Here is a 57671-nt window from a genome sequence, read left to right as displayed (position 1 = left end):
GCGTGAAAGAAAAATGACGCGGACACGACACTCTGTCGCTACTGAATAAAACGTAGCAGCTGGTCAGGAATTTATCATTGGTTTTTTTGCGGAAGGCCGCAGAACAGCGAACTTGCTTGATGCGGGTCAATCATTGAGGTGGCCACAGGACCGGTTCATCTGATTCGATCCTGTGGCGTCACCGTCACTGGCCGGAGACAGGCATCGCCGGAATGGGCTCGCTCGGCGGTGGCAAGTCACTCGGGTTCGATGGTGGCGTGACGATTTCCGGGGACAGTGCAGGCTGTACACTGGCCGGTGTGATCGGTGCCGCTTCAGGAGGCGGCGCAACCGGCTCGGAAGCCGTAGGCGTTGCTACTGGCCCAGGAGCAGCTGCAGCAGGCTCTGCAGCGGGTGTCGCTGCCGGAGCAGGCGCGAGAGGTGCCGGTGCGGCCTTGGCTTCAGGCACGCCCAGGTCTGTTTTCGGCTTTTCGGTGATGTGCGCAGCCTTTTTCGCTTCCGGCGGCAGGAACAGTTCGACCAGTGCGAAGAAACGCTCGTAGAACTTGGCAGACGATACGGTTTCGCTGGCGACCTTGACCATCGAGTCATCAGAGGAACCGATCGGCATCGACACCGAGCCCAGCACACCCACACCCAGACTGGCGGAGTTGTTGGTTTTCTTCAGCGCATAACGATCCTGCAGGGCGTTAGCGAACACGGTCGCGTGATGCCCTTCGCTGCCATCATCGGCACACACCACACTGAAGCTGATCTCCATGTGGCTCTCGCCAGTCTGCTGGAAGCTCTTGTGACCGCTGACCAGCTTCGAATCGTTGCTGGTGATGATGTAGCCCTGGCTGAGCAAGGCGCGACGGGCGGCTTCACAGCTCTGGGTATCGGTGACCGGATAGTTTCGGGAAAAGGTGCCGGAATCGTCGAAGTTCTCATGCTCGTAGATGGCGCTTTTGTTCGATGAACAACCGGCCGCAGCGGCAAGCACGGCTGCCAGCCCGACAATCCGCATGGGAAGTGATTTAAACATTGAACATCCTGAGGAAAACGGTTCGGGGCATATTGTGCAACAGATCGATGCTTAGCGGAGCATCGATTGTGTCTTAAAGCGGTTACAGGTTGATTGACCCCGGCTTTACGCAAAAGTCACCGCGGCAAATGACGTACGGCCAAACAAAAAGACCCCGGCCTTTCGGCCGGGGTCTCCTGTACAGCGCTAAACCGTGTCAGGCATCAGTAACGCTGGATGTCCGCCTGGCTTTCCAGCTGCTTGCGATACGCCGCAAAGTCTTGCTGGCCGATGCGCGAAGCGAGGTAGCGACGATACTGTGCTTTCTCTTCTTCGGTCGGCGCCGCTGCCTCGTTCACGCCATTGAGACGCACGATCATCAGGCTGCCATCCGCCAGCGTCACGCTGGTGAAGGTCGGCTTGTCCCTGGCCGCTGGCTTCGCCATGCGGAAGAGCGCTTGCAGCACAGCAGGGTCGACCCCTTCCTGAGCGCGAGTCGCCGCTTCAGTGATCTTCCAGGCCTGGCCGTCGACCGCTTGATCCAGCGGGGTCTTGCCATCGCGCAGGCTGGCAATCAGGGCTTCAGCTCTGGTCTTGGCATCGGCGCTGGCGTGCTCCTTGGCCAACTGCACACGGATCGCGGCAGAGACGCTCTCCAGCGGCAATTGCGAAGGCTTCAGGTGCTCCTTGGCACGCAACACGACCACGGTTTCCGGGTCGAGCTCGATGGCGGTGCTGTTCGCCCCCTCATCCAGGACTTCCGGGCTGAATGCGGCAGTGATTACGGCACGGTTGGCCGCAATACCCTCACCGCCTTCACGGCCGAACGGCTTGGACGTCTGGACGGTCAGTTTCAGGTCCTGCGCTGGCTGCGCCAGATCGGACGCTTCGAACGAGGCGTCTTCCAGTTGCTTGCTCGCCTCAACGAAACGCTGCTCGACCTGCTGGGTTTTCAGACCACGGGTCAGCTTGTCCTTAAGACTGGCGAATGTTGGCACTTCCGGGGCTTCCACACCCAACAGCTTGATCAGGTGGAAACCGAAGTCGGTGCGAACCGGTTCCGAGACCTGGTCCTTGGCCAACGAATACAGGGCCTTTTCGAACGCCGGGTCGTAGACGCCAGGACCGGCATAACCCAGGTCACCGCCGTTGTTCGCCGAACCCGGATCCTGGGAGAACTCCTTGGCCAGCGCCTCGAATGTCTCGCCCTTGGCCAGACGGGCCTGAATCTCTTCGATCTTCGCCTTGGCTTGCGCCTCGGTGGTCTTGTCGTTCACTTCAATCAGAATGTGCGCAGCCCGGCGTTGCTCGGACAGGTTCGCGATTTCTTTCTGATAGGCCGCTTGCAGATCTTCGTCCTTGACGCTGACCTGGTCGAAGAAGGAAGCCTTCTTCAGCTCGAGGTAATCGATGACTACCTGGTCCGGCGTCATGAATTCCTTGGCATGTTCGTCGTAGTAGGCCTTGACCTCTTCGTCGGTCAGCTTCACAGCCGCCGGATCGGCCTTGATGTTCAGGGAGGCGAAGTCGCGGGTCTGTTTTTCCAGACGGGCAAACGCCAGCACCTGTGCATCGGTGACGAAACCGCTACCTGCCAGGCCGGCACGCAGCTGACCAATCAGCATTTCCTGAGCCAGCATCTGGCGGAATTGCATGCGGCTATAGCCGAGTTGGCGAATAACCTGGTCGAAACGCTCGGAGCTGAACTTGCCATCAACCTGAAACTCCGGTGTTTGCAGGATGACCTGATCAAGCGCCGCTTCGGAAAAGGCGAACTTCGATTTTTCTGCGCCTTGCAGCAGCAGCTTGCGATCGATCAGGCCCTTCAGAGCCGATTCGCGCAACATTTTTTCATCCAGCAAGGAAGCATCGAAATCCTTGCCCAGCTGTTGCATGAGCTGGCGGCGTTGCATATCGACCGCCTGGCTCAATTCGTTCTGGCTGATTTCATCGCCGTTGACCTTGGCCGCATCATTGCTGTGCGACGTGGCCTTGAAAATGGCGTCGAAACCGGTCAAAGCCATCAGAACAACGATGACCCCGATAATAGTCTTGGCAATCCAGCCTTGTGAATTGTCCCTGATATTCTGCAGCATGCGTCCCCCAGAAACGGTTGAACTTCAAAATTAGGCAACCGTGGAGCGTGGGTAGAATCCGGATAGAAGAAAGGCGCATCCGAGGATGCGCCTTCTCGTAACTGGCGGAGCGGATCGAGGGCTCGAACGGGCGACCCTCGGTGTCTTGAACCGGCGACCTGCAGTCAGGACTGCCGCTCCGCTGCCAAGTCAGGCATGACCCCGACCCGGATGGGTAAAAACCTGAATCGAACTTAGTTGACAGCTTCTTTCAGTGCTTTACCGGCTTTGAAACCTGGTTTTTGGCTGCGGCGATTTCCAGCGTCTTACCGGTCTGTGGGTTACGACCAATGCGAGCTGGACGATCAGTTACGGAGAAAGTACCGAAACCAACCAGAACAACAGAGTCGCCAGCCTTCAGAGCGCCAGTGACGGATTCGATTACAGCGTCCAGCGCACGGCCAGCAGCAGCTTTCGGGATATCAGCGGATGCAGCGATAGCATCAATCAGTTCCGACTTGTTCACTCTAAGTCCCCTTATATCTATTTGAGTATGATTCTAAGTTTTTTTGGTGAAAGCAAAAACGAGTGCTGAATGGCCTACAGACACTTAAGAGCCGCTTTATAACAAGGGCTCTAAAAAGCTGTCAAGGAAGCCCCCCAGGCAAATACGTACTAATGCGTGCTAATTCTTTCCTTAGAATCTGCGTCGCGTTTCTCATCCTTCGCGACTATCTCCGGAGCCACGTCCGGCAAGGGCTCCGGCGCGTATTGCAACGCAATTTGCAGGACCTCGTCAATCCATTTAACCGGTTTAATCTGTAGATCCTGCTTGATATTGTCCGGAATCTCTTTGAGATCGCGCACATTCTCTTCAGGAATGATCACGGTCTTGATTCCGCCACGATGGGCAGCCAGCAGTTTTTCTTTCAAGCCGCCAATTGCCAGGACCTGGCCACGCAAAGTGATTTCGCCGGTCATGGCGACATCCGCACGTACCGGAATGCCGGTCAATGCCGACACCAGGGCCGTACACATGCCTACACCGGCGCTAGGACCGTCCTTGGGAGTTGCCCCCTCCGGCATATGGATGTGCGTGTCGCGCTTCTCATGGAAGTCCAGGGGAATGCCCAGGCTTTTCGCCCGGCTGCGAACGACAGTCAAGGCAGCGGTGATTGACTCGACCATCACGTCACCCAAGGAACCGGTCTTGATCAACTGGCCCTTGCCCGGCACCACAGCGGCTTCGATAGTCAGCAGTTCGCCACCCACCTGAGTCCACGCCAGCCCGGTTACCTGGCCAATCTGATCCTGTTGCTCGGCCAGGCCGTAGCGGAATTTGCGCACACCCAGGAAGTGTTCCAGCGTGTCTGCGGTGACCTTCACCGAGAAGCGTTTTTCCAGCGCATGCTCCTTGACGGCCTTGCGGCAAACCTTGGCAATCTGACGTTCAAGCCCACGCACACCGGCTTCACGGGTGTAGTAGCGGATGATGTCGCGGATCGCTTCTTCGTCAAACTCCAGCTCGCCTTTCTTCAGGCCGTTGGCGGCAATCTGCTTTGGCGAAAGGTATTTGACGGCGATGTTGATCTTCTCGTCTTCGGTGTAGCCCGGCAGACGGATCACTTCCATCCGGTCCAGCAACGCCGGCGGGATGTTCATCGAGTTCGAGGTGCACAGGAACATCACATCGGACAGGTCGTAATCGACTTCCAGATAGTGATCGTTGAAGTTGTGGTTCTGCTCGGGATCGAGCACTTCCAGCAACGCCGATGCCGGATCGCCACGCATGTCGCTGCCCATCTTGTCGATTTCATCGAGCAGGAACAGCGGATTGCGGACACCCACTTTTGTCATCTTTTGAATCAATCTTCCTGGCATCGAACCGATGTAAGTACGGCGATGACCACGAATTTCCGCTTCATCACGCACACCGCCGAGGGCCATGCGCACGAATTTGCGGTTGGTGGCATGAGCAATCGATTCCGCCAGGGACGTTTTACCCACCCCCGGAGGACCGACCAGGCACAGTACCGGACCACGAATCTTCTTCACGCGCTTTTGCACGGCGAGGTATTCGAGGATGCGCTCCTTGACCTCTTCCAGGCCATAGTGGTCGGCATCCAGAATGTCTTCGGCGCGCGCCAGGTCCAGGCGCACCTTGCTCTGGGCCTTCCACGGCACTTGAACCAGCCAGTCGATGTACGAACGCACCACGGTCGCTTCCGCGGACATTGGCGACATCTGCTTGAGCTTGTTCAGTTCGGCCGTCGCCTTGGCCAGCGCGTCTTTCGGCAGACCGGCGGCATCGATACGCTTTTTCAGCTCTTCGACTTCGTTGTGACCTTCGTCGCTGTCGCCGAGCTCTTTCTGAATGGCCTTCATCTGCTCATTCAGGTAGTACTCGCGCTGACTGCGCTCCATTTGTTTTTTGACACGACCGCGAATGCGTTTTTCAACTTGCAGCAGATCGATCTCGGCATCCAGCAACGCCAGAACGTGCTCGACCCGGGCCGACAAATCGATGATCTCGAGGATTTCCTGCTTCTGTTCGATCTTCAGGGCCATGTGCGCAGCCATGGTGTCTACCAGGCGGCCCGGCTCGTCGATGCTGTTGAGCGACGACAGGACTTCAGCCGGGACTTTCTTGCCCAACTGCACATATTGCTCGAACTGAGACAACAGGCTGCGAACGAACACTTCCGACTCGCGCTCTGGCGCGTCGACTTCGTCGATCAGGGAGACTTCGGCCCGACAATGACCGTCCACTTCGCTGAAGCGCTCAACGGCGCCCCGCTGCTCGCCTTCGACCAGAACCTTGACCGTGCCGTCAGGCAGCTTCAGCAACTGCAGCACGGTAGCAATTGTACCAACGCGATACAGGGCATCTTCACCGGGATCGTCGTCAGCCGGGTTTCTCTGGGCCAGCAGCAGAATCTGCTTGTCACCCGTCATCGCAGCCTCGAGGGCTTCGATGGATTTCTCGCGCCCCACGAACAGCGGGATAACCATGTGCGGATAAACCACGACATCACGCAATGGCAGGAGAGGCAATTCGATGGTTGTCTTCATGATTTCGCCTCTACGGCGGCCATAAGGCCGTAAACAGATGGAAGTAAGCTTGAAACCAAGATGGGGGCTGTCTTGAAAAAAAACAAGCACAAAGACAGTGTTAAAACCCGCAAAAAGCAAAGGGGCCCGAAGGCCCCTTCTTTATTCAAGCTGCGTGACGCTTAAGCGTCTGGCGCGGCCTTGGCGGTCGGCTCACTGTTTTCATAGATATACAGTGGCTTGGACTTGCCTTCTATCACGCTTTCATCGATCACTACTTTACTCACCTCGGATTGCGAGGGGATTTCATACATAGTGTCGAGCAATACACCTTCGAGAATCGAACGCAGGCCACGAGCGCCGGTTTTACGCTCCAGGGCACGCTTGGCGACCGATTTCAGAGCGTCGGAACGGAATTCCAGATCAACGCCTTCCATCTCGAACAGCTTGGCATACTGCTTGGTCAGGGCATTTTTCGGCTCGGTGAGGATCTGCATCAACGCAGCCTCGTCAAGCTCGTCCAGCGTGGCAAGCACCGGCAGACGACCGACGAATTCCGGGATCAGACCGAACTTGACCAGATCGTCAGGCTCGACTTCACGCAGGGACTCACCGACTTTCTTGCCTTCTTCCTTGCTGCGCACTTCTGCGTTGAAACCGATGCCGCCCTTGGTGGAACGGTTTTGAATAACCTTTTCCAGACCGGAGAACGCACCACCGCAGATGAACAGGATGTTACGGGTGTCAACCTGCAGGAACTCCTGCTGCGGATGCTTGCGCCCACCTTGAGGCGGAACGGAAGCGACCGTGCCTTCGATCAACTTGAGCAGGGCCTGCTGCACGCCTTCACCGGAAACGTCCCGGGTGATCGACGGGTTGTCAGACTTGCGCGAAATCTTGTCGATTTCATCGATGTAGACAATGCCCATCTGGGCTTTTTCTACGTCGTAATCGCATTTCTGCAGCAGCTTCTGAATGATGTTCTCGACATCTTCACCCACGTAACCCGCCTCGGTGAGGGTGGTTGCGTCGGCGATGGTGAACGGAACGTTCAGCAAACGGGCCAGTGTTTCGGCAAGCAGGGTTTTACCCGAGCCTGTCGGGCCGATCAGCAGGATGTTGCTCTTGCCGAGTTCGACGTCATCATTCTTTTTGTCACGCTGGTTCAGGCGCTTGTAGTGGTTGTACACCGCTACAGCCAGAACCTTTTTCGCACGCTCCTGACCAATCACATACTGATCGAGGATGCCGCTGATTTCTTTAGGCGAAGGCAATTTATGCGCGCTGCTTTCGGCCTGTGCTTCCTGCACCTCCTCGCGGATGATGTCATTGCACAGGTCGACGCACTCGTCGCAGATAAAGACCGAGGGGCCGGCAATCAATTTGCGCACTTCATGCTGGCTTTTGCCACAGAAGGAGCAATAGAGCAGCTTGCCGTTGTCCTCGCCGTTGCGGGTGTCAGTCATTCGTTCGATCCAAATCCGATAGGCTTGCAACACAAGATGAAGGCTATTGCGGGCTTTTTCAAGCCCGCTGGTGTCGGACCCGCCGACCAAGCCTGTTTTGAGCTGCTTATTTTAAACAGGACGCTGGCTGATCACTTCGTCGATCAAGCCGTACTCACGTGCAGCATCTGCACTCATGAAATTATCGCGGTTGGTATCGCGCTCGATTTCTTCAAGAGTGCGCCCGCTATGCTTGGCCATCAGCGTGTTGAGACGCTCGCGGATAAACAGGATTTCCTTGGCATGGATTTCGATATCCGACGCCTGCCCCTGGAAACCGCCCAGCGGCTGGTGAATCATCACACGCGAGTTCGGCAGGCAGTAACGCTTGCCAGGGGCACCGGCCGTCAGCAGAAACGCGCCCATGCTGCATGCCTGACCGATACAAGTGGTCGACACGTTGGGTTTGATGAACTGCATGGTGTCGTAGATCGACATACCCGCCGTCACCGAACCGCCCGGGGAGTTGATATAGAGATGGATGTCCTTGTCCGGGTTTTCCGCTTCAAGGAACAGCAGCTGCGCACAGATCAGGTTGGCCATGTAGTCCTCTACCGGGCCAACCAGAAAGATCACTCGCTCCTTGAGGAGGCGCGAGTAGATGTCGTAGGCGCGCTCGCCGCGAGCGGACTGCTCGACAACCATCGGGACCAGGCCGCCTGCGGCCTGGATATCAGAGTTCTGCTGAATATACGAATTACGGAACATGCTCTGCAGTCACTCCCAAATAGTTATGTCTTGAATACGCATAAGCCAGCACGAAGGCTGGCTTATGGTGTTTGCTTCTTACCGCAAAAGTGATCAGTCGGCTTGTGGTGCTTCTACCGGCTTGACTGCTTCTTCGTAAGAGACCGATTTGTCGGTCACGCTAGCTTTCTGCAGAACAGTATCCACAACTTGCTCTTCCAGCACAACCGAACGAACTTCGTTCAGTTGCTGGTCGTTTTTGTAGTACCAGGACACAACTTGCTCAGGCTCCTGGTAGGCCGAAGCCATTTCCTGAATCATCTCGCGAACGCGGGCTTCGTCTGGTTTGAGGTCGAATTGCTTGACCACTTCAGCCACGATCAGGCCCAGCACTACGCGACGCTTGGCTTGCTCTTCGAACAGCTCGGCCGGCAGTTGGTCAGGCTTGATGTTGCCGCCGAACTGCTGAACAGCCTGCACGCGCAGACGGTCAACTTCGTTGGACAGCAGAGCCTTTGGCACTTCAATCGGGTTGGTGGCCAGCAGACCATCCATTACCTGATTCTTGACCTTGGATTTGATCGCCTGACGCAGTTCACGCTCCATGTTCTTGCGAACTTCGGCACGGAAACCTTCCAGGCCGGTTTCCTTGATGCCGAATTGAGCGAAGAATTCTTCGGTCAGTTCTGGCAGCTTTGGCTCGGAAACGGTGTTTACAGTCACGGTGAACTCAGCGGTTTTGCCAGCCAGGTCCAGGTTCTGATAGTCCTCTGGGAAAGTCAGGTTCAGAACGCGTTCTTCACCGGCTTTAGCGCCAACCAGGCCATCTTCGAAACCAGGGATCATGCGGCCGGAACCCAGAACCAGCTGAGTACCCTTGGCGGAACCGCCAGCGAACACTTCACCGTCGACCTTGCCGACGAAATCGATGTTCAACTGATCTTCGTTCTGGGCAGCGCGATCGGCCACTTCGAAACGGGTGTTCTGCTTGCGCAGGATTTCCAGCATCTTGTCCAGATCGGCATCAGCCACGTCAGCGCTCAGGCGCTCAACGGTGATACCTCTTCGAAACCGGCAACGGTGAACTCAGGGAACACTTCGAATACGGCTACGTATTCCAGGTCCTGCCCGCTTCCAGGGATTTTGGCTCGATCGAAGGCTGGCCAGCCGGGTTCAGCTTCTGCTCAACCACAGCTTCGTAGAAGGAAGACTGGATCACGTCGCCTACCGCTTCCTGACGAGCATCGGCACCGAAACGGCGCTTGATTTCGCTCATTGGCACCTTGCCTGGACGGAAGCCAGCAATCTTGGCCTTTTGGGCGGTCTGCTGCAGACGCTTGTTGACCTGGCTCTCGATGCGCTCAGCCGGCACGGTGACGCTCATGCGGCGCTCAAGAGCAGTAGTATTTTCAACAGAAACTTGCATGGATATTCCTCGTTGCACAGACGTTAGCCGGCCGTTTCCGACCCCAGAATCAAGGGCATGCATTCTAGTGGGTCAAACTCAAGAAGTCACCCTACTGAAAACGGGTAAAAAAGCAGCAGGCAATTTATAGGTGCGAATGCACGAATGCACCTCGCCCCAATGGCAAATACAACCAATCACGCCAGGGCTCTGCGCCAACCTTTCCATATATAGAGAAGGCAGCCGATCATCGCCCTGACAGCCGATCTCGCAAGCAAGGCCGGCGGGCAGGACTGCATCATCGAGAAACATAAATACGACGAAACGCCCCGCCCCTGCGACCCGGAACCTGCGGCCACTGAAACAAAAAAGGCGCCAGACTTTTCAATCTGGCGCCTTTCGAAATATGGGGTGGACGATGGGGATCGAACCCACGACAACGGGAGTCACAATCCCGTGCTCTACCAACTGAGCTACGCCCACCATATTGCCTGTTAAAGAAGCCAAACAACTTCTTTATCAAGCTCCAGCCAGGCCTGCAGCCTGAGTGAAGCTTTAATTGGTGCGGATGAAGAGACTCGAACTCTTACGCCTCGCGGCGCTGGAACCTAAATCCAGTGTGTCTACCAATTCCACCACATCCGCGGGTGAAGCCTTTTAAAGCAAAGGCGCCAGACTGTTAATCTGGCGCCTTTCGAAATATGGGGTGGACGATGGGGATCGAACCCACGACAACGGGAGTCACAATCCCGTGCTCTACCAACTGAGCTACGCCCACCATATCGCGCTACTTGTGCCAATGCTGCCTAATGGCGCACCCGGCAGGACTCGAACCTGCGACCATCCGCTTAGAAGGCGGATGCTCTATCCAGCTGAGCTACGGGCGCCTTGTTAGCTGTAACCTTGGAGGACTACAAACTAAGTGCTTTCCAGTCTCGCAGAACCGTAATCCTGCTCAACCTTCTTAACCAGTGCTAGGCTGTGCCCGACAAGTGCGACGAATAGTATAGAGCCCCCCGAAGGTCGTCAAATCCTTTTTAAAAAAAATTCATTTAATTAAAGGAGTTAGGGGAATTTGCAGACCAAGCGCCTTTGCCCTCACCGCATGACATGCGAGAATGCGTTCTCTTTTTTTCCCCTCTCGATGGTTAATCACGCGCAATGACTGCACAACTAATCGACGGCAAATCGATCGCCGCCAGCCTGCGCCAGCAGATCGCCCAACGTGTCACCGAGCGTCGCCAGCAAGGCCTGCGCACGCCCGGCCTTGCGGTGATCCTGGTCGGCAGCGATCCTGCCTCTCAGGTTTATGTCTCGCACAAGCGTAAAGACTGTGAAGAGGTCGGCTTTCTATCCCAAGCTTATGACCTGCCTTCCGAAACCACTCAAGAAGCGCTGACCGAGCTGATCGATCGCCTGAACGACGATCCTGCAATCGACGGCGTACTGCTTCAGCTTCCGCTTCCCGAACACCTGGACGCCTCCAGACTGCTGGAGCGCATTCGTCCGGATAAGGACGTCGACGGGTTCCACCCTTATAACGTCGGTCGTCTGGCCCAGCGCATCCCGCTGCTGCGCCCATGCACCCCAAAAGGCATCATGACCCTGCTGGAAAGCACCGGCGCCGATCTCTACGGGATGAATGCCGTGGTTGTCGGCGCGTCCAATATCGTGGGCCGCCCGATGGCGATGGAATTGCTGCTGGCCGGTTGCACCGTGACGGTCACCCACCGCTTTACCAAGGACCTGGCCGGTCATGTCGGCCGTGCGGACCTGGTTGTCGTCGCTGCCGGCAAGCCGGGCCTGGTCAAGGGCGAGTGGATCAAGGAAGGCGCGATCGTGATCGACGTTGGCATCAACCGCCAGGACGACGGCAAGCTGGTCGGTGACGTGATCTATGAAACCGCCCTGCCCCGCGCCGGCTGGATCACTCCGGTACCCGGTGGCGTTGGCCCGATGACCCGTGCCTGCCTGCTGGAAAACACCCTGTACGCCGCTGAAACCCTGCACGGCTAAGCTTCAACGCGCGCACTGACAGCGAGTCAAGGAACCCCGCCCCTGGCGGGGTTTTTTTGTCTGTGAAAAACCCTCGACCGCCCGCCGGAAAATGACTTTTTTTTCATGTTTCTCAGGACTTTCGCCTGTTATTTGAACAACCATCGACAGTTATTCAGCCATACTCCAGAATGTCGCGCTTTTCAGGAAACAGTCCGTTACAAAACGGCTTATCAACACCCTTTATGAGTCTGCCAGCGTGAAAATTCGTCTTTCCATCCTGAGCCTATTATTTGCAGTTACAGGGACTTTCCTCACGCCAATTGCCAGTGCTGACGAGACCACCGCAGCGCCCCGAGATACGAAGACACTCAAGCTCGCTTCTGGCAGCTCCTTGCTGCTGGACATGCAGACCAACAAAGTCATCTATGCCAGCAATCCTGACGTGGTGGTGCCGATCGCTTCCGTCAGCAAGTTGATGACTGGCCTGGTCGTGGTTGAATCCCGGCAGAACATGGACGAATACATCGACGTCAACATCAGCGACACACCGGAAATGAAAGGCGTGTTCTCCCGGGTCAAGCTCCGCAGCGAACTGCCGCGCCGGGAAATGCTGCTGATTGCCCTGATGTCCTCGGAAAACCGCGCTGCCGCGACTCTGGCGCACCACTATCCGGGCGGCTATGCCGCGTTCATTGCTGCAATGAACGCCAAGGCCCGGGCACTGGGCATGACCAACACGCATTTCGTCGAGCCGACCGGTCTCTCCCCGCGCAACGTGTCGACCGCTCGCGACCTGAGCAAGCTGTTGATCGCCGCGCACAAGTACCCGCTGCTGACCGAGCTGAGCACGACCAAGGAAAAAACCGTCTCGTTCCGTAAACCGAACTACAGCCTGGGCTTTCGCAACACCGACCATTTGGTCCGCAAGCCGGACTGGGACATTCAACTGACGAAAACCGGTTTCACCAACGAAGCCGGTCACTGCCTGGTGCTGGTGACCCGGATGGCTAACCGCCCGGTTGCCCTGGTGATCCTCGATGCCTACGGTAAGTACACCCACTTTGCCGATGCCACGCGCATGCGTAACTGGGTTGAAACCGGCCACAGCGCGGATGTGCCTTCGGTCGCCCTGCAATACAAATCGGACAAGAACCTCAAGCATCGCCAGAGCGGCGTGATTGAAGCCTCGAAGTAACGAAACGGCAACACACGAAAAGCCCCGATCGAACGGGGCTTTTTTTCGTCAGTCGTTTAGTCGTTGGGCAACGGCATCTGATCGTCATCCGGAATGCCGTCACCGGTACTTGGATCTCGCCAACCCTTCGGCTGCCCAGTGGGCACCACCGTAGGCCGCGCCAAGGGATCCCTCAACGGGCTGTCGGGATCCATCACCGGATCAGTGCTTTGTTCGGGGGTTGTGGGGACCGTTTCCGGACGTTTGTCGTCGAAACTGGAATCAGTAGACATACGCACCTCCATTGGACCTAAGGCTTCAGATTACCCAGTGGATCATAGGGCTTTGCCGGAGCCTTGGGGTTGTCACCCGGTTTCACGTCCCTCGGTGCCTTGGCAGGCCCGATGGGGTCGACCTGTGGATCGGCAAGGTCCGGGGAATCGGGGTCGAAACCCAGCTCATTGCCAGACGAGTGTTCGGACGAGTGCGGACCGACGGGCGTTGTGGAATGAGCCATGGGCGCCTCCTGATCTCGGCCCGGATAATGTTGCAGGCCCATAAGGATAAGAGGCTGGCGGCGGGCGAAGGTGCCCGCCGGGTGACAAACGGAGTTAGTGGGCAGCCAAGGCTTTTTTCGCCCTGGTGGCGGCCTGCTCCTGACCGACCTGAGCCAGATCGTTGGCGGCCTTGAGCCAGCGTTGCTGATCGACCTGAGCCGGGATCTGCGTCGGATTCTGGATCAGCACGGCCCAACCACCGGCATCCCTGAACGCCGACTCGAAGGCGCTGAAGCTCATCGATTCCCGGCGATCCATCCCGGCCCGCAACAGGACCGTCTGCTTCTGGCGGTTGTAGCCGGTCAGAATGGCGTAACGCGGTTCGGCCCACATGGCCGAGCCTTCAGTAAAGCGCACCATCACCGGATAACCGGCGGCGACTTGCGTCAACAAGGCCGCAAGGTTGCTGTCGAGGGGATACACGACCATCCCGTACTCGCGCGCCAGGTTCTGCATGTTCTGTTGCAACTGAGCTTCGCCCCCCGGCAAATGCAAGGGCTTTTCGAGCAACCCCGGGGTGATCACGATGCCCTGCTGGGACAGCATGCTGGCCAACACCTGCGGCCCGCTTTGATACGCATCGCCCCGGTAGAATCGGCCGCTGAGTTCGACTCGCTCCGGCAATCGCTTGATCTCGGGCGCAACGCTCCCGGCACAGCCCGCCAGACCGGCCACGCAACCGGCTATCAGCATGGCCGACAAAATTCGAGAAAATACCCGCACCATCAGCTCTCTCTTGTTCAGGTTCAGACGCCAGGCAATCCCATTCCCGGCTTGGTGGTCGATCATAGGTCGCCGCGCCGCTTCGGTATAGCCTTAAACGGTAGTCGGGTGCATTCGATAGAGCGAACTGGTTGGTGACTGCCGACTTTCGGTCAATAGTCTGAAATGCAGCAGCGGCTAGACTGTTTTCTAAACGGACGACAGCCAAGCGCGTGTGCCCGCAGCATGGCAAAGAGGAGGCACAGATGAGCCTGACCATGATCATTGCGATACTGATTGGCAGCTGGCTGGCGGTAGCCGCCGCCATGCTGTGGGGCGTGCTGCGCATTACTCGCCGCCACCATCACCCGGTTCAACCCGCACCTGCGCCGAAAGCGCACGAGACGCCACGCAAACACGCCAACGCTCACTGACAAACACCTTTACCCGACACCAACAAAAACGGCCGCCTGCACTCCATGGAGTTCAGGCGGCCGTTTCTATTGACGACGGTCAGGCTTCAGCGGCTAACCGCTTCGCTCTGGCCCGGCGGGACATCATGTTCAACACCTCGATCGAAGCCGAGAATGCCATGGCCGCATAGACGTAGCCTTTCGGTACATGGGCGCCGAAGCCTTCGGCGATCAGCGTCATGCCGATCATGATCAGGAAGCCCAGGGCCAGCATCACCACCGTCGGGTTGTCGTTGATGAACCTGGCCAGCGGATCAGCCGCAAACAACATCACCAGTACCGACACCACCACCGCGATGATCATGATCGGCAAGTGCTCGGTCATGCCGACAGCGGTGATGATGCTGTCGATGGAAAACACCATGTCCAGCATCAGGATCTGACCGATCGCCGCAGCAAAGCCCAGGGTCACGGTGGATGTCTTCGACATCGGGTCTTCCGGGGCCGGGTCCATGCTGTGATGGATCTCGGTGGTCGCCTTCCACAACAGGAACAGGCCACCGGCGATCAGGATCATGTCTTTCCAGGAGAACGCGTGGCCGAGAATCTCGATCACCGGAGCGGTCAACTGGACGATGAACGCGATGGTGCTCAACAAGCCCAGTCGCAGGATCAGCGCCATGCCGATACCAATGCGCCGCGCTTTCTGCCGGTGCTGCTCGGGCAGTTTGTTGGTCAGGATCGAAATGAAGATCAGGTTATCGATGCCGAGCACGATTTCCATCACCACCAGGGTGGCCAGGGCGACCCAGGCGGTGGGGCTGGCGGCAAGTTGTAAAAGGTAATCCATGGGTCAGTCCTGACTCGTTGTAATACGGTTTAGATTTCCTGGGAGGAAGATTCGGATTTTTCCGATTCTTTTTCCGATGATTCTTTTTTGCCACTCAACCCGCCGGTGGCATCGCTGAGCGCCTGCTCGGCGGCCTTGTGGGTATCGTCAATCGCCTGTTTGGCGCTTTCGGCGGCCTTGCCCATCAACTGCTGCGCGCTTTTCTCGGCCTGGTCGCAACCGGCCAGTACCAGTAAAGACGTGATCAACAGTGCCGTGGTTTTCAGCTTCATGATGCTTTCCTCGATAGAACAAACGGGACCTGAACGATGGCCCGTTGATAGCGATGCATTCTAGGGAAGTGAATACTTCAGGAAAATTCGTATTTTCAGCTGTTATACTTCGGTTTTTACGAACTGTAGATCGCCATGCTCAACTATCGGCAATTGCATTACTTCTGGGTGGTGGCCAAGACCGGCAGCATCGTGCGCGCCTGCGAGCAACTGAACCTCACGCCACAAACCATCAGCGGGCAGATTTCATTGCTGGAACAGACCTTTGGCATCGAGTTGTTTCGCCGCGTCGGGCGGCAACTCGAACTGACCGAGGCCGGACGCCAGGCACTGCCCTACGCCGAGCAAATGTTTCAGCTGGGTGGCGAACTGGAACTGATGCTGCGGGCACAACCCAATGAGCAGCAGATTCTGTTTCGCGTCGGCGTGGCCGACGTGGTGCCAAAATCCATCGTCTATCGTCTGATCGCACCGACCATGGAGTTGAGCGAACCGCTGCGCATCACCTGCCGCGAAGACAAGCTTGAACGTTTGTTGGCCGATCTGGCGATCCAGCGCCTGGACCTGGTGATTTCCGACAGCCCGATGCCTTCGCATCTGGACATCAAGGGCTACAGCCAGAAACTCGGCGAGTGCGGGATCAGCTTCTTTGCCACCCCTGAGCTGGCGGCACATTACGGTCACGACTTCCCGCGCAACCTGCACGGTGCGCCGCTGCTGATTCCCGGCCCGGAAACCGTGGTGCGCAGCCGTTTGCAGCGCTGGTTCGCCGAGCAACAGGTCCAGCCGCAGATTGTCGGCGAGTTCGACGACAGCGCCCTGATGCAGGCCTTCGGCCAATCCGGTAGCGGGATCTTCATCGGCCCGAGCGTGATTGCCGATGAAGTGCAACGCCAATATGGCGTGGAAGTGATCGCCAGACCGACGCCGTGAGCGAGTCGTTCTATGCCATCTCAGTGGAACGCAAGGTCAGGCACCCCGGCATTGTTGCCATTACCGAAGGTGCCCGACGCGAGTTGTTTACCGCGTGTTAAAACATTCAGGCGCAAACTTCCCGGGGCTTGAACGTCATCAGCGCAATGGCCAGCAGGATCGAGGCGAGGATAAAAGCCGCCGCGGCGAAACCCAGGCCTTGCAGGCCGACGCTGTCGATCACCCGGCCGCCGATCATCGCGCCCAGGCCGATACCGAGGTTGGCCCCGGCGATGTTCAGCGACGCGGCAAACGCCGGCGCCTCGGGCGCAGCTTTCATCAGGCGCACATGGCTGACCAGGAACAACGCCGCCTGGGTCACACCCCAGATGCCCATCGCCGCCGCCAGACCGACCGGTGAATGAATGTTCGGCACCAGCGCCACCAGACCGGCAATCATAAACGCGCAGAACATCATCGACGCCATCAGCGGATGACGATCTACCGCCCGGCCGCCCAGGGAGTTACCGATCAGTCCGACCGCGCCGAAGCCCATCAGGCACCAGCCGACCACCGTGCCGTTGAAACCGGCCAGGCGTTCGAGGATGTCGGCCAGATAGGTGTAGGCGGTGAACATACCGCTGAACACCACCACCGACAGCAGCACGTGACCGAGCATCAGCGGGCTGCGCAGGATCTTGAACTGCGACAGCAAGCTCACCTGATGCTGATGCAAATCAGTCTTCGGCAGGTAGATAAACAGCAGCACGGCCTTGGCAAAGGCGATGACCGCCAGAATGGCAAAGGCACTGCGCCAGCCAAACGCATCGGAAATCAGCGTGCCCACCGGAATGCCGAACACCGTGGCGCAAACGATGCCGAAGCCGATCTTGGCGATGGCGCGACCGGCGTAATCCGGCCCGACGATGTCCACCGCCGTTTCACTGGCCAGCGCCCAGAACACCGGCAGCCCCAGCGCCGGGATCAACCGGGCAAACGCCATCACCCAGATGTTCGGCGCCAGCGCCGCCAGTGTGTTGGCCAGGCCAAACATGATCAGCACCGAAATGAACAGCTTGCGACGCTCGAAGCGGGCGAAGTACGCCGTCAGGAACGGCCCGAACGCGGCCACGGTGAAGGCGAACAGTGTCACCAGCAAACCCGCTTGCGGGATGCTGACGTCCAGGTCCCGGGCGATGGCCGGTAACAGGCCAACGATGATGAATTCCGTGGTCAGCACCGTGAAACCGGCGGCAGACAACAGAAGAATGGGCAACAGCATGCAGAACTCCAGAAAAAACGACGACACCAGCGAAGACCCGAAGGCCCACTGGCAGACATGAAAATGAGGATGGCGAATCTTAACAGAGTGTTTCCAAACGCGGTTGCACGAACCTGCCTATCTCGTTGAATGCCATGGTGGCAGTTCGTCACAGGTCTGAAAGATCGTCCCTGCCCGTGATAAAGTCCGCGCCCTGAAAAACGTACACCCTGTGTTTCCCTTTCGGTTTCCTGCCTGCGGCCTACTCTGTTTGTTGCTGCACACCCGCGAAACCCTGCACCTAAAAAAATCAGAGATGCCGTTTTATGACTGCTTCATCCCCTTCCCTATTGCAACACCTGAAACGCTTGAGCCTGGTCACGCAGATCGTGATCGGCCTGATCGCCGGTATTGCCCTGGCCCTGTTCGCCCCTGACGTGGCCAAGTCCACGGCATTCATCGGCAAAGTGTTTGTCTCTGCGCTGAAAGCCGTCGCACCGATCCTGGTGTTTGTGCTGGTCATGGCGTCGATTGCCAACCATAAACATGGTCAGGAAACCCACATCCGGCCGATTCTGTTTTTGTATCTGCTGGGTACTTTCGCCGCCGCCGTGGTCGCGGTGGTTGCCAGCATGATGTTCCCGTCGAGCCTGGTGCTGTCGACCCAGGACGTTGCAGTGACTGCACCGGGTGGGATTGGCGAAGTCCTGCAAAGTCTGTTGCTGAGCGTGGTGGATAATCCGGTCAGCGCGCTGATGAACGCCAATTTCATCGGCATTCTGGCGTGGGCCATCGGTATGGGCATTGCCATCCGCCATGCCGGCGACACTACCCGTGAAGTGCTGGGCGACTTGTCCAACGGCGTAACGGTGATCGTGCGTCTGGTGATCAGCTTCGCCCCGCTGGGCATCTTCGGCCTGGTGGCCTCGACGCTCGCCACCTCCGGCTTCGGTGCCCTGATCGGCTACGCGCACCTGCTGGCCGTGCTGCTGGGCTGCATGTTGTTCGTGGCGCTGGTGATGAACCCGATCATTGTCTACTGGAAACTGCGCCGCAACCCGTACCCGCTGGTCCTGACCTGCCTGCGCGAGAGCGGCATCACCGCGTTCTTCACCCGCAGCTCGGCGGCGAACATTCCGGTCAACCTGGAACTGAGCAAGCGACTGGGCCTGCATGAAGACACCTATTCGGTGTCGATCCCGCTGGGCGCGACCATCAACATGGCCGGTGCGGCGATCACCATTACCGTGCTGAGCCTGGCAGCCGTGCATACCCTGGGCATCGCCGTGGACATCCCGACCGCGATCCTGCTGAGCGTCGTTGCAGCGATCTGCGCCTGCGGTGCTTCGGGTGTGGCCGGTGGTTCACTGTTGCTGATTCCACTGGCGTGCAGCCTGTTCGGCATTCCGAGCGAAATCGCCATGCAGGTGGTGGCAGTCGGTTTCATCATCGGCGTGTTACAGGATTCGGCCGAGACTGCACTGAACTCGTCTACCGATGTGCTGTTCACCGCGGCGGCTTGCCTGGGTGAAGAGCAAAAAGCCGAGCGCCTGGCCTAACCCCCTCCCCTGTAGGAGCGAGCTTGCTCGCGATGGACGTCAACGATAACGCGTACTTTCTGGATAAATGCGTTGTACTCGGGTTCATCGTCGGAACGTCGCCCGGAGCAAGCTCGCTCCTACAAAAAGCCCGCCAAGGCGCGAACCTTGGCGGGCTTCTTTGTACCTGGACGGTTTAGAACGCGCCCATGTAATCGCGCTTGCCCACTTCCACGCCGTTATGGCGCAGCAATGCGTAAGTGGTGGTGACGTGGAAGAAGAACTGCGGCAGGCCGTAGGTCAACAGGTAGGACTGGCCGCTGAAGCGTTTCTCTTTAGGCGTGCCCGGACGGGTGACGATCTCGATGCCTTCCTTGCCGTTGATCTGCTCCGGCTTGATCGAGCCGATGAAGGCCAGAGCCTTGGCGATCAATGCTTGCAGTTCGGCGAAGGTGGTTTCGCTGTCGTCGTACTTCGGCAATTCGACTTCGGCCAGGCGACCGGTAACACCCTTGCTGAAATCAACGGCGATCTGCACCTGACGCACCAGCGGGAACATGTCAGGGAACAGGCGCGCTTGCAGGAAGGCGTTAGGGTCGATGTTTTTTCGGTGGCGTGGGCTTCGGCCTTTTTCAGTACATCGCTCAGGGCGTTGAGCATTTGCTGGAAAACAGGCACGGAAGCGTCGTACAGGGAAATGGTCATGGCAGGTCTCGTCTGGAGGGAACGTGGGTCTTGTGTAGGAGCGAGCTTGCTCGCGATGGACTCAAGCGCAACGCGTTTATCCAGAATGAACGCGTTATCGTTGACGCCCATCGCGAGCAAGCTCGCTCCTACAGGTGATCAGTTTCAGGGGCCGATTATAGCCATGCACGCCCCTCCCGAAACCGGTCTTTTTCAGCTGCCGTACACTTTGGCCGCCGGAACGGCCTGAGCCACAAGTTGTGCGACGGCTTCGCCCATCTCGCCGACTGCCCAGCGGCCCTGGCGATCCAGCTGCGGACCACGGCGCCAGCCATCGGCGATCGACAACTTGCCGCCCTCGACTTCGAACATCTGCCCGGTCACCTCGGCGGATGCCACGGAGCCGAGCCACACCACCAGCGGCGCAACGTTCTCCGGGGCGAAGTAATCGAAGCCCTCTTCAGGCTTTTTCATGGTGTCGGCGAACACTTGCTCGGTCATCCCGGTCCGCGCGGCCGGCGCCAGGGCGTTGGCGGTGATCCCGTAGCGGCGCAGTTCAGCCGCCTGCACCAGCGTCAGCGAAGCAATGCCGCCCTTGGCTGCCGCGTAGTTGGACTGGCCTATGGAGCCCTGCAAACCGGCGCCGGAACTGGTGTTGATGATCCGCGCATCGACCCTGGCGCCGCCCTTGGCCTGCTCACGCCAGTACTTCACGGCGTGGCTGGAAATGCAGAAGTGGCCCTTCAGGTGCACGGCCACCACAGCGTCCCAGTCGGATTCACTGAGGCTGGCGAACATGCGGTCGCGGCAGATACCGGCGTTGTTGACCACCACATTCAGGTCGCCAAAGGTTTCGATGGCCTGACGCACGATCAGCCCCGCCGAGTCATAACGGGTGATGTCGTCGCTGTTGGCCACGGCACTGCCGCCCTGCCCGAGGATTTCGCCGACCACGGCGAGCGCCGCTTCGCGATTGATGTCGTTGACCACCACTTTCGCGCCTTCAGCGGCGAAGGCCAGTGCGTAGGCCCGGCCCAGACCACCGCCGGCACCGGTGATGATCACCACGCGGTTTTCACAGATATTCATGCTCTACTTCCTTCAAATTCATCACGGGTCGACACAATCCCCTGTAGGAGCGAGCCTGCTCGCGATGGACTCAAGAACGACGCGGTTATCCAGATACCCCGCGTATTCGTTAACGTCCATCGCGAGCAGGCTCGCTCCTACAGATCGGTGGCATTCTGGTTTACAAGCGTTCGATGATCGTCACGTTGGCCTGTCCGCCGCCTTCGCACATGGTCTGCAGGCCGAAGCGACCGCCGCTGCGCTCCAGCTCATGCAGCAGGCTGCACATCAAGCGGGTGCCGGTGGCGCCCAGCGGATGGCCGAGGGCAATCGCGCCGCCGTTGACGTTGGTCTGTTCGTGGGGATAGCCGGTCTCTTTCAACCAGGCCATGGCCACCGAAGCGAAGGCCTCGTTGATCTCGACGCGGTCGATGTCTTCGAGCTTCATGCCGGCGCGCTTGAGCGCGTAGGCTGTGGCCGGGATCGGCGCGGTGAGCATCCAGATCGGATCTTCGGCGCGCACGCTCAGGTGATGGATACGCGCACGGGGCGTCAGGCCGTAGCGTTTGAGCGCCGCCTGCGAGACGATCAGCATCGCGCTGGCCGCGTCGCAGGTCTGGCTGGATACTGCGGCGGTCACCCGGTCACAGCCGAACAGAAATTCCAGCTCAGCCATTTTTTCCAGGCTGGTCTGGCGTGGGGTTTCGTCATGCAACACACCGGCCAGCGGCACGATCTCGCGATTGAAGCGGCCTTGCTCGATGGCCTGCAAGGCACGTCGATGGGACTCAAGCGAATAGGCTTCAAGCTGCGCCCGGGACAACTCCCATTTTTCGGCGATCATCTGCGCCGAACGGAACTGGGTCGGTGGTTGCGCGCTGTAACGCCGCACCCAGCCCTCGGAACCGCTGAACGGATCGGTGAAGCCCAAGGGCTCGGCAGCGATCATGGCCGAGGAAATCGGGATCTGGGTCATGGTCTGCACTCCACCGGCAACCACCACATCCTGAGTGCCGCTCATCACCGCCTGGGCGGCGAAGTGCACCGCTTGCTGGGACGAACCGCACTGGCGATCAATGGTGGTACCCGGCACCGATTGCGACAGGCCAGCCGCCAGCCAGCTGGTACGGGCAATGTCACCGGCCAGCGGGCCGATGGTGTCGACACAGCCGAAGATCACGTCGTCGTAATCCTCGTCAGGAATGTCATTGCGCTCGACCAGCGCGCGCAATACATGGGCGCCCAGATCAGCGGCGTGGATCTGGCTCAGCCCCCCCTTGCGCCGCCCGGTGGGCGTACGCAGGGCGTCGACTATGTAGGCTTCAGGCATGGTGTACCTCAGAATCAGTTGAAGTCAGGCAAATTCGCCAATGCCCGTCAGTAGGAGCGTCGCATTACCTGTGGGAGCGGGCTTGCTCGCGAAGACACCGGCACATTCAAAAATGATGTTGCCTGCCATACCGCCTTCGCGAGCAAGCCCGCTCCCACAGGTTTCACGGCACCTTTACCGACCGGCATCAGCCACAGTTGCCGTCAGAAAGTACTGCCGGCACCCAGCACGGGAGCGCCATCGAACAGGGCCGCACGAATCCGCCCTTTGTGCAGGCCGCGATCACCCCAGACCTTGTCCAGGGCCCAGGCGCGCTTCATGAACAGATGCAAGTCGACTTCCCAGGTGTAACCCATGGCACCGTGGGCCTGGATAGTGTTCTTCGCAGCGAGCATGGCCGCTTCCGCCGTTGCCAGTTTGGCGTGGGACACCAGAACGTCCTGCCCCGGTTGCTGCTCGGCCAGCGCATAAGCGGCGCGGTAGAGCGGGCCTTTGGCGAACTCGATCTGCACCGCGACATTGGCCATCAAGTGCTTGACTGCCTGGAACGAGCCGACCGGTTTGCCGAACTGTTTGCGCTCGAAGGTGTAGTCCACCGCCAGGTCGACCATGCGTTTGGCCAGCCCGAGCAATTGCGCGGCACTGGCGAGGGCGCCACGGTTGAAGGTGGCCGCCCACAAACGCCGGCCTTGCTCACCGCTGGCGACACAAGTGGTGGGTGTTGGTACCCACTCGACCTGGAACAACTGACGGCTCGGGTCGACCGACTCATTGCGGGTCAGGCGCACGGCATCGCGCTCCAGCGCATGCACCTCATCGCCATTGGCCAACAACAGCAGATCGGCAACATGGGCATCGCTGACCAGCGGATTACCCGGCTCGCCGACCGCCAGTCGCGCACGGCCCTCGGCGACCCGCGACAACCAGTATTGCTTGAGCGCTGCCTGTTGCTCATCGAGGGCGGCAAGCAACGGCACGCCGACCAGCATGGTGTCCACCAGCGGCTCAGGCAGACCGGCGTAACCGCATTCCTGGGCAATCAGCACGAAATCCAGCTCATTCATGCCCATGCCGTCCTGCGCCTCGGGCACCGTCAGCGCGGTCAGGCCCAGCTCCACCAGTTGCGCCCAGAGTTGTTCACTGCGCCCGCTGTCGCTCTGCCACAGTTCACGAATGCGTTCCGGGGTGACTTCGTTGATCAGGAAGCTGCGGACGTTGTCCTGAAACAGCAGTTGGTCGCGGCTGAAACTAAAGTCCATGGTCTATTCCTCAGGCACGCGGCATGCCGAGCATGCGTTCGGCAATGATGTTGCGCTGGATCTCGTTGGTGCCGGCGTAGATCGGCCCGGCCTGGGCAAACAGGAAACCTTCCAGCCAATGGCCGACGTCACCGGCGGCCGGGGCTTGGGGCAGCAGCTCGCCGCGCAATCCGAGAATGCTCATGGCAGTGTCGTGCATGCGTTGGTCGAGTTCGGACCAGAAGATTTTGTTGGTCGACGACTCCGGGCCGATCTTGCCGCCCTGCACCAGTTGCGAAGCGGTCATGTAGGTGCCCAGGGTGTAGGCCTCGGCATCGAGCCAGGCGCGCATCACCGCCTCACCGATAACCGGGTCGCGGTCGGCCTGCTCGCGGTTGGCCAGGTACAACTGCACCAGACGCCTGGCGGTTTCCTGAAAGCGCGCCGGTGAGCGCAACAGCAAGCCGCGCTCGAAACCGGCGGTGGACATTGCCACGTGCCAGCCCATACCTTCGCCACCGAGGGCGTTTTCCACCGGTACCTTGACGTCGTCGAAGAAGATCTCGGCGAAGCCCGGCAGGCCGTTGAGTTGTGGAATCGGTCGCACGGTGATGCCTGGCGTATTCAGCGGCAGCAGGATGAAGGTCAGCCCGTTATGGCGCTGGGACTGCGAATCGGTGCGAAAAATACCGAACGCCCAATCGGCCCAGACCGCGCGGGTCGACCAGGTTTTCTGGCCGTTGATCACGTAGTGGTCGCCAACCCGTTCAGCCTTGGAGCGGATCGCCGCCATGTCCGAGCCGGCACCCGGCTCGGACCAGGCCTGGGCCCAGATATCTTCACCGGTGGCCATGCGCGGCAGAAACCGTGCCTTCTGCTCTTCGCTGCCGTACTCCATCAGGGTCGGGCCGAGCAGGAAGATGCCGTTCTGGTTGACCCGTGCCGGCGCCCCGGAACGGTAGTACTCCTCTTCGAAAATCAGCCACTCGATCAGGTCGCAGCCGCGCCCGCCGAGTTCGGTCGGCCAGGTGACCATGCCCCATCGGCCTTCGTTGAGCCTGGCTTCCCAGGCGCGGTGCTCGGCGAAGCCTTGCTCGGTGTCGAACGATTGCAGTGGTTCACTCGGTACATTGGCCGCCAGCCAGGTTCGCGCCTCGGCGCGAAAGGCCTGCTGGGCCGGGGTATAGGTCAGGTCCATGGATATGCCTTCAGCCGTTGAATCGGGCATCGCGTTTCTCGACGAACGAGTCGCGTGCTTCCTGAGAGTCCAGTGAGCGGTAGGCTTCGAGGGTGAAGCCCTGCTCCCAGCGGTATTTGTCTTCCAGATTGCCGTCTTCGATGCCGGTCAGCGCTTCCTTGGCCAGGCTGATCATGCCGGGGCTCTTGGCGGCGATGGTGCGGGCAATCTGCAACGCGGTTTCACGCAGGTCTTCGCGCTTGACCACCCGCTCCACTGCGCCCAGGCGGTACGCTTCGGCGGCGTCGATGGCTTCGCCGGTGAAATACATGTGGCGGACCTTCTGCACCGGGAACAGCCGCTGCAAATGCGCGCCGCCGCCCATGGCCCCGCGATCCACTTCCGGCACGCCGAAGGTGGCGCACTCGGCAGCGACAATGATGTCGGCCGCGCCGCAGATGCCGATGCCGCCGCCCAGCACGAAGCCGTGCACGGCCACGATCACCGGTTTCGGGTTGCGGTGGATCGCCTTGAAGCTGTCGTAGTTGCCCTTGTTCACCGCGACGATCAGGTTGCCGTCGGCGGCCAGTTCCTTGATATCGACCCCGGCACAGAAGCCTCGGCCTTCGGCACGGATCACGATCACCCGCACATCGCTGTGGCGGCCCAGGCCCTCGATCTCGCTGGCGATATCGGCCCAGCCCTGGCAATTGAAGGCGTTGACCGGTGGCCGGTTGAACACCAGTTCGGCAATGCCGTTATCGATGCTGACGCTAAATGGTTTCATGGTTTCCTTCCTTCACAATACATGGCCCCTTCACGACACACGGCGGCACAGCTCGCCCAGGCGCGCTTCGGCATCGCGGACGATCTGTTCAATCAATTGGGCGCAGCTGGGCAAGCTGTCGATCGATGCGGCGATCTGCCCGGCGGGCAATACGCCCGCGGCCGGCTGCCCGTCGACCATGGCTTTCTGGATCACCATCGGCGCGTTGGCGGCCATGATGCTTTGTGCGGCCGTCAGCTCCCCGGCGCCGCGCATCTTCAAGGCGCTGGTCAGCAGTTGCGTCAGGCTCATGCCGGTGTGGCGGCGGTAGGCCAGGCCACTCTGCAACGCCAACAGCAAGCGCTTGAGGCCGCCGCTGTTTTCCAGCTGGTTGAGCAATTCGTTGCGGATCATTCGCTGCGGCATGCCGTCGATGGCACGGCTGATGATGATCGCTGCCGGGTCTTTTACCGCCAGGTAACGCGCCAGGGTCGCCTGCGGCACCGGGCTGTCGGCGCACATCAGGAAGCGCGTGCCCATGGCAATGCCCTCGGCACCATAGGCCAGGGCCGAGACCAGCCCCTTGCCGTCCTTGAAACCGCCGGCTGCCACCACGGGCACCGACACAGCGTTGACCACCTGATCGAGCAGCATCGAGGTCGGCACGGAACCGGTGTGCCCACCGCCCTCGCCGCCTTGCACGGTCACCGCATCGGCGCCCATTTCCACGGCTTTCTGTGCATGCTTGAGCGCGCCCACCGTGGGAATGCACACCACGCCGGCGTCCTTCAGGCGGCTGATCATTTGCTTGCCTGGCGAACGGCTGTAGCTGACCGCCCGGACCTTGTGGCGCAACACCAGCTCGACGATCTCGCCGGCATTGGCCTGGTACATATGGAAATTCACACCGAACGGCTGATCGGTCAGGCGCCGGGTCTCGATAATCGCCGCCTCCATCCGCTGCGGCTCGATGGTCGCCCCTGCGAGAAAACCGAAGCCACCGGCATTGCCCGTGGCCGCCACCAGTTTCGGGTCGGCGACCCAGCCCATGGCGGTCTGGATGATCGGATAACGGCAACCGAGGAGTTCGGTCAATCGGGTATTCAACGAGATCGCCATGCTCACGCCCCGCCCGCTTTGCGTTGCGAACTGGCCATGGCCTTGGCGTCGTAGCCGCCAAGGCGGTCACCAGACACCAGTTCATTGTGGGCGTGGGCGAAGTGATGCAGGCCGAACACCATGTCCATGGTCGCGCGCTTGCCCATCAAGTCTTCGGCGTTGTTCACCGCCTGCTTGCTCAATTGCAGGCCCAGGCGCGGCATCTGTGCGATGCGCCCGGCGATGTCGAGGGTCTGTTGCTCCAGCTCGTCGCGAGCCACCACCCGATTGAGCATGCCCATCTGATAGGCGCGCGGTGCCGGCATGCGCTCGCCGAGAAAGAGGAATTCCTTGGCGATGCGCGGATTCAATTCATGCACGTGGGCGAAATACTCGACCCCGGGAATGCCCATGCGCACCACCGGATCGGCGAAGTAGGCATCCTCGCTGGCGACGATCAGGTCGCAGACCCAGGCCAGCATCAATCCACCGGCAATGCACGCGCCCTGGACCATGGCAATGGTCGGCTTGGGCATCTCGCGCCAGCGCCGGCACATGCCCAGATAGACTTCCTGCTCGCGGGCATAGAGAAACTCGCCACCCGGCTTGTTCACATGGTCGTACCACAGGCTGGCGCGGTCGAAGGTCTTGTCGACGTCGCGGCCCGGGGTGCCGATGTCGTGCCCGGCGGAGAAATGCTTGCCGGCGCCGCGCAACACGATGACTTTCACTTCATCGTCATCGCAGGCCCGACGAAACGCCGCGTCCAGCGCATAAGTCATCTGCGAGTTCTGCGCGTTGTGGTACTCGGGGCGGTTCATGGTGACCAGGGCCACCGCGCCTTGCACTTCGTAGAGCACCACGTCGGCCTGGTTGTTGTCGTTTTCTTCAGCCATCACTTGTCTCCGCAACGCGTTGCTCAGCGTTGGCCTGGCGGGTTGTCTTTAAGTTGCAGTGCGCGCAGGTTGTGCGGGTCCAGACGCTGGATCAGCTGCAACTGCTCGACGGTCGGGCCCACGGTGGTCGGGCAGTCATCCGGCACGTGCAACTCAAACCCGGTGTTGTCCTGGACCTGCGCCGCCGTCACGCCGGGGTGCAGCGAACGGATGCGCATCTGCCGCTGCGGGCCCTGGAAATCCAAGACGCAGAGGTCGGTTATGATCAGGCGGATGTCGATGTCGTCCAACGACCAGCCCCGGGCCAGGCGGGCCGGGTTGTAGCCGACCGAGGCGACCATATCGACCTCGCCTTCGACGAACACCCGACGGTTGTGGCTCGGCACGCAAAACGAGTTGGCGTGGCTGATCGAGTTGCCGGGGAAACCGCGTACACCGAGCATCTGCGCCTTGGGTCTGGCGTAGTCGCCGATGCAGGAAATGTTCGCCTGGCCAAAGCGGTCGATCTGGGTCGGGCCGACCAGTGCATGGCGCTTGCCACCCCAGACGTTGTCGAAAATTCGCGAGAAGCCCATCCAGCTGTCGCGCTTGGGCTCGTAGCCGTTGCGTGCGCCCAGCGGCACCGGTTCGGCGACCATGTAGGCTTCGGAGTCTGTCATCAGCAATTGCGGATTGCTGGTCAGCATGGCCAGCGAGGCGGCCAGTCGCGGGATCACGCCGATGCCGGAGGCCAGCACTTCGCCGTCTTCGCGCCAGGCTTCGGAGGCCGCGCAGATCATCAGTTCAGCGAGGCTGTAGGTAGTAGTGCTCATCGGAAGGTTCCCTTAGAAAATCGGCAACGGCAGTTCACGGATGGCAGCCAGGCCACCGACCTTGTCCAGATACTGTTCGTGGGTGCAGTCGACGTAGTCGCGCACGTAGCCCTGCCAGCCATCGGCCGCCTGGACCGTGGCGTTGTAAGCCTTGAAGTGCGCGACGTCGAAACCGTACAGCGGCGCGCAGGACGACGGATGCGCCCCGCCCGGCACGTGGGCCACGGCGGTAGTCAGGTTGCGCTCCCAGAACACTTGATGGGCACGGGCGCTGTCCTGATGGAAGTAATCGCTGTCGACCAGCTCATCGCAGGTCACGTAGCTGTGGCTCGCGGCCCGCACGAACAGGTCGTCCATGTAATGATCCGGACCGCTGATCTGGCACACGCCGCGCACGTCGGCACGATCGACATGCACCAGCGCCGCGTCGAGCTTGAGCGCCGGCATGGCGACCCAGTCCTTACCGTCGGCGTACGGCGAGGCGATCAACTTGATCTGGCGGTTGTGGCGCAGCACATCGGTGCCCAGGCCCACGGCGGTCGGAATGAATGGCACGTTCATCGCCGCCGCCCGCAGTCCCAGCAACAGCATGCCTTCGTCGATCTCCATCACTTCCAGCGCCGCTTCCTGGCGCGCCTTGCGGAAGTACGGCTCGAGCGGAATGAAATCCAGGGAGACAAAGGCGAACACCAGTTTCCTGATCTTGCCGGCAGCACAGAGCATGCCGACATCGGCACCGCCGTAGGCAACCACGGTCAGGTCCTTGAGATCCGAGCGCAGAATCTCGCGCACCAGCGCCATCGGCTTGCGACGCGGGCCCCAGCCACCGATGCCGATGGTCATGCCGTCACGCAGTTGGCCGACGATCTCGGCGGTGGTCATTTGCTTGTCCATCGTCTTGTTCCTCATTGGCGACCGACACTGAAGTCGTGGCCCCAGTGGCTGACCACAGTGCTTTCGAACGGTGTGTGGCGGTCCCAGTCGACCACCAGGCCGTCGCAGCCATACTCCAGGTCAAACCCGGACGGGGTCTTGATATAGAAAGAAATCATCTGGTCGTTGGTGTGCTGGCCGAGGGTGGCCGACAGCTTCACGCCGTTGGCGTGGACGCGGTCCAGGGCGCGACCGACTTCGTCCAGTGCATTGACCTCGACCATCATGTGCACGCAACCGTGGGGCATCGGGCATTCGAAAATCGCCAGCGAGTGGTGGCGGCCGTTATTGCAGTGCAGGAAGTGAATGCGCTTTTGCGGCTCGGCCGGGTCCGGGGTGAAGCGGACTTTCATCAGGTCCGACAGGCCAAAACCCATCACCTGTTCGTAGAAGTCGCGGCAGCGCTCGAAGGCCGGTGCCGGCAACACCACGTGGCCCATGCCGAGGTCGTTGGTGACGAAACCCTTGACGCCCACCGGCGAGACGAAACGGGCGAAGTCCTGCAACGGGCCCCAGAACAGCTCGTGGCGATTGCCATCCGGATCGCTGAAGTGCACCAGCTCCTGGACCTTGCGCAACTCGGCCTCGGCCGCAGTACCACGGGTCACTTGCACGTCGGCTTGCTGCAGCTCGCTGACCGCCTGTTCCAGCGCCGCCTTGCCGGCCACTTCCCAGCCGCAGGCACCGAAGCCGTTCTCGGCGCTCTTCTGCACCAGGATGCGGTAGTGGCGCTCGTCCATTTTCAGGAACAGGTGCCCGGCGTCATCAGAACCGATGACCATCATGCCCAGCACCTGACTTGCGTAGTGGCGCCATTGCGCCAGGTCGCTGGATAACAGGGTGACGTAACCCAGACCGCGGATATCCATGGATGCACTCCTCGTTTTTCTCAAGCGGTGCCGCCCTTCGGCGACTGCCGGGGGAGACTTTATGTAGGGCCTATTCAAACGGGTTCGGGGAGGGGCAACATCGTCCAATGGGACTAGCGGATTTGCTGGGGCTCACGTAAAAAAAACTGTGGGAGCGGGCTTGCTCGCGAAGGCGGTGTGTCAGGCAACATACCTGTTGAATGTGCCGGCCTCTTCGCGAGCAAGCCCGCTCCCACAGAGGATTGGTGCAGGCATAAAAAAACGGGCCTTGGGGACCCGTTGCAAAGTTGGCCTGACGTCCATGCCTGGCCTGAAAGGCGATCAAACTGTAGGAGCGAGCCTGCTCGCGATGGTCGCCAACGATAACGCTGAAAACCTGACACCCCGTGGCGTTCTCCGGTTCATCGCGAGCAGGCTCGCTCCTACAAGGGGTATGCGGTGTTCACACCATTAGCGTCAACTTTCAAGCTTTACGGAAGTGCGGAATCACCTTCTCGCCAATGTTCTTCAGGGTTTCCAGCTGTGCCCACTGTGGCACGGTGCCCATCTGGCAGATGAACAGGATTTCGTCGGCGCCGGCATCGATCAGGCGCTGCACGTAGCCGATGCAGTCCTCGACGGTGCCGTAGGCGTGGTTCGGGTTCATCATCGCCATGGTCGGGTCGGAGAAGTCGACGCTGACTTCTTCCGAGGCGAAGCGCGACTTGATCACGCTCTGGCCGTTGCCATCGACGAAGGTGTCGTCCTTCCACTTCTCAGGGTCCGGACGCTCGCCACCGCCGTACCAGTAGCCCAAGGACTCCATGAAGTAGCGCTGGCCACGGATACCGATGCGGCGCGCTTCTGCGTTGTCCTCCAGCACGATGGCCGGGCACAGCGCGGCGATGTGGCGGTTGGGACGGAAGCCCACTTGCTTCTTCTCATCGCGATGGTCAAAAGCCTCGTGATAGACCTCGACCTTCTTGGCGATTTCTTCCGGGCCACCGAAGCCCAACACCAGCGCGCCCATGCCGCGACCGCCGGCATTTTTCAGCGACTCGGTGTTGGTGCACGCCAGATACATGGGCGGGTGCGGATCCTGATACGGCTTTGGATGGATCGGGCGCTTGGGGATCTGCACGAAGTCGCCGTTGTGCTCGATTTCGTCCTGCACGAACATTTTCGGGATCAGGTACATCATCTCGTCGATCTGCGGCTGCAAGGTCGCCAGGTCGTAGCCGAAGGTACCGGCTTCCTGCTGCGTGCCGCCCTTGCCCACGCCAAAGTGCACACGCCCCTTGGACAGCAGGTCGAGGGTGGCGATGCGTTCGGCGACTTTCACCGGGTGGTTCATCGCCGGTGGCAGGCAGACCACGCCGTGACCGATACCGATACGCTCGGTTTTACCCGCCACGAAGGCCAGCATGGTTTCCGGCGCGGACATGTGCGAGTAGTTGCTCAGTGCGGTGTGCTCCACGCACCAGAACGTGTCGAAGCCAAGCTTGTCGGCCAGCACCGCCTGCTCAACGGTGTCCTGGAAAATCTTGCGGTCGCCTTCGCGGCTGGAGTCCACCGTCTGGGCTTCGTAAATCAGGGAAAATTTCATGGTTGATCCTTGTGCTTATTTGGATGCGCAGTCGGCGCCAGAGACCTGTGCCTTGCGCCCATGCTCGGGTATTGGCAGGGCGCTCGAATCACGCAAACGGACTAGCTGATTCAGCAGAAACCATCAGAGGAAAAAGTCATTACTGTCCTGCCCCATGCTCACGCCACCGAGGTTCCACGCATACTTGGCCGGACTGTTGGCGACGTGGGCGCGACCGGTGTGAATATCGCGGAAGGCACGGTTGATCGGGTGGCTGCGGAAGATCGTCGAAGCACCGCTGTTGAACATCAGATCGCCAACGGCCTTGGCGCACTTGTCGGCCACCAGCGCCGAGTCGTAACGCATCTTCACCCGCTCGGGCATGCTCAACGGCTCGCCCTTCTGCGCGCGCTCCAGCATCAGGGCGAAGTTGCGATGCAGCACGGTCTTGCACTCGTCGACACAGACCATGGCGTTGGCCAGCGACGATTGCGCGGCCGGGTCCTGAACCATTTTGCGACCGTCGTTGACCCCGACCCGGGCGCGGTTGTGCTCGACAAACTGATCCACCGCGCCTTGCAAGGCACCGATAGCGGACGACGAAACCGCACGCACGAAAATCTGCCCGAATGGCAGGCGGAACAACGGTGCGGTATTCACCGCGTTGCCCGGACTGTTCTGCATGAAACCGTCGAACGCACGATGGGTGCGGTACTCGGGAACGAAGGCGTTTTCCACGAGGATGTCGTGGGACCCAGTGGCTTCCAGGCCCATGACGTTCCAGTTGTCGAAAATCCGGTAATCGCTGCGCGGCACCAGGAACGTCCGGTAATCCGGCGCCCCGCCCGCCTCTGCCGGTGGCACCAGCGCACCGAGGAACACCCAGTCGCAATGCTTGCTGCCGGAAGAAAAGCCCCAGCGCCCGCTCAACTTGAAGCCCCCTTCAACCCGCTCGACCTTGCCCACCGGCATATAAGAGGACGAGATCAACACGCTGGAATCGTTACCCCAGACATCCTGGGCCGCGCGGTCGTTGAACAGTGCCAGCTGCCAGTTGTGGATCGCCACCACCCCCAGCACCCAGGCCGACGACATGCAGCCCTCGGCAAGGGTCATCTGCACGTCGAAGAAATCCTTGGGCTCCAACTCGTAGCCTTCCCAACGGGCCGGCTGCAGGATGCGAAAGAACCCGGCGTCCTGGAAATCCTTCAGGGTTTCTTCAGGCAACTGGCCGGCTTGCGCGGCATTCAGGGCGCGCTCACGCAGGATCGGCACCAGCTCGCGGGCACGTTGGCTCAGACGCTGGCGAATCAGGTCTTGGTTGAGCATTTTTATTGTTCTCCTTTGTTCACCCCATCCGCCGGGGCGCGCGTGCAACGGGGCGGGTGTAGCGCCCCTACACTGGCATTCAAGCAATGCGCAACGCAGGGGACATCCCTCAAACGGACCATGTGGTTTTGGGGAACAGGTATCGGGGGGCATCTGAAAGGGATGTGTGGGATGACAGGCCGTCTTCGCGAGCAGGCTCGCTCCCACAGTTGAGCCCCCGGTTTTTACTCGAGACTTGTGGCCACTGACGATCCCTGTGGGAGCGAGCTTGCTCGCGATGGCTTTATGGCAGGCGATGTGGATTTTTGAGGGTGTACATATCCGGTTCTGCGGCAACGGCGGCTTATGGTTCCGCTCTTACAGCGGGTTACTTGGAAAAGCCCCAAGTAACCAAGGGCTCTTGCCCCTGACGTTCGGTGCCTCGCCCAGGCTCGGCATCCCCTCGCTCCGGTCCAGCTCCGTGGGCCCGCCGCGATCGGCCATCCATGGCCGTACGCGGCTAACCCGGCATCCATGCCGGGTTGCCCACTGCGCAGAACCTCCACTCGGCCTCTCGAGGGGGCAAGAAGATCATAAGCAAAAGCCAAAGCGAGGCGGCCTACCGGCCGGCCTGATCGCAATTGCACGCGTTTCCCTGTAGGAGCGAGCCTGCTCCGGGCGGCGTTCCGACGAAAAACGCCAGGACACCGCGGGGATTCAGACAGCCCGCGTTATCGTTGACGTCCATCGCGAGCAAGCTCGCTCCCACAGAAGGGCAGAGCAAAGCAGATCGGCGAACACCCGCTCCGCTCTTCACCACTCAACAGGCCGAGCGTTAGCTCGCCTGCCGCTCTTGATCTTGATCCACCCGCCCCCTCGGCAGGCTGAGCGGAGGTGTTCATCCGGGGACGGGCGCGCAGCGCCGTTCGACGCAGTCGAACACATTGCAGGGAGGTGCAGCGAAGCAAACCGTAGGGCAATGCCCCCGGATGAATGCCGGAGCGAAGGAACCCCGAGCCTTGGCGAGAGGCCGTACGTTCGGGGCGAGCGTTTTTTTTGCTTACTTTTTTTGAGGCGTTTGTCAAAAAAAGTGAGTCGCCGTAAGGGCGAAACCATAAGTGGCCGTTACCGAAGAAACGGATATGTACACAGTCAACCAACAACCTGGTCGGCCCGGAGGCCGCCAAGGTCACCAAGGCCTAGTCCCCTCGGACGATGTTACAGCTAGACGTCAGAGCAAGAATCCATCGCACCCAATCCCCAACAAAAAAAGGCCCAGTGCGATGAACGACGCCAACCTCAAAGCCGACATGCTCCAGGCCATGCGCCGCCTGGCCAAGTCAGTCACCATTATCAGCACCAGCAACGGCTCCGAACGCTTCGCCATGGCCGCCACCGCGGTCGACTCACTGAGCACCGAGCCGCCATCACTGCTGATCTGCGTCAACAAGACCGCCTCGCCCCACGCCGCACTGGCGACCGGCGCCGACTTCTGCGTCAACATCCTCGGCGTCGAACAACAAGACCTCGCACACCTATGCAGCGGCGCGATCAAGGGCGAAGCGCGTTTCGACCGTGGCAACTGGCTGACCAGCCCCGGCGGCATTCCTTACCTGAGTGACGCGCAATCGGCGATCCTCTGCCGTCAGGACGGCCACTTCAGCTACGGCACCCACACCGTGTTCATCGGGCGCATTTTGCAGATCCACACCAGCGACGCCATCACCCCGCTGGTCTACCTCGACGGCAGCTACACCACCACCGCCAAACCCACCCCCTCCTTCGCTGTCACCGGCTGAGGCCTGGGCATGGACGGCGTGAACGGGTTGACGGCGTTGCGAGTGAACAGCGCCGACCAGTTGCCATGGGATGATCGCTGCGACTTGCTGGTGGTCGGTTTCGGCGGTGCCGGCGCCTGTGCCGCCATCGAAGCGGCCAGTCGAGGCCTCTCGGTACTGGCCCTGGACCGTTTCGAAGGAGGCGGCGCCACAGCGCTCAGCGGCGGCGTTGTTTATGCCGGAGGTGGCACGCCGTATCAGTGCCAGGCCGGCTATGAAGACACCAGCGAAGCCATGTTCAATTACCTGCGTCAGGAAGTGGGCGAGGCCGTCAGTGGTGAAACCCTGAAGGACTTCTGCGACGGCAGCCGCGAGCAACTGGCCTGGCTGGAACGTCAGGGCGCAGCCTTCGAAGCCAGCGTGCCGCCGCACAAAACCTCGTACCCGAGTGACCAGTACTACCTCTATTACTCCGGCAACGAAGCCGTGCCGGCCTATGCCGTGAGCGCCAAACCGGCGCCCCGTGGCCACCGCACCAAAGGTCCGGGCATGTCCGGCGCCAGCCTGTTCGTCCCGCTCAAGGCCAGCGCCTTGCGTCACGGTGCACGCCTGCGCAGCCAGTGCGAAGTGCGGCGGCTGGTGCTCGACCTCGACGACAAAGTCCTCGGTGTCGAAGCCTGGCAGTTGCCTTCCGGCAGCCGCGCGGCCCGGCAGCATGCGCGTCTGTCGCGTTGGGCCGCGGCCATTCATATGTACGCTCCAGCGTTGGCCGACCGCTTGCGCGCCCGTCAGCGGCGCATCGAACAGACCAGCGCCATTCGCCAATTGATTCGCGCCGAACAGGCAGTGCTGCTGAGCAGCGGCGGTTTTATCTTCAATCGCGATCTGGTGCGCCAACACGCACCGCAATACCTGGCCGGTTTGCCGCTGGGCGCCACCGGGTGCAATGGCAGCGGCATCGCCCTGGGCCAGAGTGCCGGTGGCAGCGTGGCGCGGATGGACAAGGTCAGTGCCTGGCGTTTCATCAACCCGCCACTGGCCTGGGCCCGCGGGCTGATCGTCAATGCCCGCGGACAGCGCTACGCCAACGAAGAAATCTATGGAGCGACCCTCGGCCACGCCATGGTCGAAGAACAGGACGGCCGGGCCATTCTCATTCTCAATCGGGCGCTGGTTCGGGAAGCACTCAGTCAGGTCGGCCCGGGCAAAGTCTGGAATTTCCAGCGCCTGCCGGTGCTGCTCAACTTGCTGTTCAACGCTAAACGCAGTAACAGCCTCACCGGATTAGCCAAACGCTGCAACCTGCCGCCCGAGCTGCTGCGCCAGAGTGTCGAGCGCTATTCCCGTGCAGCACGCGGCGAAGTTGCTGACGAGTTCGGCAAATCCGCGGCGATGCTCGCCAACCTCGACCAGGGCCCGTGGTACGCCCTCGATCTTTCATTCGACAGCAAACTGTTCCCCTGCCCGGTCATCACCCTGGGCGGGTTGAAAGTCTGCGAGGCCAGCGGTCGGGTGCTGGACCACGCCGGCCAGCCGATCCATGGCCTGTACAGCGCCGGCCGCAACGCGGTCGGCGTCGCCTCCAACCTGTATGTCTCCGGCCTGTCCCTGGCCGATTGTATCTATTCCGGTCGCCGGGCTGCCGCCCATGTGGCCGACCAATTCGCACTTCAAACCGCACGATCAGGAGAACAACAATGCAACGTGTAGAAGGCAAAGTCTGCATCATCACCGGCGCCGCCAGCGGCATCGGTCGCGAAGACGCCCTGCTGCTGGCCCGCGAAGGCGCCAAGGTGGTACTGACCGACCTCAACGAAGAAGCCGGTCGCCAGGTCGCCGCGGAAATCGGCGCCAATGCGCTGTTTATCCGCCACGACATCGCCAGCGAAAGCGACTGGCAACACGTGGTCAAGACCACCGTCGAACACTTCGGCCGTCTCGACGTACTGATCAACAACGCCGCGATCCTGGCCCTGGGCAGCATCGAAGACACCACGCTGGAGCTGTGGCAGAAGGTGCAGAAGATCAACGGCGACGGCTACTTCCTCGGCTGCAAATACGCGATCCAGGCCATGAAGGAAAACGGTGGCGGTTCAATCATCAACATGTCGTCGGTTGCGGCCTTGGGCGCGATGCCGATGTTCTGCGCCTACTCGGCGTCCAAGGGCGCGGTGGCGGCGATGACTCGTTCCATTGCCCTGCACTGCAAGCAACAGGGCTACCGTATCCGTTGCAACAGCGTGCACCCGGACGGCGTGAACACGCCGATGACCCAGGCGTTGGCCGGTGGTCAGGCGATCCCGCAGGAAGCGCTGGACCAGGACCCGATGAACCGCATGGCCGCGCCACGGGACATTGCCAACGTGGTGCTGTTCCTCGCCACCGACGAATCGCGGTTCGTCAACGGTGCCGAGATCCGCGTCGACAACGCCCAACTGATCAGCGGGCTCTGAGGCCGAGGTGAACATGGGCACGCAACAGAACTTGACCCCGGCCGAACACACGACGGCGAGCGTCTCATTGCAAGTGTGCGCGGTGATCGACGAGACCGCCGATGCGCGCTCGCTGGTGCTGGACATTCCGCCAAACCTGCGTGAGCGCTTTCGCTACAAACCGGGCCAGTTCCTGAGTTTTCGCGTGCCCTTCGCCGGCAAACTGTTGACCCGCTGCTACTCCATGGCCAGTTCGCCCCTGGCGGATGCGCTGCCCAAGGTCACGGTGAAACGGGTCGACGGTGGCCGGGTGTCGAACAGGATGAACGAAGTGCAGGTCGGCGACTGGCTGGAGGTGTTGCCACCGGCCGGGCATTTCTGCCTGGATCCGCAGCAGTCGGCGGACACCGAAAAGCCCTTGGTATTGTTCGGTGGTGGTTCGGGCATCACCCCGGTGTTTTCCATTCTCAAATCGGTGCTGCACAGCAGCCGGCGGCCGATCAGATTGATCTACGCCAACCGCGATGAAGCGTCGGTGATTTTCAAGGACGAGCTGTGCCGGTTGATCAAGGCGCATCCTGATCAACTGCACGTGGTGCACGTCCTCGATTCGGTGCAGGGATTTCTGACGGACCATCAGGTCCGTCATCTGCTGCGCGGATCGGCCGGCGGCGACTACTTTATCTGCGGGCCGGGACCGTTCATGGACACCGTGGAGCGTACCCTGCTGGCATTGGGCGAGGCCGCCGACAGCATCCATGTCGAGCGCTTCGTCTCACCGCCGGACCCGGATGAACTGCTGGCCGAAGAAGCCCTCGCCCGCGAGGCAGCGATGGGTTCGCAGTGCGAAGTGCTAATCGTCGAACTCGACGGTCAGCAACACGAAATTGCCTGCCAACCCGGCGATACCCTGCTGCAAAGCTGCAAGACGGCGGGCCTGGACGTGCCATCGTCCTGTGAAGAAGGCTTTTGCGGGGCCTGCATGTGCGTGGTCAAGGAAGGTGAAGTCCAGTTGGCGCGCAACGACGTCTTGACCCCAAAGGAGTTGGCCGAAGGCTGGACCCTGGCCTGCCAGAGCCGCCCGACCGGAGCCCGTGTACGCCTCAAATTCCCCGATTGAGGGTACGCTCCTACGGGGGAATGCGGTCAATTGTGGGAGCGGGCTTGCTCGCGAAGGCGGGGTGTCAGACAACGATGATGTCAAGGTTGCCGCCCCTTCGCGAGCAAGCCCGCTCCCACAGACCTGCTTAGTCCCAATGGACGATCACTCGGACCGGGTCTGCGGTTAGACTCGGCCACAGCATTAGCCCACAACAATAAAGAGGTGCAGTTATGGCTCGTTTGCAGAATAAGGTCGCGGTGGTCACCGGCGGCGCTTCGGGGATCGGCCTGGCCTGCGTGCGCCGTTTCGCGGCCGAAGGCGCGCAAGTGGTCGGGCTGGACATCGGCAGCGCACCGGCAGACTTTCCCGGCCTGTTCATGACCCTGGACGTGCGCGACGAAGCGCAGGTGCAGCAGGTCATGCAAGAAGTCATCAGCCGCTTCGGGCGCATCGATGTACTGGTCAACGCCGCCGGCGTCGCCGACCAGGGCAGCGTGACCCAGACCACCACCGCCAACTGGCAACGGGTGATGGACATCAACCTGACCGGCAGCATGCTCACCAGCAAGTACGCGCTGGAGTCGATGGTGTCGCAACGCGGCGGCTCGATCATCAACGTCGGTTCGATCTTCGGCCTGCAAGGCTGCGACGGCAACGTCGCCTACAACGTGTCCAAGGGCGGCATCAACCAGCTGACCCGCTCGATGGCCATCGACTACGGCTACGCCAACATTCGGGTCAACGGTCTGTGCCCGGGCCTGATCGAGACGCCGATGACCAGCATGGTCCGTGACAACGACGCGTTCCACGCCTTCTTCGCCTCGCAGCACATGCTCAGCCGCTCCGGGCAACCGGAAGAAGTGGCCAACGTCGCGCTGTTCCTGGCGTCCGACGAAGCCTCCTTTGTCAGCGGCCAGATGATTGCCGTGGACGGTGGCTTCTCCGCCGGCCGCCGTTTCGCCCCGCCCGCCCAGTAATTCGCAATCCGGCCGGGCGCCCTGCCCGGCCAACTCCCTTTTTCGCACATGTCTTCTAACCGGGGAGGCCCCATGCCGCCTGTCGCCACCGCACTGACCATCGCTCAACTGTTCGCCAACGCTGCCCAGGCCTACGGCGACCGCCCGGCCATCGAGGACGCGGGCCACGCCATCAGCTACCGACAACTCGACCAACTGCGCCGCCAGGCGGCCCGCGCGCTGCTGGCCCTCGACGTACAGGTCGGGGACCGCGTGGCGATCTGGGCACCCAACGTGTGGGAGTGGATCGTTGCCGCTGGCGCCCTGCAAAGTGTCGGCGCTGCCCTGGTGCCGCTCAACACCCGGATGAAGGGCAGCGAGGCCGGCTACATCCTGCGCGAAAGCGGCACCTGCGTACTGTTTGCCATCGGCCAATTCCTCGGCACGGACTACCCCGGCATGCTGGCGTCGGAAGACCTGCCTGAGCTGCGCCACATCGTCAGCCTGCGCGGCGCCAATTCGGGCACCCTGGCGTGGCAGCGCTTTATGGACCTGGCGACCGACGTGCCGCAACTGGCCTTGCGCACCCGCGAACAGAGCGTTGGCCCGCAGGCCTTGTCCGACGTGCTGTTCACCTCCGGCACTACCGGCAAACCCAAAGGCGTGATGACCAGCCACGGCCAGAACCTGCACATCGTGCGCGACTGGAGCGATATTGTCGGTTTGCGCGAGAGCGATCGCTACCTGATCGTCAATCCGTTCTTCCATTCCTTCGGCTACAAGGCCGGCTGGCTGGCAGCACTGATGCGCGGCTGCACCCTCCTGCCGCAGCAGGTGTTCGATGTGCAGGCCGTGCTCGAATGCGTGCAGCGTGAACGCATCAGCGTGTTGCCCGGGCCACCGACGCTGTATCAATCGTTGCTTGCCCATCCGCAACGCAACGAGTTCGACCTGAGCTCCTTGCGCGTGGCGGTGACCGGGGCGGCGGCGATCCCGGTGGAGATGATCCACCGCATGCGCGACGAACTCGGATTCGCCACCATCGTCACCGCCTATGGCCTGACGGAAGTCTGCGGTTTCGCCACGATCTGCCGCTCCGGCGACTCGGCAGAACTCGTCGCCAACACCAGTGGCCGGGCGATGCCGGGGGTGGAAGTGCGCTGTGTCGGCAGCAACGGTCGCAGCCAGCCGGCCAACATCCCCGGTGAAGTGCAGATCCGCGGTTACAACCTGATGCAGGGTTATCTCAACAACCCCGAAGCCAGCCAGGAAATACTCGACGCCGACGGCTGGCTGCACACCGGCGACATCGGCATGCTCGACGAACAGGGTTACCTGCGCATCACCGACCGCCTCAAAGACATGTTCATCACCGGTGGCTTCAACGTGTACCCGGCGGAAATCGAACAGTGCCTGCTGACCTATCCGGGCGTGGCCCAGGCAGCCGTGATCGGTATTCCCGACGAACGCATGGGTGAGGTGGCGATGGCGTTCCTGCTGCCCGCTCCGGGCATCGAGATCGAGCAGGCGCGATTCCTCGCCTGGTGCCGCGAGCAGATGGCCAACTACAAGGTTCCGCGCCGGGTGCAGGTGTTGCAGAGCATGCCGATCAATGCGGCGGGGAAAGTGACCAAGAATGTGTTGCGCGAGTGGGCACTGCAGCCAGCCGACTAAACGCAACCCCTGTAGGAGCGAGCCTGCTCGCGATGGTGTGTCAGCCGACATCAATGCTGGATTTGCCGGCCTCATCGCGAGCAAGCTCGCTCCCACAGTGTTCGGGGGTGTACACAGGCTTCGCGTCCGACACAAATCAACTGTGGGAGCGAGCTTGCTCGCGATAGCGGAGTGTCAGTCGACATCAATGCAACTGATAGACCATCGCGAGCAAGCTCGCTCCTACAGGTTTTTGTATATGCCTCGACGGATCAAATCACCCGCGCCGGATGCTGCTGGCGCGGGTCGCCGAGCATGGCGCGGTGGGACGGTGGCTGGCGGCCTTCGGCTTCGCTGATGCCGTACCCGGGGGCGATTTCGGCGGTGATCAGGGTCTGCCCGGATAACGCCATCAACTGCGGATCATTGAGCAAGGCATGAATCACCCGCCCGTTGAATTGCGGGGTTTCAGCATGGGCCAGAAACGCCTGGTACTGCTCGCCATGCTGCTCGCCGGCAATCTTCGTGCGTTCGGTCAGTTGCGGGCCGAGCCACAGCGACAGCGCCGCCACCTCCTGCCCTTCGAAATCGATCGCCATGTCGGCCGCCAGCTTGTCGACGCCGGCCTTTTGCGCGCCGTACGCCGGGCCGTGCATGTAGCAGCCGGCGCCGAATGACGAAGTGAAGCAAATCAGGCCTTGAGCACTTTTCAGCAACAGCGGCGCGGCGTAGTAGCTGGCGATGTAGGCCGAGCGCAGACCGACGTCGAGAATGCGCACCAGCTCCAGCGGCTTGGCCCAGAACGGCCCTGGCTCGATCAACTGGTCATGGATGAACGCGGCGTTGTTCACCAGCAAATCCAGATGCCCGCACTCATCCTCCACACGGGTAAACAGCGCCCGAACCTGCGTGTCATCGGCGTGGTCACAGACCACCGCGATCCCGCGTCCACCGGCGGCGGTGATCGCGGCGGCGGTGTCCTCCAGCGAGCCACGCAAGGCGTGCCCGTACAAGTTCGACCCGCCCTGCGCCGGCGCACGACCGGTGACATACACCGTCATGCCCGCCGCCCCAAGGGCCAGGGCAATGCCCTGCCCCACGCCGCGACTGGCGCCGGTGACTACGGCTATCTGTGAACGCTGGCTGTTCATTCAACACTCCCGAACAAGGTTTTCGCTGAAGCGGTTTCGCTCTGGCGCTTGATGTGATTGGCCGCCAGGTAACCGAAGGTCATGGCCGGGCCGATGGTCGAACCGGCCCCCGGATAGGTGCGACCCATCATCGAAGCAGCGCTGTTGCCGATGGCATACAGGCCGTTGATCGCTTGCCCGTCCTCGTGCAACACGCGGGCGTGCACGTCGGTCAGCAGGCCACCCTTGGTGCCGATGTCACCGGCGTCGATGCGCACGGCGTAGAACGGCCCCTTGAGCAAGGGTGCCAGGCACGGATTGGGTTGCACGTTCGGGTCGCCGTAATAGCGGTCGAACAGTGATTGGCCCTTGTGGAAATCCTCGTCGAGGCCCTGCACGGCCATGCCGTTGAAACGCTGCACCGTGCGCACCAGTCCGGCGCCGTCGACGCCGATTTTCGTCGCCAGTTCTTCCAGGCTCGACGCCTTGTGGAAGTAGTCGCGCAGATGCTCGGGCAATTGCCAATCACGCTGGGCATAACCCGGCAGCAAGGCGCCGCACGGGTACTTGCGCCGAAACTCGGCGTCGAACACCATCCAGCACGGTACGCTCGCGGCGCCTTCGCGGTTGTTGGCGTACATCGCATAAACGATATCGGTGTAGGGCGCCGCTTCATTGACGAAACGCTCCCCCGCCGCGTTGACCATCACGCACCCGGGCAAGGTTCGTTCAACGAACAGCGCACGCTGCTTTTCTTCGCCCTTGACGTAAGTGGTCGGTGCCCACCAGCTGTGTTCCATCAACGCGGTGCGCGCGCCGATGGCCTGGCCGGCGCGAATGCCGTCGCCGGTATTGTTGGGCGGCGTGGCACTCCAGTTGGCCCGGGATGGCTGTGGCAGGTACTGCTCGCGCATCGCCTGATTACGCTCGAAACCACCGGCGGCGATGATCACGCCGTAGCGCGCCTTGACGTTGAGCAACTGGCCGTTGCGATTGACCCGAGCCCCACCGACCCGGTCGCCGACCAACAGCAGTTCTTCGAGTGCACAGTTGAGCCACAGCGATTTGCCGCGATCCTGCAACGAACAGCGCAAGGCCCCGATCAAGGCATTGCCCAGGGTCAGGTAGCGGTCGCGGCGGGACAAGCGCCGCCCCTCGCGGTCACGCCAGTAGCGCCACATCACCCGCAGGGTCAGGCGCAACCAGCCGGGGCCACGGCACAGCAGCACTTGCGCCTCTTTCATGGTCATCGCCATGCGCCCCATCATCAGGGTGCCGGGGGACGGCGCGCGCATGCGCAAAAATTCTTCGCCCAGTTCGGCGGCGTCAAACGGTTGCGGATCCATCGAGCGATAACCCGGTTTGCCGCCTTCGACTTCGGGGTAGTAATCGGCGTAACGAGGTTGCGCCTCGAAGCGCACGCGGGTGTGTTTTTCCAGGTACTCGACCATCTCCCGACCGTGCTCGACATAGGCTTCGATGCGCCCGTCGTCGATCTCGCCGTGGGTCACCGCACGGATATAGGCAATCGCTTCGGCCGCCGAATCACTGCCGCCCAGGGCCTTGATCCGATGGTTGTCCGGGATCCAGATGCCGCCACCGGATACCGCCGACGTGCCGCCGTACTCGCCGCTCTTTTCGATCAGCAGCGCATTCAGGCCCAGGTCATGGGCGCGCAGCGCAGCGGTCATGCCCCCGGCTCCCGAGCCAACCACCAACACATCACAGCACTCGTCCCATTTGATCCCGGCAGCGTTCATGCGATCACCCTTGTTCAGCGCCCATCAGGCAGAAACCGCCACCGCCGGATCTTCGCCCGGTGCAGTCGGTCTCGGGATTGTTCGCCGCGCGCGCCGGGTGTTCATCGTCCGATGGGACTAAGGCGAGCACCGCAACTGCCCCCTGCAAATCGCGTAGTCCGCTTGGACGATGTTGCGCGTAAGTCGTGACTCCATAGTCGCCCACAGCACCAATCACCCCCCTGAAATGCAGGTCGGGCAGGTCTGACCTGGGCCATGAGGACGACATGATAAAAACAATAATCGCCCCACCAACACAGCACCCTCGCGTACAGCTGGCTTTGCTGTTGCTGGCTAGCGGACTAAGCGCTCACGTGAATGCCATGAGTTTTCAGCCAAGCGAAGACTTGAGCATCGACTGGGACACCACACTGACGTACAGCCTCGCCTGGCGGACCGAGTCGCGCGATCACAAACTGACCGCCAATGCCAACGCCAACGACGGCGACAACGCGTTCGACAAAGGCAGCCTGATCAACAACCGCAGCGGCTTTCTCACCGAAGCCAACATCAAGTGGCAGGATGACTACGGCGTGTTTGTCCGGGCGACCGGTTTCTACGACAACGTCTACGATCAGGACAACGACAACACCACCGGCACGTCCAACTGCTTCGCCGGTGGCCATTGCAGCCAACCCGACCGCTTCTCCCAGGACACCATCGACCAGCACCGCAATGAGTTGCGCATGCTCGACTACTACGCCTATGGCACCTGGGACCTGAGCGGCCACGCCTTCAACGCGCGCCTGGGTAACCAGGTGGTGAGCTGGGGCGAGAGCCTGTTCTACCCGGGCATTTCCGCGGCCCAGAGCCCGGTGGACGCGACCAAGGCGACCACCCCGGGTGTCGAGGTCAAGGAAATCCTGCTGCCAGTCGGCCAGCTGTTCACCCAGTTTGCACTGACCGAAAGCCTGGGTATCCAGGCCTACTACCAATACAAGTGGGAAAAGACCGAGCTGTTCGGCGTGGGCAGCTACTTCTCCACTACCGACTTCATCGATGAGGGTGGCTTCAACGACGCCTCCGGTTTCGTCACCCGCCTCAAGGACGACAAACCGAGTGACAGCGGCCAGTACGGCCTGGCCTTCACCTACGCCGCCGAGTCGCTGAACAACACCGAGTTCGGCATCTACTACTCGCGTTACCACGACAAGACCCCATCGCTGGACTTCGCCTCGACCCTGGGGCGCTACCAGGTGCGCTATTTCGACAACATCGACCTGTTCGGTGCGAGCTTCGCCACCGTGCTGGGCGACGTCAGCTGGGCCGGCGAAGTCAGCTACCGCGACGGTACGCCGGTGATGGTCAACAACGGTTTCTCCAGCCCCGTGCGTGGCAAAACCATGCAGGCGCAGACGTCACTGATCTACGTGGTCGGCCCGACGTCCTTCGCCGACAACACCACCCTGACCGGCGAGGTGGTCTACAACACCGTGATCAGCAACGACAAGTCGCAGCCGGTAACCCTGGCACCGGGCTTCTCGCTGCCGGGCACCGACAGCCTGGTCTATGACCGCGATGCCTGGGGCTACACGGTGCAGGCGAACTTTGACTACAACGACGTGTTCAGCGGATGGGACATGTCGGTGCCGGTCACCTTCAGCGCCGCCGCCCACGGTGACAGTTCGATGGTCGGCTCGATCAACGCCGGCCAGAACGATAACCGCGCCAGTATCGGCAGCTCGTGGCGATACCTCGGCAACTTCACCGTCGAGGCCCGCTACAACGCCTACCTCGGCAACGCCAACAACAGCCCGTTGGCCGACCGCGACAACGTCGCGCTCAACTTCAAGTACCGGTTCTGATTCCCCAATCGGAGGAGCACAGCATGTCCAGATTCACCCAAACATTATTGAGCACCGCGTTGACCGTCGGCCTGCTCGGCAGTGGCCTGGCCTACGCCAAGGTCAGCCCCGAAGAAGCCGCCCGCCTGGGCCAGGACCTGACCCCGATGGGTGCAGAAAAAGCCGGCAATGCCGACCGCAGCATCCCCGCCTGGTCCGGCAAATGGCGCGGCCTGCCACCGGGACTCAAGTACGCCGGTCCCGGCACGCCGTACCCGGACCCGTACGCCGCGGAAAAACCGCTGTTCGTGATCGATTCGAAGAACATGGACAAGTACGCCGACAACCTGACCGATGGCCAGAAAGCGCTGTTCAAGCGATACCCGGATACGTTCAAGATCCCGGTGTACCCGAGCCACCGCGACTTCCGCCTCGATCAGCGCCTGGAAGACCAGATCAAGAAAAACGCCGTCACTGCCGAACTCGACAATGACAACAACGACACGAAAAACGCCTGGGGTGCCTCGCCGTTCCCGATCCCGAAGAACGGCAGCGAGTTGATGTTCAACCATACCTTGCAGGGGCGCGCCAGCACTGAAGAGGCCAACTACGGCCAGGCGGTGGTGTACTCCAACAAGGAAAAGGTGCTGGAAGAGGTCAACTACAAGATCTTCTCGATCTGGTCGAGCCCGGACAAAACCCCGGAGGCCGCGAACGGTGTATTCACACACTTCCTGCTCACCACCCTGGAACCGGTGCGCAAGAAAGGCGAGATCGTGGTCGGTCACGAGTTCATCAATCCGACCGCTTCGCCGCGCCAGGCCTGGCAATACAGCCCGGGGCAACGCCGGGTTCGTCGCGCACCGACCGTGGGTTATGACTCGCCGACCGGCGCGGGAGGTTTTCGCGTGTACGACGAAGACCGTTTGTTCAACGGTGCGCCGGACCGCTACAACTGGACCATCGTCGGCAAAAAGGAAATCTACATTCCGTACCACAACTACAAGATCGACGACCCGAGCGTAACGGCCGACCAGATCCTGGACACCACCGGTCACGTCGATCCGCAGTACATGCGCTACGAGAAACACCGCGTCTGGGTGTTGCAGGCCAACCTCAAGGAAGGTGCCCGCCACGTGTACGCCAAGCGCGTGCTGTACCTGGACGAGGACACCTGGTCCGCGACCATGGCCGACAACTACGACAGCCGCGGCCAGTTGTGGCGCACCAACATGCAGACCTCGATCTACGCCTACGAGATGCAGCGCTACCACGCCCGCCTCGGGATCTACCACGACCTGATCGCCGGCTCCTACCTGGTTGACCGCATGCTGGTCGATCAGAAACCGGCCAAGCTCAACGCCACCGCCTTCACCGAAGACGAATTCACCCCTGGCAACCTGCGCAAACTCGGCACCCGCTGAAACCTGAACGCCCCGGCCGATTCATTCGGTCGGGGCGTTATCTTTGTAAAATCCGCGCCTCCCACGGAAGACTGCCCATGAACAAACGCCTTACCGGCGTCATCGCCATGGCCAGCGTTGGCCTGTCGATGCAAGCCAACGCCCTGAACATCCTGCTGACCAACGACGATGGCTGCCGTGCACCCGGCATCGATGCGATGTACCGCGCCCTGACCGCAGCCGGGCACAAGGTCACGCTGGTCGGCCCGTTGAACGACAGCAGCGGCATCAGCGCCGCCAGCGTGGTCGTGCCCGGCCAGGCCCTGGCGGTAACCGAATTGGCGCCGGGTAAATTCTGCGTCGGACCACCGCAAGGCTACACCCCGCCTGCCGGCAAGACCTCTGCCATCGGTACGCCAGTGGATGCGGTCAATGTCGGCCTTGACGTGATCCTCAAGGATTCGCCGCCAGATCTGGTGGTATCCGGCAGCAACTTCGGCGAAAACGTCGGCCCGCTGACGCAAATGTCCGGCACCCTGAACGCCGCAGTACGCGCGATGTTCAAGGGGATACCAGCGGTGGCGGTGTCCACGGCCATCGACATGGACCTGATCATCCGCGACCAGCAGGCCGGCTATCGCAAGACCCTTGGCGCGATGGACGATACGGCGCGGTTTGCGGTGAACGTCATAGAACAGGCGAGCCTGGCCGGCGCAGAAGCCAGACAGGCTTGCGCCAAAAACAAACACTCGTGCGAGCTCAATGTACTGGGTCTGCCGGGGGTGAACGGCTTGAACCTCAACTACCCGCCGCTGCCGCCAGGCGAAGTCAAAGGCGTAAGCTTTGCCCCGATCGGCAATTGGGATCGCGTGAGCTTCACCTCACAGCGCGGCGCCGACGGCGTGGTCCACGTCAATCTGGCCGCGCCGTCGACACCGACCGAAGTCCAGCAACAGGCTGATGCCTATCAACTGTGGCAAGGCCATGCGGTGATCACCGTGATCGACGGCAACATGACCGCACCGGAGGCGGTGCAGGATCGGGCAAAGAAGATGTTGCGCGGCATCAAACCTTAAGCCAATGCGACCCTCGCCGGTATACGCAACATCTGCGAACAACCGAAATCTTTGTGGGAGCGAGCTTGCTCCGGGCGGCGATCCGACGATGAGACCGGCACATTCAAAATGGATGTCGACTGACACTCCGCCATCGCGAGCAAGCTCGCTCCCACAGGGCTATCAGGTGTACCCAACATCTACGGGTATCCAAAAAACATTGTGGGAGCGAGCTTGCTCGCGATGGAGGCAACGTGGTTACGGATCAAACCCATATCGCATCCCACAGCGGATAATCGCCCAGCTTCTCCACCAACCCCGCGCGCAACGGGTTGGCGACGACATATCGAGCGAGCTTTACAAGGTCCTCATCCCGCCTCAACGCCCGATCGTGATAGCCCTGCTGCCAAAGACTGCCTTTACGTCCGACGGACATGTTCACGGCCCGCGTACTCAATGATTTGGTTTTTTGCATCAGCTGACTGAGTGAGCACTGCTGCAGCTCGATCAACCAATGAAAATGATCGGGCATGACGACCCAGGCTAAAGAGTTCGCCCAGTATTGTTCCTGTGCATATTGAAATTGCTTGACGAGCAGCCTGCCCAGACCGAAATCCTTGAACACCGGTTCTCGGTCCAGCGTGTTGCTCGTCAGCAGGTAAATCCTGTTGGGTTCAGGATAGCGGCCTGTGCGCAGGCGATGTGAGGCGGGTAACTCAGGCATTCCTTTGCCCTCTCCATGGTGAATTCAGGAGGAAGGCTAGACCGGTGGATGCTTGGGCATGGGATCGACTGTTAACTGGATGTGACCAATCTATAGCTATCGTCGGAACGCCGCCCGGAGCAAGCTCGCTCCCACAATGATTTCGGTTGCTCGCAGATATTGCGTACACCCATCAAACCTGTGGGAGCGAGCTTGCTCGCGATGAGGCCGGCACATTCAACATTGATGTTGACCGACCGACCGCTATCGCGAGCAAGCTCGCTCCCACAGGTTTTGTGTTTACTTCAGACTGCCGGTTGGAACGGCACAAACTCGGTCACTTCCAGATCGAACCCGGACACCGCCTTGTAGGGCACCGGTGAGCTCATCAGGCGCATTTTGCGCACGTTCTGGTCCCGCAGGATCTGTGCGCCGATGCCCAGGGTCCGTTGCGGAAACTGCGGTGTACGCAGTTTGCCGCCGCTGCGCTGGCGCAACTGCTCGAGCACGCTGTCAGCGGTTTCCTTTTGTGCCAGCAACACCAGTACGCCGTTACCGGCGGCGGCGATGCTCGCCAGCGAACGTTCCAGGGTCCACTGTTGTGACCCGCCTTCACTTTCACAGCCCAGAACGTCACGCAACGTCTCGATGCTTTGCACCCGTACCAGCACTGGCTGGGTGCTGTCGATCCGGCCTTTGACCAGCGCCAGGTGCAACGAACCCTGGTAGGTATCCTGATAGGTCGTCACCTGGAACTCGCCGTGGCGGGTGTGCAAGGGGTATTCGCCGCCGCGCTCGATCGTGCCTTCATGCAGGATGCGGTAGTGAATCAGGTCGGCAATGGTGCCGATCCGCAAGCCATGCCGTTGGGCGAACTCGTGCAACTCGGGACCTCGGGCCAGCTCGCCGTCCTCGTTGAGAATCCCCACCAGGGTTGCCGCCGGTTGCAGGCCCGCCAGACGTGTCAGGTCGCAGGCGGCCTCGACATGCCCGGCCCGCTGCATCACGCCACCGGGCAAGGCCTGCACCGGGAAGATATGCCCCGGTTGCACCAGGTCCGCCGGACCGCTGGCCGGGTCGACCGCCACCTGGATCGACCGCGCCCGGTCCGCCGCCGAGATGCCGGTAGACACCCCGGTGGCCGCCTCGATCGAGCGGGTAAACCCCACGCCGTGTTGCGCCCGGGAATTGGGCACCATCAGGTCCAGGCCCAGCGCACGGCAGCGCTGTTCGGTCAGGGCCAGGCAAATCAGCCCGCGGGCCTGTACCGCCATGAACGTGACAGCCTCCGCCCCGGCCTGTTCGGCGGCCATCAGCAAGGAGCCTTCACCATTGTTTTCGTCGTCGGTGATCACCACCATCCGGCCGGCGCCGATGGCCTCGATCAATTGCGGTATCGTGTTAAAGGCCACACTGCTCATTTGAGTGCCCCGCGCAGTTCGATCGCGGCCTCGGACAACACCTGTGCCGCACGCTCGACAAACGGCGCCATGCTGACAAAACCATGGATCATGCCTTCGCAGCGCTGCACCCGCACCGACACTCCGGCTTCGCGCAATGCCTGGGCAAACGCCTCGCCTTCGTCACGCAGCGGGTCGAACTCGGCGGTAATCAGGGTGGTTGGTGGGAAACCGTCCAGGCTCTCGGCGCGCAATGGCGAAGCCAGCGGATCATCCGCCTGCCCGCCCTCTTGCAAATACTGCTGCCAGAACCAGCGCATCATCCCGGCGGACAGCAGATAACCGTCGGCGAAGTCGTCGAACGAAGGACTGTCGCACGCCGCATCGGTCACCGGATAAAACAGGCACTGATGACGGACTTTCGGCCACTGCCGTTGCACTGCCAAGCGGCTGACCGCCAGCGCCAGATTGCCCCCGGCACTGTCGCCGGCCAAGGCCAGTCGGCGGCCATCAATGCCGAGTTCGGCGGCCTGTTCGACCAGCCAGCAGGTGGCGGCATAACAATCGAGGGGCGCCGCCGGGAAAGGGTGTTCCGGGGCCAATCGGTAGGCGACAGACACCACCACCGCCCCGGTCTGGCGGGCCAGTGAGCGACAAAGATTGTCGTGGGTATCAAGATTGCCCATGAGGAAACCGCCGCCATGGAAAAACACCAGCAATGGCAGATCGGGCTCATCCGAGGGCCGATACAGCCGTGCATCCAGTTCGCCGTCCGCGCCGGCCACCCGCAAGTCGCGCACCTCGCTCATCGGATCGCCGGGGATGGCCGGCAGCAGGTTGTCGGAAAACTGCCGGTACTGAGCGGCATCGACCTGGCTGAAATCGGGTTCCGGGATGTCGCGAAACTGCTGGAGTACGCCAGCGATCTGCTTATCGAGCGGCATGGGCATCGTCCTCTACGTCGGCCATCTGAAATTGCGGATTGGTCTCGCCCAGAATGCTTTGTACCCGCCGTTCAAGGGCTGCTTTGAACCCCTTGTGGGGCAGAATCCAGAAACGTTTTTGCGCGACGGCGGCGAACACCTGCGTGGCCAGTTCAGCCGGGGTCATGCCCAGGCGAATGCTGCTGTCGAGCAATTGACTGAAATCGGATCCGGCGGTGTCCACCACCTGGTTCGACGCCATGATTTCACTGGCCACCGGCCCCGGGCACAGTACCGACACCGACACCGGTGCGCCGATCATCGCGAGTTCGTAATGCAGGGTTTCCGAGAGCGCGACCACGGCCTGCTTGGTCACGTTGTATGGCGCCATCAACGGACTGCTGACCAGCCCAGCAAGGGACGCGGTGTTGATCACATGGGCTGCCCGGCCCTGACTGAGCAGCAGCGGCACAAAGCAGCGAATGCCGTTGATCACACCGTTGAGGTTGACGTTCAGCATGCGCTGCCATTGCGCCTCGGTGATTTCCCAACTGAAGCCGGTCTGCATCACGCCGGCATTGTTGAACAGCAGATTGACCCCGCCAAAGTGCTCGACAGCCCGGTCACGCAAGCGCTCGACCTGCTGCACATCACCGACATCGGTGACGCAGGCAATCGCTTGCGCACCGCCGGCCGTCAATTCGTCGCACAGGGCTTGCAGGCCCGCTGCATCCCGATCCGCCAGCACCAGGCGCATGCCAAGCGTCGCCGCGTGTTCGGCCAGGCCACGGCCAATACCACTGGCGGCCCCGGTAATCACCGCTACCGGCCCTTGTTCATCACTCATCGCCAACTCCTGCCATGGGTCCAATGGCGCCAGTAGAGCGGGCCTGCTTGAAGCAGCCATCGTCCATTCAGACGATGCCCGCTTTTACAGGGGCGGCAGAATCCGTTACATGCGCCAAACCCGTGAGCCCTTGGGAGAACAACAAGATGAGTACCCTGCACCGCATCGAAGCCAAACTGCTGGAAGACCGCTACGCCCGTGGCTGGCATTGCCTGGGCCTGGCCGCGCAATACCGCGACGGCAAGGCCCATCGCCTGGAGGTGTTCGGCACCCGTCTGGTGGCGTTTCAGGGTGAAGACGGCGAGCTGCATATCCTCGATGGCTACTGCCCGCACATGGGTGCTGACCTGAGCACCGGTTGCGTTGAAGGCAACTCGATCCGCTGCCCGTTCCACGCCTGGCGCTGGGGCGCCGATGGCGTGTGCGATGACATCCCCTATGCCAAGCGCATTCCGCCACGGGCCAAAATCAAAAGCTGGCCGATCATGGAAGAGAACCAGCTGCTGTTCGTCTGGAATGACCCCGAAGGCAACCCACCGCTGCACGAACAACGCATTCCGCGCATCGACGCTTGCTTCAGCGACGAGTGGGCCGCCTGGGAAGTCGCCGAATTGCAGATTGGTACCAACTGCCGCGAACTGATCGACAACATCGCCGACATGGCGCACTTCGGCACCGTGCATGGCGCACCGGTCGAAGAGTTCATCAACATTTTCGAAGGCCACCTGGCGACCCAGATCATGCGCGCGCGCAGTGAGCGCCTGTCCGGCGACAGCGTGTTGACTACAGAAGCCACCTATTTCGGCCCGGCCTATCAGATCACCGAAATGAACGGTGCCATGAACGGCCAGCCGATCCACTCGATCCTGCTCAACTGCCACGTGCCGATCGACCTCGACAGCTTCACCCTGCGCTATGGCGTGCTGGTGAAAAAGATCCCGGGGCTCAGCGAAGAGCAGAACCAGGCGATGGCCAAGGCCTACGTGGCGCAGGCTCAGGCAGCCTTCTACGAAGACGTGGCCATCTGGCACAGCAAGACTCGCGTCGACAACCCGCTGCTGTGCGACGGTGACGGTCCGGTCTATCAGCTGCGCCGTTGGTACGAACAGTTCTACACCGACGTCCAGGCGCTATCGGCGGACGTAAAGGACCACAAGAAGTTTGTCGTGCGCGCCGGCGAAACGGTCTGACGTCAGCGACTTTTCGCCCGCCCCGGGCCTGACCGGCAGCCGCCCGTCAGGCCCTGAGCCCGAGCGTTGCAAGGAGTCGATACCGGCGCTTATTCTCGGCCACCGCCAACGCTAATAATAAAAACGGTTTTTCCCCATGCAGCAGAGCCTCAGCCTCGATACGTTCAGTGATTTGATCGGCAACCTCTATCAGGGTCCGCTGGAAAACATTCCGTGGGCCACCTTTCTCAATCAACTCAACGTACACCTGCACAGCAAGTACGTGACCTTCATCCTGCGTCCGCCCAGCGCCCACGTGGACGGCTTGATGGTCAACACCACCGGCACCTCGACCGAGGCGACCGCGTCCTATAACAAGCACTTTTTCAGCCTCGACCCGTTTGTCGACCTGCCCAACCGCCGGTCGTGACCTTGGCCGAATTCGTCTCCAACGACGACTGGCAGAACTCCGAGTTCTACAAGAATTTCCTTGAGCCTGTGGACGTGTTCCACATCCTCGGTGCCGACATCAACACGATCGACGGCGCCCAGTGCCGCATTCGCATCAGTCGCGGACGTGACGACAAGCCCTTCGGCAATGAAGAAAAGGCCATGCTCACGCATTTCATTCCGCACCTGGAGCGCTCGATCAAGATCCATATGCAGCTCAACCGCATCGAAGCCGAGCGCAATCTTTACGCCGGCGCAGTGAACCAGATGGCGGTCGGCACGATCATCCTCGACGAGTCCGGCAAGGTGTTGCAGACCAACCAGGTCGCCGACCGGCTGATCCAGGAAAAGGATGGCATCAAACTGGTCAACGATGGCCTGCAGGTCGGTACGGCCCGGGACACCCAGGAGTTCCGGCGACTGGTCAAGCAGTCACTGCTGTCGCAAAAGAGCAGCAACCCGTCGGTGGTCGAAGCCCTGCGCGTGCAGCGGCCGTCCGGGAAAGCCGACCTGGGGATCATCGTGCGTTCGGTGCCATTGACCGACTGGAGCGAGGGCAAACAGTGCCCGACCGTGGTGATTTTCATCAGCGACCCGGAGCAACAGTCCACGGCACCGCAGGAAATCGTTCGCGCGCTGTTCGACTTCACCCCGGCGGAAACCCAACTGGCGATGCTGTTGGCCAACGGCCTGACCCTCGACGAAGCGTCGGAAGAGCTGGGCATCAGCCGCAACACCTCGCGAGCACACTTGCGCTCGACCTTCTCCAAGACCGGCGTGACCCGCCAGACCATGCTGGTGCGCCTGATCCTGCGTAGCGTGGCGACCCTCGGCTAGGGGCCCTTGCCACCTCGTCCGCTCGGACGGTGGCGGCCTGCGTTGTACAGCGCACAGTGTCTTTATCCCAAACAGGGGACTGCCCCATGCGCAACTGCCCAACCATCCTCAAGACTGAACTGCTGGCGCAAAGCGGCCACTTTCAGATCGAAGCCCTGCACCTGCAATTCAGCAACGGCCAGCAGCGGGTCTACGAACGCCTGCGCGGCACCGGTTATCGCTCGGTGATGCTGGTGGCGATGCCCGATCCGCAACATGTGTTGCTGGTGCGCGAATACGCGGTCGGTGTGGAAAAAACCATACTCGGCCTGCCCAAGGGCGGCGCTGAGCCTGATGAAGACTATTTGCAGGCAGCGCAGCGCGAGCTGAGTGAAGAAGTCGGCATGCGCGCCGAGCGCCTCACCGAACTGGGCGAGCTGACACTGGCACCTGGACACCTGTGCCATCGCTACAAGGTGGTACTGGCCGAACAACTGAGCCCCTGCCAACTGCAAGGCGACGAACCCGAACCCCTGGAATGCCTGCGAGTGCCCCTGGCCCATATCCCCGAACTGGTGGCCCGCGGCGAACTGCATGAAGCCCGGGCCATTGCAGCGTTGTTCATGGCCATGGCCGCCCTCGCCCGACGAACCTGACATCCATCAGTACCTGTGGGAGCGAGCTTGCTCGCGATGAGGCCAGCACATCCAACATCCACATCGCCTGACACTCCGCCATCGCGAGCAAGCTCGCTCCCACAGGGGATCTCGGCCAGGCACAGATCCCGGGAACACCCAACAAGCCTGAGGGAGCGGGCTTGCCCGCGAAGAGGCCGGCACAGCCAACATCTACATCGCCTGGCCCGCCGCCATCGCGAGCATGCTCGCTCCCACAGGGGATCTCGGCCAGGCACAGATCCCGGGGACGCTCCCACAAAGTGTCTGCCGGGTTCTCCAGTCATCAACTAGTCCATTCGGACGAAGCCACGCGCCACCCGCCGTCATACCGTATCGCTACAACTACAAAAATCCGTACCGAGGCTCGCCATGCGAAAAGCTACCTGCGCCCTGTTCATCCTCGTCTGTGCCGGCAGCTCCGCCAGCCTGTGCCAACTGTTCAAGAATGAAGCCTACCGACCGGGCACGGCCGATTCTGTTGAAAAAGTCGGTCTGCCCAAATTGCCTGATCATTGACTAGTGAAAATGCCTTTTTTGCACGCTGCTACGTGAAATCCGAGTCCGGAAGCCTCTGCCAAAAGTAAGGATTTCAATCTCGGGCGCGTCCTTTTCTGATGCGCAAACCATGGCCGACTTTTTCAACAGAATCGGCCTACTTCAGATGTTCGAGTGCGGCCATCAACTGTTATCCCCCAGTGGTGCGCAATCTGCTGCCTTGAGCGCGGTTCGCAACAGCCATAAAAAAACCACCGAATCATCGGTGGTTTTTGTGTTTCTCCGGGATCAGGTCGGCAACACGCCCCGCGCCCGCGACAAGGTCAGCGCCAGGTCTTCGATCATGTCTTCCTGCCCGCCCACGGTGCCACGTCGCCCCAGTTCCACCAGCAGTTCGCGAGCGGCGATGCCGTACTTCTGCTCGGCGCGTTTGGCGAACAGCAGGAACGAGCTGTAGACCCCGGCGTAACCCAGGGTCAGCGCATCGCGATCGAGGCGGATCGGCTGGTCCATCATCGGCACCACCAGGTCTTCGGCCACGTCTATGATCCTGTACAGGTCGACGCCGCTGTTGACGCCCATGCGCTCGAGCACCGCGACGAACACTTCCAGCGGCGTATTGCCCGCTCCCGCGCCAAGCCCCGCAACCGATCCGTCGATCCGTGCAGCACCCGCCTCGATGGCGGCCAGGGAGTTGGCGATGGCCATGCCCATGTTGTGGTGGCCGTGGAAACCGACTTCAGTCCCGGCATTCAGCCCGGCACGCAGGGCACCGATTTTTTGCGTCACTTCATCGGGCAGCATGTAGCCGGCCGAGTCGGTGCAATAGATGCAATTGGCGCCGTAGCTTTCCATCAACCGCGCCTGCTCCAGCAGTTTCTCCGGGCTGACCATGTGCGCCATCATCAGGAAGCCGACGGTGTCCAGCCCCATCTTCGCCGACATGCCGATGTGCTGGCCGGACACGTCCGCTTCGGTGCAGTGGGTGGCCACGCGAATGGTCGACACGCCGTGTTCGTGGGCCATCTTCAGATGGTCGAGGGTGCCGATCCCCGGCAACAACAGGGCCGAGACCCTGGCCTGTTTCATCTGCGGGATCACCGCGGCGAAATACTCCTCGTCGCTGTGGGCCGGGAAACCGTAGTTCAGCGACGCACCGCCCAGGCCATCGCCGTGGGTGATTTCGATCAGCGGCACACCCGCGGCATCGAGGCCGGTGGCCACCGACACCATCTGTTCCAGGCTGATCTGATGCTGTTTGGCGTGCATGCCGTCACGCAGGCTCATGTCATGCAGACGGACGCTCTTACCTTGCAAATTCATGGCAATACTCCACTCAACGGACGGGCAGTTGCAGGGTGCCCTTGTGGGCTTCTTCGGCGAACATCTCGGCCGTGCGCAAACCGGCGGCGGTCATGATGTCGAGGTTGCCGGCGGACTTGGGCAGGAAATCGCCGAGGCCTTCGACCTCGATGAAAATCGATACCTTGCGCCCGTCGAACACCGGCCCGTTGATCAGTTTGTAGCCGGGCACATAGCGCTGCACTTCGCGGACCATCTCCTGCACCGAGGTGCGGATCGCATCCTGGTTCGGCTCGTCATCGGTCAGGCAGTGGATGGTGTCGCGCATCATCAGCGGCGGCTCGGCCGGGTTGATCACGATGATCGCCTTGCCGCGTCGGGCACCGCCGATCCTCTCCACCGCACCGGCCGTGGTGCGGGTGAACTCGTCGATGTTCTGCCGCGTGCCCGGGCCGACCGAACCGGAGGACACCGTGGCCACGATTTCGCCGTAGCTCACCGGCTGCACCCGCGACACCGCCGCCACCATCGGGATGGTCGCCTGGCCACCGCAAGTGACCATGTTGACGTTCATCGCCAGGCTCGACGCGTGCTCCTTGAGGTTGACCGGCGGCACGCAGAACGGGCCGATGGCCGCCGGCGTGAGGTCGA

The 57671-nt window shown here is 61.1% G+C and carries 48 protein-coding genes, 4 tRNA genes and 5 pseudogenes (1 of these 57 cut by a window edge); 19 read left to right on the top strand and 38 right to left on the bottom strand.

Translation table 11 applies throughout. The features are described from left to right. Nucleotides 1-184: 184 nt before the first annotated feature. The 11 genes and pseudogenes from RS887_RS11450 to RS887_RS11400 all read right to left on the bottom strand — a co-directional run bounded on the left by RS887_RS11450 (nt 185) and on the right by RS887_RS11400 (nt 10613). Nucleotides 185-1024 (bottom strand): DUF2242 domain-containing protein, encoded by an 840-nt coding sequence (locus RS887_RS11450; protein ID WP_322615471.1) that lies wholly within the window; start codon nt 1022-1024, stop codon nt 185-187. Between the two features lie 203 nt (nt 1025-1227). Continuing rightward, nucleotides 1228-3099 carry a SurA N-terminal domain-containing protein gene (locus tag RS887_RS11445; RefSeq protein ID WP_322615470.1) on the bottom strand — a complete coding sequence of 624 codons (1872 nt, stop codon included), beginning with the start codon at nt 3097-3099 and terminating at the stop codon, nt 1228-1230. A gap of 233 nt (nt 3100-3332) precedes the next feature. Continuing rightward, nucleotides 3333-3604: pseudogene (locus RS887_RS11440) on the bottom strand (HU family DNA-binding protein). A gap of 149 nt (nt 3605-3753) precedes the next feature. Then, nucleotides 3754-6150, bottom strand: coding sequence for an endopeptidase La (gene lon / locus RS887_RS11435; RefSeq protein WP_111289180.1), 2397 nt, complete (start codon nt 6148-6150; stop codon nt 3754-3756). Nucleotides 6151-6311: 161 nt separating this feature from the next. Next, nucleotides 6312-7595 carry an ATP-dependent Clp protease ATP-binding subunit ClpX gene (gene clpX, locus RS887_RS11430; RefSeq protein WP_007982210.1) on the bottom strand — a complete coding sequence of 428 codons (1284 nt, stop codon included), beginning with the start codon at nt 7593-7595 and terminating at the stop codon, nt 6312-6314. 111 nt (nt 7596-7706) lie between these two features. Beyond that, on the bottom strand, nt 7707-8342 hold the full coding sequence (clpP, locus tag RS887_RS11425; protein ID WP_008019823.1) for an ATP-dependent Clp endopeptidase proteolytic subunit ClpP: 636 nt from the start codon (nt 8340-8342) through the stop codon (nt 7707-7709). A gap of 93 nt (nt 8343-8435) precedes the next feature. Further along, nucleotides 8436-9747: pseudogene (gene tig / locus RS887_RS11420) on the bottom strand (trigger factor). Between the two features lie 386 nt (nt 9748-10133). Then, a tRNA-His gene (locus tag RS887_RS11415) sits at nt 10134-10209 on the bottom strand. Nucleotides 10210-10286: 77 nt separating this feature from the next. Next, a tRNA-Leu gene (locus RS887_RS11410) sits at nt 10287-10371 on the bottom strand. A 57-nt stretch (nt 10372-10428) separates the two neighbouring features. Continuing rightward, nucleotides 10429-10504: transfer RNA gene (locus RS887_RS11405), tRNA-His, on the bottom strand. Nucleotides 10505-10536: 32 nt separating this feature from the next. Then, nucleotides 10537-10613: transfer RNA gene (locus RS887_RS11400), tRNA-Arg, on the bottom strand. Nucleotides 10614-10887: 274 nt separating this feature from the next. On the opposite strand from RS887_RS11400, the gene folD reads away from it, so the two are divergent. Further along, nucleotides 10888-11742, top strand: a complete 855-nt coding sequence (folD, locus tag RS887_RS11395; RefSeq protein WP_322615469.1) for a bifunctional methylenetetrahydrofolate dehydrogenase/methenyltetrahydrofolate cyclohydrolase FolD — start codon at nt 10888-10890, stop codon at nt 11740-11742. Between the two features lie 238 nt (nt 11743-11980). Further along, nucleotides 11981-12919, top strand: a complete 939-nt coding sequence (pbpG, locus tag RS887_RS11390; protein ID WP_111289184.1) for a D-alanyl-D-alanine endopeptidase — start codon at nt 11981-11983, stop codon at nt 12917-12919. A 56-nt stretch (nt 12920-12975) separates the two neighbouring features. Here the strand turns inward: pbpG and RS887_RS11385 are convergent, their stop codons facing one another. From RS887_RS11385 to RS887_RS11375, 3 genes are all read right to left on the bottom strand, one after another. Beyond that, entirely contained in the window at nt 12976-13191 is a 216-nt protein-coding gene (locus RS887_RS11385; protein ID WP_008016224.1) for a hypothetical protein, read from the bottom strand. 17 nt (nt 13192-13208) lie between these two features. Further along, a complete protein-coding gene (locus RS887_RS11380) occupies nt 13209-13415 on the bottom strand; it encodes a DUF6021 family protein (RefSeq protein WP_008016225.1) in 207 nt (68 codons plus the stop codon). 94 nt (nt 13416-13509) lie between these two features. After that, nucleotides 13510-14244, bottom strand: a complete 735-nt coding sequence (locus tag RS887_RS11375) for a peptidase C39 family protein (RefSeq protein WP_322615468.1) — start codon at nt 14242-14244, stop codon at nt 13510-13512. Nucleotides 14245-14423: 179 nt separating this feature from the next. Here RS887_RS11375 and RS887_RS11370 point away from each other — a divergent pair, with 179 nt between their 5' ends. Further along, nucleotides 14424-14591, top strand: coding sequence for a hypothetical protein (locus tag RS887_RS11370; RefSeq protein WP_181456847.1), 168 nt, complete (start codon nt 14424-14426; stop codon nt 14589-14591). A gap of 79 nt (nt 14592-14670) precedes the next feature. Here the strand turns inward: RS887_RS11370 and RS887_RS11365 are convergent, their stop codons facing one another. Together RS887_RS11365 and RS887_RS11360 are read right to left on the bottom strand one after the other, a co-directional pair. Further along, the gene (locus RS887_RS11365) at nt 14671-15420 is read right to left on the bottom strand and encodes a TerC family protein (protein WP_322615467.1); all 750 of its coding nucleotides are present in this window, start codon (nt 15418-15420) and stop codon (nt 14671-14673) included. Between the two features lie 29 nt (nt 15421-15449). After that, nucleotides 15450-15692, bottom strand: a complete 243-nt coding sequence (locus RS887_RS11360; RefSeq protein ID WP_322615466.1) for a hypothetical protein — start codon at nt 15690-15692, stop codon at nt 15450-15452. A gap of 135 nt (nt 15693-15827) precedes the next feature. Between RS887_RS11360 and nhaR the strand changes: the two are divergent. Next, nucleotides 15828-16726, top strand: a pseudogene (nhaR, locus tag RS887_RS11355) (transcriptional activator NhaR). A gap of 5 nt (nt 16727-16731) precedes the next feature. Here the strand turns inward: nhaR and RS887_RS11350 are convergent. Beyond that, complete coding sequence (locus RS887_RS11350) at nt 16732-17886, bottom strand: MFS transporter (protein ID WP_322615465.1); 1155 nt, start codon at nt 17884-17886, stop codon at nt 16732-16734. A 305-nt stretch (nt 17887-18191) separates the two neighbouring features. Between RS887_RS11350 and sstT the strand changes: the two genes are divergently transcribed. After that, nucleotides 18192-19424 carry a serine/threonine transporter SstT gene (sstT, locus tag RS887_RS11345; RefSeq protein WP_322615464.1) on the top strand — a complete coding sequence of 411 codons (1233 nt, stop codon included), beginning with the start codon at nt 18192-18194 and terminating at the stop codon, nt 19422-19424. Between the two features lie 175 nt (nt 19425-19599). Here sstT and RS887_RS11340 read toward each other — a convergent pair. The 13 genes and pseudogenes from RS887_RS11340 to RS887_RS11280 all read right to left on the bottom strand — a co-directional run. After that, nucleotides 19600-20036 (bottom strand): annotated as a pseudogene (locus RS887_RS11340) (DUF1993 domain-containing protein); the annotation flags it as partial. A gap of 264 nt (nt 20037-20300) precedes the next feature. Then, entirely contained in the window at nt 20301-21176 is an 876-nt protein-coding gene (locus tag RS887_RS11335; protein ID WP_322615463.1) for an SDR family oxidoreductase, read from the bottom strand. Between the two features lie 160 nt (nt 21177-21336). Continuing rightward, nucleotides 21337-22485 (bottom strand): acetyl-CoA C-acetyltransferase, encoded by a 1149-nt coding sequence (locus RS887_RS11330; RefSeq protein WP_322615462.1) that lies wholly within the window; start codon nt 22483-22485, stop codon nt 21337-21339. Between the two features lie 203 nt (nt 22486-22688). Further along, complete coding sequence (locus RS887_RS11325; protein ID WP_322615461.1) at nt 22689-23744, bottom strand: acyl-CoA dehydrogenase family protein; 1056 nt, start codon at nt 23742-23744, stop codon at nt 22689-22691. Nucleotides 23745-23754: 10 nt separating this feature from the next. Then, nucleotides 23755-24921: an acyl-CoA dehydrogenase family protein gene (locus RS887_RS11320; RefSeq protein WP_322615914.1), complete on the bottom strand. Its 1167-nt coding sequence runs from the start codon at nt 24919-24921 to the stop codon at nt 23755-23757. Between the two features lie 10 nt (nt 24922-24931). Continuing rightward, a complete protein-coding gene (locus RS887_RS11315; RefSeq protein ID WP_322615460.1) occupies nt 24932-25687 on the bottom strand; it encodes an enoyl-CoA hydratase family protein in 756 nt (251 codons plus the stop codon). Nucleotides 25688-25717: 30 nt separating this feature from the next. Continuing rightward, nucleotides 25718-26785, bottom strand: a complete 1068-nt coding sequence (locus RS887_RS11310) for a nitronate monooxygenase (protein WP_322615459.1) — start codon at nt 26783-26785, stop codon at nt 25718-25720. 2 nt (nt 26786-26787) lie between these two features. Next, a complete protein-coding gene (locus tag RS887_RS11305) occupies nt 26788-27660 on the bottom strand; it encodes an enoyl-CoA hydratase (protein WP_322615458.1) in 873 nt (290 codons plus the stop codon). 23 nt (nt 27661-27683) lie between these two features. After that, nucleotides 27684-28472, bottom strand: coding sequence for a ketoacid CoA transferase (locus RS887_RS11300; RefSeq protein ID WP_322615457.1), 789 nt, complete (start codon nt 28470-28472; stop codon nt 27684-27686). A 12-nt stretch (nt 28473-28484) separates the two neighbouring features. After that, entirely contained in the window at nt 28485-29366 is an 882-nt protein-coding gene (locus tag RS887_RS11295; protein ID WP_322615456.1) for a CoA transferase subunit A, read from the bottom strand. 11 nt (nt 29367-29377) lie between these two features. Further along, the gene (locus RS887_RS11290) at nt 29378-30274 is read right to left on the bottom strand and encodes a VOC family protein (protein WP_322615455.1); all 897 of its coding nucleotides are present in this window, start codon (nt 30272-30274) and stop codon (nt 29378-29380) included. Between the two features lie 463 nt (nt 30275-30737). Continuing rightward, the gene (locus RS887_RS11285; RefSeq protein WP_111285716.1) at nt 30738-31859 is read right to left on the bottom strand and encodes an LLM class flavin-dependent oxidoreductase; all 1122 of its coding nucleotides are present in this window, start codon (nt 31857-31859) and stop codon (nt 30738-30740) included. A gap of 123 nt (nt 31860-31982) precedes the next feature. Beyond that, a complete protein-coding gene (locus RS887_RS11280; RefSeq protein ID WP_322615454.1) occupies nt 31983-33167 on the bottom strand; it encodes a flavin-dependent monooxygenase in 1185 nt (394 codons plus the stop codon). Between the two features lie 1262 nt (nt 33168-34429). Here RS887_RS11280 and RS887_RS11275 point away from each other — a divergent pair. From RS887_RS11275 to RS887_RS11250, 6 genes are all read left to right on the top strand, one after another. Then, the gene (locus RS887_RS11275; RefSeq protein WP_322615453.1) at nt 34430-34945 is read left to right on the top strand and encodes a flavin reductase family protein; all 516 of its coding nucleotides are present in this window, start codon (nt 34430-34432) and stop codon (nt 34943-34945) included. A 9-nt stretch (nt 34946-34954) separates the two neighbouring features. Then, nucleotides 34955-36634 (top strand): FAD-binding protein, encoded by a 1680-nt coding sequence (locus tag RS887_RS11270; protein ID WP_322615452.1) that lies wholly within the window; start codon nt 34955-34957, stop codon nt 36632-36634. Beyond that, entirely contained in the window at nt 36622-37377 is a 756-nt protein-coding gene (locus RS887_RS11265; RefSeq protein ID WP_322615451.1) for a glucose 1-dehydrogenase, read from the top strand. Before RS887_RS11270 ends, RS887_RS11265 begins: the two co-directional genes overlap by 13 nt. Before the next feature lie 13 nt (nt 37378-37390). Next, entirely contained in the window at nt 37391-38476 is a 1086-nt protein-coding gene (locus tag RS887_RS11260) for a ferredoxin--NADP reductase (RefSeq protein WP_322615450.1), read from the top strand. Between the two features lie 212 nt (nt 38477-38688). Continuing rightward, nucleotides 38689-39435 carry an SDR family oxidoreductase gene (locus tag RS887_RS11255; protein ID WP_322615449.1) on the top strand — a complete coding sequence of 249 codons (747 nt, stop codon included), beginning with the start codon at nt 38689-38691 and terminating at the stop codon, nt 39433-39435. A 72-nt stretch (nt 39436-39507) separates the two neighbouring features. Beyond that, entirely contained in the window at nt 39508-41088 is a 1581-nt protein-coding gene (locus RS887_RS11250; RefSeq protein WP_322615448.1) for a FadD3 family acyl-CoA ligase, read from the top strand. Between the two features lie 251 nt (nt 41089-41339). Here the strand turns inward: RS887_RS11250 and RS887_RS11245 are convergent, their stop codons facing one another. Both RS887_RS11245 and RS887_RS11240 read right to left on the bottom strand, forming a co-directional pair. Then, nucleotides 41340-42218, bottom strand: a complete 879-nt coding sequence (locus RS887_RS11245) for an SDR family NAD(P)-dependent oxidoreductase (protein WP_322615447.1) — start codon at nt 42216-42218, stop codon at nt 41340-41342. After that, on the bottom strand, nt 42215-43957 hold the full coding sequence (locus RS887_RS11240) for an FAD-binding protein (RefSeq protein WP_322615446.1): 1743 nt from the start codon (nt 43955-43957) through the stop codon (nt 42215-42217). Before RS887_RS11240 ends, RS887_RS11245 begins: the two co-directional genes overlap by 4 nt. Nucleotides 43958-44223: 266 nt before the next feature. On the opposite strand from RS887_RS11240, the gene RS887_RS11235 reads away from it, so the two are divergent. From RS887_RS11235 to surE, 3 genes are all read left to right on the top strand, one after another. Further along, nucleotides 44224-45801: a DUF1302 domain-containing protein gene (locus RS887_RS11235; RefSeq protein WP_322615445.1), complete on the top strand. Its 1578-nt coding sequence runs from the start codon at nt 44224-44226 to the stop codon at nt 45799-45801. 23 nt (nt 45802-45824) lie between these two features. Then, on the top strand, nt 45825-47204 hold the full coding sequence (locus tag RS887_RS11230; RefSeq protein WP_322615444.1) for a DUF1329 domain-containing protein: 1380 nt from the start codon (nt 45825-45827) through the stop codon (nt 47202-47204). A gap of 77 nt (nt 47205-47281) precedes the next feature. Beyond that, a complete protein-coding gene (gene surE / locus RS887_RS11225) occupies nt 47282-48259 on the top strand; it encodes a 5'/3'-nucleotidase SurE (RefSeq protein ID WP_322615443.1) in 978 nt (325 codons plus the stop codon). Between the two features lie 244 nt (nt 48260-48503). Here the strand turns inward: surE and RS887_RS11220 are convergent, their stop codons facing one another. The 4 genes from RS887_RS11220 to RS887_RS11205 form a co-directional block, all read right to left on the bottom strand. Then, on the bottom strand, nt 48504-48962 hold the full coding sequence (locus RS887_RS11220) for an REP-associated tyrosine transposase (RefSeq protein ID WP_322615442.1): 459 nt from the start codon (nt 48960-48962) through the stop codon (nt 48504-48506). A 284-nt stretch (nt 48963-49246) separates the two neighbouring features. After that, nucleotides 49247-50362, bottom strand: coding sequence for a 3,4-dihydroxy-2-butanone-4-phosphate synthase (locus RS887_RS11215; protein ID WP_322615441.1), 1116 nt, complete (start codon nt 50360-50362; stop codon nt 49247-49249). Then, nucleotides 50359-51285: an alpha/beta hydrolase gene (locus RS887_RS11210; protein ID WP_322615440.1), complete on the bottom strand. Its 927-nt coding sequence runs from the start codon at nt 51283-51285 to the stop codon at nt 50359-50361. The genes RS887_RS11215 and RS887_RS11210 overlap by 4 nt, the downstream gene beginning before the upstream one ends. Further along, complete coding sequence (locus RS887_RS11205; protein WP_322615439.1) at nt 51272-52111, bottom strand: SDR family NAD(P)-dependent oxidoreductase; 840 nt, start codon at nt 52109-52111, stop codon at nt 51272-51274. The genes RS887_RS11210 and RS887_RS11205 overlap by 14 nt, the downstream gene beginning before the upstream one ends. 146 nt (nt 52112-52257) lie before the next feature. On the opposite strand from RS887_RS11205, the gene RS887_RS11200 reads away from it, so the two are divergent. From RS887_RS11200 to RS887_RS11180, 5 genes are all read left to right on the top strand, one after another. Beyond that, the gene (locus tag RS887_RS11200) at nt 52258-53301 is read left to right on the top strand and encodes a Rieske 2Fe-2S domain-containing protein (protein WP_322615438.1); all 1044 of its coding nucleotides are present in this window, start codon (nt 52258-52260) and stop codon (nt 53299-53301) included. 136 nt (nt 53302-53437) lie between these two features. Next, the gene (locus tag RS887_RS11195) at nt 53438-53710 is read left to right on the top strand and encodes a hypothetical protein (protein ID WP_322615437.1); all 273 of its coding nucleotides are present in this window, start codon (nt 53438-53440) and stop codon (nt 53708-53710) included. Nucleotides 53711-53712: 2 nt separating this feature from the next. Further along, a complete protein-coding gene (locus RS887_RS11190; RefSeq protein ID WP_322615436.1) occupies nt 53713-54567 on the top strand; it encodes a helix-turn-helix transcriptional regulator in 855 nt (284 codons plus the stop codon). 86 nt (nt 54568-54653) lie between these two features. Beyond that, complete coding sequence (gene nudE / locus RS887_RS11185; RefSeq protein ID WP_322615435.1) at nt 54654-55202, top strand: ADP compounds hydrolase NudE; 549 nt, start codon at nt 54654-54656, stop codon at nt 55200-55202. 390 nt (nt 55203-55592) lie between these two features. Further along, nucleotides 55593-55739, top strand: coding sequence for a hypothetical protein (locus RS887_RS11180; RefSeq protein WP_322615434.1), 147 nt, complete (start codon nt 55593-55595; stop codon nt 55737-55739). Between the two features lie 267 nt (nt 55740-56006). On the opposite strand, the gene dmpG is transcribed toward RS887_RS11180, so the two are convergent. Further along, entirely contained in the window at nt 56007-57041 is a 1035-nt protein-coding gene (dmpG, locus tag RS887_RS11175; RefSeq protein ID WP_322615433.1) for a 4-hydroxy-2-oxovalerate aldolase, read from the bottom strand. 13 nt (nt 57042-57054) lie between these two features. After that, a pseudogene (locus RS887_RS11170) lies at nt 57055-57671 on the bottom strand (acetaldehyde dehydrogenase (acetylating)); its annotated part runs 283 nt beyond the window's last position; the annotation flags it as partial.

The sequence above is a fragment of the Pseudomonas sp. BIC9C genome (genome assembly GCF_034541995.1).
GTDB classification, from domain to species: Bacteria; Pseudomonadota; Gammaproteobacteria; order Pseudomonadales; family Pseudomonadaceae; genus Aquipseudomonas; species Aquipseudomonas fluorescens_CC.
The sequence above is the reverse complement of the archived record's forward strand: the minus strand, read 5'-3'. Positions and strand labels throughout refer to the sequence as shown.

Bases quoted from the DNA above. Each gene is read 5' to 3' on its own strand.
- RS887_RS11200 (WP_322615438.1), top strand. From the start codon at position 52,258: ATGAGTACCCTGCACCGCATCGAAGCCAAACTGCTGGAAGACCGCTAC.
- RS887_RS11265 (WP_322615451.1), top strand. From the start codon at position 36,622: ATGCAACGTGTAGAAGGCAAAGTCTGCATCATCACCGGCGCCGCCAGC.
- RS887_RS11250 (WP_322615448.1), top strand. From the start codon at position 39,508: ATGCCGCCTGTCGCCACCGCACTGACCATCGCTCAACTGTTCGCCAAC.
- RS887_RS11375 (WP_322615468.1), bottom strand. From the start codon at position 14,244: ATGATCGACCACCAAGCCGGGAATGGGATTGCCTGGCGTCTGAACCTG.
- RS887_RS11230 (WP_322615444.1), top strand. From the start codon at position 45,825: ATGTCCAGATTCACCCAAACATTATTGAGCACCGCGTTGACCGTCGGC.
- lon (WP_111289180.1), bottom strand. From the start codon at position 6,150: ATGAAGACAACCATCGAATTGCCTCTCCTGCCATTGCGTGATGTCGTG.
- RS887_RS11320 (WP_322615914.1), bottom strand. From the start codon at position 24,921: ATGGACCTGACCTATACCCCGGCCCAGCAGGCCTTTCGCGCCGAGGCG.
- folD (WP_322615469.1), top strand. From the start codon at position 10,888: ATGACTGCACAACTAATCGACGGCAAATCGATCGCCGCCAGCCTGCGC.
- RS887_RS11275 (WP_322615453.1), top strand. From the start codon at position 34,430: ATGAACGACGCCAACCTCAAAGCCGACATGCTCCAGGCCATGCGCCGC.
- RS887_RS11360 (WP_322615466.1), bottom strand. From the start codon at position 15,692: ATGAAGCTGAAAACCACGGCACTGTTGATCACGTCTTTACTGGTACTG.
- RS887_RS11280 (WP_322615454.1), bottom strand. From the start codon at position 33,167: ATGCTCAACCAAGACCTGATTCGCCAGCGTCTGAGCCAACGTGCCCGC.
- RS887_RS11335 (WP_322615463.1), bottom strand. From the start codon at position 21,176: ATGAATATCTGTGAAAACCGCGTGGTGATCATCACCGGTGCCGGCGGT.
- dmpG (WP_322615433.1), bottom strand. From the start codon at position 57,041: ATGAATTTGCAAGGTAAGAGCGTCCGTCTGCATGACATGAGCCTGCGT.
- surE (WP_322615443.1), top strand. From the start codon at position 47,282: ATGAACAAACGCCTTACCGGCGTCATCGCCATGGCCAGCGTTGGCCTG.
- RS887_RS11255 (WP_322615449.1), top strand. From the start codon at position 38,689: ATGGCTCGTTTGCAGAATAAGGTCGCGGTGGTCACCGGCGGCGCTTCG.
- RS887_RS11350 (WP_322615465.1), bottom strand. From the start codon at position 17,886: ATGCTGTTGCCCATTCTTCTGTTGTCTGCCGCCGGTTTCACGGTGCTG.
- RS887_RS11210 (WP_322615440.1), bottom strand. From the start codon at position 51,285: ATGCCGCTCGATAAGCAGATCGCTGGCGTACTCCAGCAGTTTCGCGAC.
- RS887_RS11215 (WP_322615441.1), bottom strand. From the start codon at position 50,362: ATGAGCAGTGTGGCCTTTAACACGATACCGCAATTGATCGAGGCCATC.
- RS887_RS11220 (WP_322615442.1), bottom strand. From the start codon at position 48,962: ATGCCTGAGTTACCCGCCTCACATCGCCTGCGCACAGGCCGCTATCCT.
- RS887_RS11205 (WP_322615439.1), bottom strand. From the start codon at position 52,111: ATGAGTGATGAACAAGGGCCGGTAGCGGTGATTACCGGGGCCGCCAGT.
- RS887_RS11385 (WP_008016224.1), bottom strand. From the start codon at position 13,191: ATGTCTACTGATTCCAGTTTCGACGACAAACGTCCGGAAACGGTCCCC.
- clpX (WP_007982210.1), bottom strand. From the start codon at position 7,595: ATGACTGACACCCGCAACGGCGAGGACAACGGCAAGCTGCTCTATTGC.
- RS887_RS11330 (WP_322615462.1), bottom strand. From the start codon at position 22,485: ATGCCTGAAGCCTACATAGTCGACGCCCTGCGTACGCCCACCGGGCGG.
- RS887_RS11450 (WP_322615471.1), bottom strand. From the start codon at position 1,024: ATGTTTAAATCACTTCCCATGCGGATTGTCGGGCTGGCAGCCGTGCTT.
- RS887_RS11300 (WP_322615457.1), bottom strand. From the start codon at position 28,472: ATGAGCACTACTACCTACAGCCTCGCTGAACTGATGATCTGCGCGGCC.
- RS887_RS11245 (WP_322615447.1), bottom strand. From the start codon at position 42,218: ATGAACAGCCAGCGTTCACAGATAGCCGTAGTCACCGGCGCCAGTCGC.
- RS887_RS11180 (WP_322615434.1), top strand. From the start codon at position 55,593: ATGCGAAAAGCTACCTGCGCCCTGTTCATCCTCGTCTGTGCCGGCAGC.
- RS887_RS11370 (WP_181456847.1), top strand. From the start codon at position 14,424: ATGAGCCTGACCATGATCATTGCGATACTGATTGGCAGCTGGCTGGCG.
- RS887_RS11305 (WP_322615458.1), bottom strand. From the start codon at position 27,660: ATGGCTGAAGAAAACGACAACAACCAGGCCGACGTGGTGCTCTACGAA.
- nudE (WP_322615435.1), top strand. From the start codon at position 54,654: ATGCGCAACTGCCCAACCATCCTCAAGACTGAACTGCTGGCGCAAAGC.
- RS887_RS11285 (WP_111285716.1), bottom strand. From the start codon at position 31,859: ATGAAATTTTCCCTGATTTACGAAGCCCAGACGGTGGACTCCAGCCGC.
- RS887_RS11290 (WP_322615455.1), bottom strand. From the start codon at position 30,274: ATGGATATCCGCGGTCTGGGTTACGTCACCCTGTTATCCAGCGACCTG.
- RS887_RS11295 (WP_322615456.1), bottom strand. From the start codon at position 29,366: ATGGACAAGCAAATGACCACCGCCGAGATCGTCGGCCAACTGCGTGAC.
- RS887_RS11445 (WP_322615470.1), bottom strand. From the start codon at position 3,099: ATGCTGCAGAATATCAGGGACAATTCACAAGGCTGGATTGCCAAGACT.
- RS887_RS11315 (WP_322615460.1), bottom strand. From the start codon at position 25,687: ATGAAACCATTTAGCGTCAGCATCGATAACGGCATTGCCGAACTGGTG.
- clpP (WP_008019823.1), bottom strand. From the start codon at position 8,342: ATGTTCCGTAATTCGTATATTCAGCAGAACTCTGATATCCAGGCCGCA.
- RS887_RS11270 (WP_322615452.1), top strand. From the start codon at position 34,955: ATGGACGGCGTGAACGGGTTGACGGCGTTGCGAGTGAACAGCGCCGAC.
- RS887_RS11325 (WP_322615461.1), bottom strand. From the start codon at position 23,744: ATGGACTTTAGTTTCAGCCGCGACCAACTGCTGTTTCAGGACAACGTC.
- RS887_RS11235 (WP_322615445.1), top strand. From the start codon at position 44,224: ATGATAAAAACAATAATCGCCCCACCAACACAGCACCCTCGCGTACAG.
- RS887_RS11310 (WP_322615459.1), bottom strand. From the start codon at position 26,785: ATGGCGATCTCGTTGAATACCCGATTGACCGAACTCCTCGGTTGCCGT.
- RS887_RS11365 (WP_322615467.1), bottom strand. From the start codon at position 15,420: ATGGATTACCTTTTACAACTTGCCGCCAGCCCCACCGCCTGGGTCGCC.
- RS887_RS11240 (WP_322615446.1), bottom strand. From the start codon at position 43,957: ATGAACGCTGCCGGGATCAAATGGGACGAGTGCTGTGATGTGTTGGTG.
- RS887_RS11260 (WP_322615450.1), top strand. From the start codon at position 37,391: ATGGGCACGCAACAGAACTTGACCCCGGCCGAACACACGACGGCGAGC.
- RS887_RS11380 (WP_008016225.1), bottom strand. From the start codon at position 13,415: ATGGCTCATTCCACAACGCCCGTCGGTCCGCACTCGTCCGAACACTCG.
- RS887_RS11195 (WP_322615437.1), top strand. From the start codon at position 53,438: ATGCAGCAGAGCCTCAGCCTCGATACGTTCAGTGATTTGATCGGCAAC.
- sstT (WP_322615464.1), top strand. From the start codon at position 18,192: ATGACTGCTTCATCCCCTTCCCTATTGCAACACCTGAAACGCTTGAGC.